The sequence below is a fragment of the Psychrobacter fjordensis genome (assembly GCF_904845995.1).
Classification (GTDB): Bacteria; Pseudomonadota; Gammaproteobacteria; order Pseudomonadales; family Moraxellaceae; genus Psychrobacter; species Psychrobacter fjordensis.
Map to the genome: position 1 here is coordinate 230,686 of NZ_CAJGYP010000001.1, position 57,671 is coordinate 288,356.

Consider the following 57,671-nt stretch of genomic DNA (forward strand, 5'->3'; position numbering starts at 1 on the left):
TCGAGCAAATCCGCACGCGCAACCCAAACCGTTGGAATCTCATCAACAGTGTGCTGCACGACAAACTTACCGGCATACTTCTGCTCCAGCTCTTTGATAACCGCTGGGACAGGCTTAATCTTAGGATCTATGTTTTCGACTACCGTGACCATGAATGATGTATTCCTTCATTAATCATAACTGATTCATCATAACTACACTGTGATGAGCGTATAAAACGTTGAGGTTGTTACTGTGAATCTAAATGCTATCTAGAATCTAAATACTGTCTGGGCTACGCAAGTTTTTGACAGCGATACGATCTGCCTGCTTACGGTCACGTTCAGGTGTCATCTGTGGCTTATAAACACCCTGCTCATTGACATGGATACCCAGCGGACGACGCTCTTTGGTGATAGATTCTTGCAATAACATTAAACCTTGAATCAAAGCTTCTGGACGCGGTGGACAACCCGGCACATAGACATCGACTGGAATGATTTTATCTACGCCTTGTACGACAGAGTAGATATCATACATACCACCAGAGTTGGCACAGGCACCCATTGAGATGACCCATTTTGGCTCAAGCATTTGCTCATAAAGACGTTGAATAACAGGTGCCATTTTGACAAAACAAGTACCGGCGACGATCATGACATCTGCTTGACGAGGCGAGGCACGAATAACCTCAGCACCAAAGCGTGATAAATCATGAACGGCTGTCAGGGTGGTGGCGTATTCTACATAGCAGCAAGAAGTACCAAAGTTAAATGGCCATAGTGAGTGCTTGCGCCCCCAGTTTGCTGTCGAATGGACGAGGTCTTCGAGACGACCCATAAAGACGTTTTTATTCACTTCGTCTTCGATAGGGTCATTGACCGTTTGACTGGTCTGTGCAGGATAGGTATCTGCATCAGGGTTGGCTTTTGTTAATGTGTATTTCATAACATACAACCTTTATATTAGACGTCGCGTGGCAATCGTCTTGCCCTCGCTAGCGCCTTAACTTCTATTATTAACAAGTGATCATTAATCCAAACATACTCGCGTCGTCGTAATCTTACTACTAGCCTTTATAGACTATCGAAAACTAAGACCGCCCAAGACAATTAACGCTTACCGTTATCTTGTCGAGCAGACGTCGCAAAATCTACAGAAGTAACATTACCTGTAGTATTAATATGATCGATATTTTCTAAATGATGACGATTGACTTCAATATTGTTCGAGACGTTGATTTGTCCTGAGGACTGTGCGGGTACTTTGCCTGTCGGATCGACCATCAGCTCGTGAGCACCATCGAATTTGGTGATGTCTGCTAGGTTGAAACCAGCAGGTGCGGCATATAGACGTACTTTTTTGCGCAGTTTATCAGCAGGTGCCCAGTTCATCGCGCCCAGACTTAGCTCATAGATCAAACCGATGATTAAGATGGTGATAAATATAGCAGCAGCGGCAAAACCTAACCAGCCAGCCTCACGTACTGAAACGGCGTAAGCATACAAATACAGCGCTTCTAGATCAAAGATGACGAAGAAGATTGCCACCAAATAGAATTTGGCAGACAAACGAATACGGGCGTTGCCAGATCCGACAACACCCGCTTCAAATACTTCTTCTTTTTGTGAGCCATGAGAGCGACCGCCAAGCAAACGCGGCACGACCAGCATGAAGACAACTAGCCCAATGGCGGCTAAGATAAAAGCGATTGCTGACCAATTAAAAGCAGACATGATAATACGTGCTCCTCACCCAATCGAGTGTTTAGCACAGCGCAAGTACCGACCTATCAAGGTCGTCTAGCCACAGGCATCACACAAACGAAAACACAAAGCGACTGTCATTCAGTCGCTTTATTTAAGCAACTGTTATTAAGTCACATTTTAGGTATTTTGCTAGTAACAACCAATTATCAAGTGTATTGACGACGATGTCAGACATAACCAACGGCAGGGATTCCGATATACGCACGGAAAGATGGCTGGTCGTCTAACGCATCTTCTAAAAACGTAAGATCAACTTATTAAATCAATATCATATTCGATAGTTTACTTAATTGATTTAATAGCTCATTACACGTAGTCAATAATGACGAGACAACTGGCATAAATTATGTACGTACTATACGCATTTCGGTGTCCAAAAGCTAGTTTTTAACTGTATTGAACGGTCATTTTATATGTAATAAAACATGTTTTTTTTATCAAAAATTATGATAGGGGTTTTACCTTATATTAACATCAAATCCATCTTATCAATTATCATAGACCGTAATTGTAAATATGATCAAAAATCCAGCCTTTAAACCCCTGCTCTTCACCCAACTCATTCCCCAAAGTTCATGTTTTTGCTTTATAATAACCCACTTAATTTTATTGCCTTTATTGTGTGTTTTTTGATTAAAACATCATCATGACACTCATGTTAATAAGGCAATCGGCGTATATTTAATAATGCCGCCATCAGTGCCACTCTCTTTTTTTGCTTTTGTCTTACAGGTTACGTTATGAGTCAACTCAATCCCAAACAACAAGAAGCCATGCTCTACGTATCTGGTCCGTTACTTGTACTCGCAGGTGCAGGCTCTGGTAAGACGTCCGTAATTACCCGAAAGATTGCCTACCTGATCGAAGAATGCGACATGCCTGCTGAGCGCATCACGGCGGTGACTTTCACCAATAAAGCTGCCCGTGAAATGAAAGCCCGTGTCAGTAAACTGCTGCCAAGTGAAAAAATGCGTGGTCTAACCGTATCGACCTTTCACCAATTCGGTCTACAGTTTTTGCGCTACGAGCTGATTCATACCCCGCTAAAGGGTAACTTCTCTATCATGGACAGCGACGACAGCAAGCGACTGCTGATGGAGCTGATGATGCGTGACAACCTAAGTGGCGCTGAAAGTCGCGAGTTGGTTGGTAAAGCAATCAAAATGATTTCCGACTGGAAAAATGATCTGATTGATCCTGACAAGGCGATGGAAACGTTAGACGATCCAGAAGATATGATTTTTGCAACGTTGTATGCATTATACGAGCGTAATCTACGTGCTTATAATGCCGTCGATTTTGATGACTTGATTGTACTACCAACCAAGATATTGCGTGAAAATAGAGAGCTACGGGATAAATGGCAAAACCGCATTCGTTATCTCTTGGTCGATGAGTATCAAGATACCAATACGGCGCAGTATGAAATGATTAAATACTTGGTCGGCCCGCAAGGTCGCTTTACCGTAGTTGGTGATGATGATCAATCTATCTATGCGTGGCGCGGGGCAAAGCCTGAAAACATGGCACTGCTAAAGGAAGACTTTCCTAAGCTAAAAATTGTCATGCTGGAACAAAATTACCGCTCGACCACTCGTATTTTGACCTCAGCCAACGCAGTCATTATGAATAATGAGCATTTATTTGAAAAGAAACTGTGGTCAGATAAAGGTCAAGGCGAAAAAATTCGTATTATCAACTGCCGTAATGATGATGATGAGTCCGAACGCGTGGCAAAAGAAATCGTCACTCATAAATTGCGCTTTGGTAATGAGTGGGAGCAATATGCTGTCCTTTATCGCAGTAACTTTCAGGCACGTATGCTAGAGGCACAATTGCGCCAGCTGCAAGTTCCTTATAAGTTATCGGGCGGTCAATCATTCTTTGCGCGTAGTGAAATCAAAGATATCATGGGGTATCTGCGCCTGATTTTGAACCCTGAAGATGACAGCGCGTTTTTGCGTATTATCAATACGCCTAAACGCGGTATGGGACCAGCAACGCTCGAAAAATTGGGTCTGTTTGCACAAGAGCACAGCATATCGCTGTTGGCCTCTTGTACACATGCTGGCTTAACTCATGTGTTACCGTCTAAATCTTATGGCACCATAAAAGAGTTTGGTGAATTTATCGAGCACTATACTCGTGAGTTAGACCAACACCCCGACCCTGTACCCATCGTGCGTCAAATGATCGATGAGACGGGCTATATCGACTTTGTGCGCAGTGATGCCAAAACGCCGCAACAAGAAAAAAATCGTATTGATAATATCGATATGCTCTATACCAGCATTCAATCGCTGATCAATCGGGCCGAAGAAGACGAGGATCGGACGATTGATACCATCATTCGTAAGCTGGTATTGCTTGATATGCTCGAGCAGCAGCAAGAAGAAGAGAATACCAACAAGGTCAACTTAATGACTTTGCATGCGGCAAAAGGCTTGGAGTTTGATTTCGTTTATATCATGGGACTTGAGGAAGAGATGCTACCGCACCGTAACTCTATCCTCAGCGAAACCGTAGAAGAAGAACGACGATTAATGTACGTAGGTATCACTCGCGCTCGTCGTGAGCTAACATTGACGCTAGCTACACAGCGCCGTGCAGGCGGTCAGATGCGGGTTACTTCAGAGTCACGATTTTTAGATGAGTTACCAGAAGATCACATCGACTGGCCAGCCAAAGCGAAAAAGAAAAAAGCCACCAAAGATCCAGAAGCAGTTGCTGATGAGTATTTGGCAAATATTAGAGCATTATTAGGCAATCGCTAGCCTTAATGAAAATGCCTACATAAGAATGCTTGAGAACACACGCCTGAGACTGGGCGAAAAATGATTGTTTTAGTTGTTATTTATATTTTTTGAAAACCTTGGAAATTTTATGCCTACCCCTATGCCGAATCAAGAACGACCATCTACGCTACAGGGAGATTATAATCCAGCTGAATATAATGCTGAATATAAGCTGCTGTATCTGCAGGGGCTGGTGGCTGATAAGGCATATGAAGCCATTACCGAGTTTTTAACAAAGCAGTCAGAATATGAGATTGCCAACTTACTAGAGTCTTTTCCGACTCAAAACCGTCTATTAATTTGGGCGCAGGTTCCAGAGAGTATTAAAGGTGAAGTACTCGCTGAGCTAGATGTCGATACTCGCCAGCCGTTGATGGAAAACATCTCTTCAAAAGAGATTTCTTTATTTACCCAAGACCTCGATGCACAAGACATCTCTGAGATTTTGGATACTGTGACCGAGAGCGTACGTACCTCCGTCATGGCAACGCTAGACGAAGAGACCCGTGTTCAAGTCAACAAACTCGATACTTATGAGGATTGGGAAGTTGGTAGCTATATGGATCCTGATATTATTCAGGTGCGAGAAGACATTACGCTAGAAAAAGTGCAACACTGGCTACGAGAGAATGATGATCTGCTTGATGATGAAAGTCAGGAGCTGTTGGTCGTTGATCAAAGCCAGCAACTACTCGGTCTACTAAGTTTGGTTGATTTGATTAAACACCATCAAACCACTTTAGTATCCGAATTGATTGACACCGCCATTACGATCAATGATCGCTTAGATATCCAAGATGCCGCTGCGATTTTTCGTTCAGAAGACATTCGCTTTGCCCCTGTAATCAATAGCCATGGCGAGCTGGTCGGTCAGTTAAATGGAGAGGACATCATGGAGATTATCCAAGATGATGTCGACAGCACCATGAAAAACTTGGCGGGTGTTAGTCAAGATGAAGAGCTGTTTGCTCCTATTCTAACCAGCGCCAAAAGCCGTAGTGTTTGGCTAGGTATTAACTTGTGTACGGCCCTATTGGCCGCAGCGGTGATTGGACAGTTTGAAGAAGTATTGGCACAAGTCGTGGCGCTGGCGATACTCATGCCAGTGGTTGCAAGTATGGGCGGTATCGCTGGATCACAGACCCTTACCGTTGTCATTCGCGGTATGGCTATGGGTCAAATCGGTGGTTCTAACCGCGTGTGGCTATTAAACAAAGAGCTGTGGGTCGGCGCGATAAACGGCATTATATGGGCGATAATCATGGCGTTTATTGCCCAGCTGTGGTTTCATGATATTAAGATTAGTGCGGTCATAGGCTTTGCCATTGCGATTAATATGACGGCCGCAAATGTTTCAGGTATTAGTATACCGCTGATGCTCAAACGCATGAATATCGACCCTGCGTTGTCTGCTTCCGTTATTTTGACCACTGTAACCGATATCGTCGGTTTTATGTCATTTTTAGGCTTAGCCAGCGTATTAATACTACAATCAATTGCTGAATTGCCCAATCAAAATATAGAATTATTATTTATATAAAAACTCTGAATACATTTTGTTCAAAGCCCTAGTTCAAAAACATCATTTAAAAACCATCAAATCGTTAAGTGAGTTCGTTATGCAAGCTGTACAAGTTAAAGTTATCAACCCTAAAATCATCGAAGACGCAGCATTTTCTCTTCCGACTCGTGCCACCGATGGTAGTGCGGGTATCGACTTGCGTGCTTGCATCGATGAGCCATTAACCATTAAAGCAGGTGCAACACACTTAATCGGCACAGGTCTCGCCGTTTATATCCAAGATCCTAATTATGCAGGTATGATTTTACCGCGTTCAGGTCTCGGTCATAAGCACGGTATCGTTTTAGGTAATTTGGTCGGGCTAATCGATGCGGATTATCAAGGTGAGCTGATGGTTAGTATTTGGAATCGCAGTAACGACGACTTTGTGCTTAATCCAGCAGAGCGTATGGCACAATATATCGTTGTACCTGTTGTCCGCCCTGAGTTTTCAGTGGTAGCAGAGTTCAGTGATGAAAGCGAACGCGGTGCCGGTGGGTTTGGACATTCAGGTCGCCAGTAATCAATCGGTAACCATGACTGATTGACCGTTTTAACTATTGTTACTCATCACGATAATAACAATTACGATGAGAACAATCACGATATTAACAATAATAGCCACAACCATCATAACCATCATAACCACGATTATAAGGAGCGTAAGCGATGCCAACTTTTGCTGAGCAGCAATCCTTATTTCGTGCTTATGATATTCGTGGTTCACGCCAGTGTTTTACGACCGATTTTATACAAGCACTGGGCCATGCTTTTGCTAACCTCTATAATTGTCTACTTTGTCTATCAGAAGATAACGATTCACAAAACAGCCTGCTAACGCAATCGTTAACTTCTTTAGAAACCATTATTGTTATTGGTTATGATGTGCGTAATGGTAGTAATGCTATTGCACAGAAACTCGCTGATATATTGGCTCAACGTGGTTTGCAAGTGGTGCAACTAGGTCTCGTTACGACGCCAATGATGGTCTTTTGGGCAGAGCAATATCAGGGGCATGGCATCATTGTGACGGCCAGTCATTCTGCTAAAGAGATTTTAGGCATCAAATGGTTGGTAAACCACCAATCCCCTAGTAGCTCAGAGATTCAATTGCTTTATCATCAGTTGACTAAAAGCAATTCAAAAAATAATAGCGTCATTCAAGCGAATACTCTCAAGCAAAATACTCAGGATACAGGCTTATCTACTGAGGACATAGCAACGGCTTATATTGAAGCAATCGCTCAAGTTTTTCAGCAGATTGATCAATCCAGTAAGCCACATTCAAATAGACAAAATGCAAGTAGACAACATCCAAAAGAGAGTCAACAGCCCTTATCTAAACTTGATTTTCGAGTCGTTATTGACTGTATGCATGGCGCGACCAGCGCTATTGCGCAGCGTTTATTTGGTCGTTTCTGCCAAGATGTCATCATGATGAATGACATAGCAGATGGCAACTTTCCTTCTGGCAATCCTGATCCTACTGAACCGCACCGTCTCACGCAATTACAGCACAACGTAATTCATCATCAAGCAGATATAGGGATTGCTTTTGACGGTGATGGTGATCGATTAATGATCGTCGATACCAATGGCAAAGTCGTCTCGCCTGACCATCTATTATATTTATTAGCGCAAGTGGCTATCGCGGAACGCCCTGACACTTTATACGATGCAGACTCAATATATGATGCAGAGTCAATAAGCTCACAACGCTCGCCTCAAGTCCTTTTTGATATTAAATGCTCACATCATTTACCAAAGCTGTTATCTGATCTTGATGCAACACCCGTAATGAGTAGAACGGGTAGCAGTTTTATGCGCCAACAGATACAGAGCTCTGATTATCAAATTGTCTTTGCCGGAGAATTATCAGGGCACTTTATCTTTAATGATAGCCGCTTTATTGTTTATGATGATGCCATGTACGCAGCATTACGGCTGTTGCACTGGTTGGCTACTGATGAGCTCGTCGATAGCAAACGAGCACTGACGGACATTACGGAAAGTCTACCGGCAATGGTAAGTACAGCTGATCATTATTTGCCAATGCCAACAACTTTTGGGACAGAGTACTCACTCGTAGAACAGCTGGCCAGATTCTGTCGTTATTTACGCCAACTTTTGGAAGCGACAGCAGCAGATTCTGTCCATCATTTAATAAATACTGACCTGCTATTAGATTGTCATTGCTCAGTGGTAGAGCCTCACTTAACACTCAAGCAAGCCAGAGATCTAATGCCAGTAGGGACAACGCTGAGCTGTATCGATGGCGTTCGTTTGGATTTTCCACATGGCTTTGGGGTGCTGCGCCAATCAAACACCAGTCACCATCTGACGGCACGTTTTGCTGGTGATAGCATCGATGACCTAGCAGATATTCAGGCAAAATTTGCCGCATTATGTCACCCATTCGATGAAGAACTGGCAGCCAAAATTGTCGCTATTCCTGCCGAATAATTGTATTAAACACATTGTGACCTTATCAATAATATTGACGATATTGATCTAGTCGATTCAATTTAAAAGTAGTACAAGGCAACCGAGTGCAGATGTATATGTGATACCTCAAGCGAGGTTAACGCTGTAATGCTTTTATAGTGGAATGACTATAGTGGCGATAGATTTGTATCGCAAAAATAACCAACCCGCTCAAAACCGTACTTTAGGAGTTTGTAATGACGCTTAACTTAGATGATGCCAAAAACACCGCTGAAGTATTGACCACGGCACTGCCTTATATCCAGCGCTTTGTCGATAAGATCATCGTCGTCAAATACGGCGGCAATGCGATGACTGATCCTGCGCTAGAAAGCTCATTTGCCCGCGATATCGTCTTGTTAAAAACCGTTGGCATGCATCCTGTCGTCGTACATGGCGGTGGCCCGCAAGTGGATAACTTGTTAAAAGAGCTTGGTCGTCAGTCTGACCGTATCGATGGTATGCGTGTCACTGATAAAAGCACCATGGATATCGTCGAGATGGTGTTAGGCGGCGGCGTCAATAAGTCGATTGTTAGCTTAATCAATAAGCATGGTGGACGCGCGATTGGTTTAACGGGTAAAGATGCCAACTTAATCCTAGCCAAAAAGTTAAAGATGGAAAAAATCGGCGAAGATGGCATCGCTGTTCCTATAGATCTAGGGTTTGTCGGTGATGTGGTCAGTGTCAATAAAGACGTGATTAACATGCTCATTGCGTCTGACTTTATCCCTGTCATCGCCCCACTCGGCGTCGATAGCGAAGGCAACACCTATAATATCAATGCTGATCTAGTCGCAGGTAAAGTCGCAGAGTTTTTGCAAGCAGAAAAGTTAATGCTGCTGACCAACATCAAAGGCGTATTGGGTCGTGATGGCGAAGTTGTGACTGGACTGACACCAAAGAAAGTCGACAGCTTAATCGAAGATGGCACCATCTCAGGTGGCATGATTCCTAAAATTCAGTGTGCGCTTGATGCCGTACGTAGCGGCGTAAAAAGCGCTGTTATCGTTGATGGCCGTGTGCCTCATGCTACTTTGCTTGAGATTTTCACCAATGAAGGTGTTGGTACATTAATCAGTCGTGAATTAGATTCATAATTGCGCTAACAACTTATAGTTATGAGCACAAAAAAGCCCGAGCTTGGTATCCAAGCTCGGGCTTTTTTATGGTCTATCAATGTCTATTTAAACGAAAGAAGTTTAATAAGCACAGAACTCGACAGAACTATGGCTACTATTGCCATAAACCTTCATATAATGATTACCTTTAGTCTCAGTAATGTAAGACGTTTCATTGTCATAGCGGTCACCATCCAAACGACCACTTGGCCCTGAGACATAAGCCATATTGATGCGGTCATCACCGACGTTGCGAATCACTAGATTCTGGTCTGACGCAAGCCATAGACGAAACACTTTTCCGTTTTTAATATTACCTGTAAAGCTACCGCAATAGCTATCTTTTGCGAAGGTAACCTTAGTAGAGGTTTCCGCCGCTTGCACACTTGTGACCATTAAAGGTGCCACTGCAAGGGTGGCCATTAATAATAATTTATTCATGATTTTATCCTTGAACATTATAAACGAGCAAACTTAATTCCATTAATGAAATCATAGTTTATAACGTGTCAAAGTGACAGCTTTTTTATGAAAAAGTTGTATCGAATACAGCCTCATCAAAACCGCAAAGCAATATTGGCTGACCTTGGTTTTTCTCGTTGATCTGACCTTCTACAATCGGACGCTTAATCATGCTGGTATTCTCTACTAGCAGGTCAATCGCGTTATCTATATTGGCATCAGCTGATTGCTTTTGCTCGTCAGTCAGCTTACGCCATGTGGTGCCACGCTTGTTGAGCACTTTATCAATACCTAGCCCATCTACCCAGCGCTGTACCGTTTCTTTGTCGATGCCTTGTTTTTTATAATCATGAAAATCATAGCTGACATCTAACTTATCAAGCTTAGTAAACGCTTTTTTCATCGTGCTGCATGATTTGATGCCGTAAATGGTGATGGTCATTATTGTTCCTTTAAATATAATATGGATTATGTTCATTTCACTTAAAAATTAAAAACAGGTAAACAGAAACACAAAGAAGAATCAAGGCTAATAATAACCACTTCATTCTTGGCGTGAGCAGTTTCATTCTCACCATTTCTATCGGTTCGTAGTGTATAGCGGATCGGCCTTCAAAGGCGAGTTGCACTAACTATCAATTCATAAGTTGTTATATACTTCTTAATACTGCTCTATTATTACGTTGCCCCATCGCATTTTTTGCCGATTTGCGCTATTCTAGCGTATCTAATTTCTTATCAAAATATTCAATCTAGAGCCCACTATGAGTAATACTGTGACATCTGACCAAGCAGAAAACAATTATTATAACCCACAAGCTATCGAAGCTGCGCAACAAGCCAAATGGGCAACTGACAAGCGCTATGAAGTAGGTAATGAGCCTAGCGACAAGCCAAGTCGTTATATGCTGTCTATGTTCCCTTATCCAAGTGGCAAGCTGCATATGGGCCATGTGCGTAACTATACCATCTCGGACGTACTGAGCCGTTACTACCGCCTCAAAGGCTATGAAGTCATGCAACCAATGGGTTGGGATGGTTTTGGCCTGCCAGCGGAAAACGCTGCGATTGCCAATCAAACACCACCTGCCAAATGGACGTTTGCCAATATTGACAACATGCGTGCACAGCTTAAATTGCTGGGCTTATCTATTGACTGGTCACGTGAATTTGCCACTTGTAGCCCTGAGTATTATCAGTGGGAACAGTGGTTGTTTTTGCAGTTATACAAAAAAGGCTTAGTCTACAAAAAGCTAGCAACAGTCAACTGGGATCCGATTGACAATACCGTCTTGGCCAATGAGCAAGTTATCGATGGCAAAGGCTGGCGCAGTGGCGCTGCAGTTGAAAAGCGCGATATCCCAATGTACTACTTCAATATCACTGATTATGCCGATGAGCTATTGGATGATTTGGATGATTTGGAAGGTCATTGGCCATCTGAAGTATTGACCATGCAGCGCAACTGGATTGGTCGTAGTGCGGGTATGGAAGTGCATTTCCCATATGAGTTGGCTGGTGAAACCAACACTTTAGACGTGTTCACTACCCGCCCTGATACCTTGATGGGTGTGACTTATGTTGCCGTTGCGGCAGAGCATCCGCTTGCACAATATGCGTCTGAGAATGATGAAGCGATTGCAGATTTTTGTGCCTTGTGCAAAAAAGGCTCAGTTGCTGAAGCTGACTTGGCCAAGGCTGAAAAAATCGGTATGGACACTGGTCTAACCGTAACGCATCCATTGACGGGTGAAGAAGTGCCTGTTTGGGTAGCCAACTATGTCCTAATGAGCTACGGTTCAGGCGCGGTCATGGCAGTACCGGCACATGATGAGCGTGACTATGAGTTTGCGACCAAATACAGTCTGCCTATTAAGCAAGTTATCGACGTACCTGCTGGTTATTTTGATGAAGCAGAAGCAGATGCCAAAGCGAATGATACTAAAATCAATCTTGCCTATACTGAGCGCAATACCTTAGTCGATTCAGGCGAATTTGATGGTCTAGATTTTGAGCAAGCGTTCGAAGCGATGCTTGCCAAGCTTGAGCCACAAGAATTGGCCAAGAAAAAAATCCAATATCGCTTACGTGATTGGGGTGTATCGCGTCAACGCTATTGGGGCTGCCCTATCCCAATGATCAATTGCGAACATTGCGGTACGATACCTGTCGAAGAGCAAGATTTGCCAGTCATTCTACCGACTGATGTCGTCCCTGATGGACGCGGTAACCCACTCAAAAACATTCCAGAATTTGTAAATACCACCTGCCCTAAATGTGGCAACCCTGCTGAGCGTGAAACCGACACCTTTGACACCTTTGTTGAGTCAAGCTGGTACTATGCGCGCTTTGCTAGCCCAAATGATGCGCAAAGCATGGTCAACAAATCTGCCGCCAACAAATGGTTGCCTGTCGACCAATATATCGGTGGTGTTGAGCATGCGGTTATGCATTTACTTTACGCGCGTTTCTTCCATAAACTCATGCGTGACGAAAACCTAGTCTCAGGAAACGAGCCGTTTGCCAACTTGATGACCCAAGGTATGGTACTTGCAGGTACTTTCTATCGTGTCAACGCTGATGGCAGTACCACTTATTACTTTACCGAAGATGTCGACATCGATTATGACGAGCGTGGTCAGCCGATCAAAGCCATCTTAAAAACTGATGGACAGCCAGTAACCATTGGCAAAATCGAAAAAATGTCTAAGTCAAAAAACAATGGTGTCGATCCACAAATCACCATCGACAAATATGGTGCTGATACGGTTCGTCTGTACACACTATTTACCGCGCCTGCTGATCAAACGCTAGAATGGTCAGACGATGCGTTAAAAGGTCCTTATAATTTCGTCAAAAAAGTCTGGCGTTTGGCGACAGAGCACACGCAAGCGCTTAGTGCAGCGAACTTAGATCTTGCCACGCTGAATAGTGAAGCATTGAATACTGACGATTTGAGCAAAGCAGCCAAAAACCTACGCCGCAAAACCCATGAAACCATTGCCAAAATTGATAATGATTTGGGTGATCGTTTGGCATTGAACACACCAGTATCAAGCCTTATGGAGCTTGCCAATGAGCTTACAAGCTTTAAGGCGGCTAATGAGCAAGACCTAAAAGTACAGCACGAGGCTGTGACTGACTTGCTTATCATGCTATCAGTGTATGCACCGCACGTTGGTGAGCACTTACTTGAGCAGTTAGGCCTAGATACCGTCACGCTAAACTACCCAACCGTGGATGAAGCTGCACTGGTGCAGGATATGATCACGATGGTCGTACAGGTCAATGGTAAAATGCGCGGTAAGATGGATGTGGCGCCAAACAGCGATCCAGAGCAGCTAAAAGCACAAGCTCGAACTATGGAAAGCGTGGCAAAATTCATCACTGGCGAAATCAAAAAAGAAATCGTCGTCCCGAATAAACTCGTGAATATCGTGGTTGTAGGTTAGATATTTTAGGCTTAGTAGATATTCTATCTAAGCCTTCTTATCATTTGAGGATAGCGATTATGTCGTATAAGCAGCAAGCCCCATCAAGTAGCAAAAGCCCTACTGCAAAAAAGTCCGGCGGACAAAAGCTAGTAACTGCATTACTTACTGCACTGCCGATGTTTACGGTGCTCGGTGCAACGGCTGCGCTTAGTGGTTGCGGCTTTCAGCTACGTGGTTATGATGCGCCAATGCTCCTCGATGTTGCCAAAACAGCGGTCATTATCGAAGACAATCGCACCGCTTTCCCGCTTAAGCTACCATTAACGCGACGCCTAGAAACATTAGGTGTCGATGTTATTAGTAACATGACAGCCGCAGACGTTGCGCTTAATAATAAACAAGCCAGTGCTGATCCTGTTTCTGTTATCAGCGTCAATAACCTGCGCTTTAGACAGTATGAATTAGTCGGTGTATTAACAGAGATTCGCTTGATCATATCAGCAGATGTTAGCTATCAAACCACTGAAAATGGTAAGCTCGTTACACTGAGCAATCCTATCCAAATTGAGCGTAGCTATCAGTACAATGACGCCTCTGTGAGTACGGATGATCAGCAAGGCGATCAAATTCGCGAATGGCTCTATGACAGTTTGGCACGCCGTATCACTGATCAGTATGTTGCTATCTCTCTGCCTAAAGTACCGTCCACTGGCACTAAAACACCAGTGAAAATCGGTAACGGCTCAGCATCGACAGCCGTGGTCGTACCAACGCCTTAACGTCTCATTACGATACGCTCCATACTTATTTCCATTAACCTGTGTACTTACCCATCTATTTATGCAAGATACCTTTATACAAGCCTATCCAAAACTACTACAACCCTCCGTTGCAGTAGCGGGCTTGTGGCTGGCGCATGGTGATGAGCCGTTGCTCAGTCAATGGCTTATCGATGCGCTGCGTCCACATTGGCGTGCGCAAAACTACGCAATCAAACGTATAGAACTGATATCAGTCAAGAGCTGGCAAGAAGTACTGTCGGAGTTGGGTAGCCAATCATTGTTTGATGATGCCAGCGCCTTAATCGTGACTGGCAATCATAAGCCCGATAAAACGGTCATTGCTGAGCTCGAACGCTTTGCGATTGAAGCACAAGCAGGTACACACGGTCATAGTGTATTATGGCTTACGCCTAAGCAAGACAAACGTAGCCAGAGCAGCAAGTGGTTTGCGCCTTTTGCGCAATATGGCAATGTCATTGACTGTAATTTATACAACGAGCAGCAGCGCCAGCAGCTCTTGCAGATTCAGGCTCAAAAATTTGGGTTACGGCTGTCTCAAGAAGCATGGCAACTACTGATGTCACATACTGAGCATCATTTGCTGAGTGCGTACCAAACCTTATGGCGGCTGTCTTATCTGTTTGCGCCGCAGTTAATGGCTCCTCATGAAGATACCGAAACCGCTGGCGATTTTGCACAGCCTACAAATACTGTGGCACTCGATATCACAGATTTACAAGCAGCATTGGTCAGTGACGCTCAATTTAGCGTGTTTGATTTGTCGGATGCGATGCTGGCAGGTAATAGCGCACAAGTGGCAAAAATCATCTTTCAACTCAAAGCGACTGATGAGCCGACGACCTTAGTATTATGGGCAATTAGTAAAGATATGCGTCAGATTATACAACTGATGGATGGACAAGATCCGCAAGCGCTTGGCATTTGGCGCAGCAAACAAGGGCTATATCAACAAGCCTGCCGCCGCCAATCAAAAACGCACACGGCTGAATGGCCTGCCCTACTTTATCGCTGTGATCAAGCAATCAAAGGACTCGTTCGTCAGCCAGCGTGGGAGTTACTATTGCAAGCTGCGCTAGAACTAGCAGGAAAGCGTCTGTTTACCGTTTGATTGGTTGGAAAAATTCAATAACTTAGGCCGTGTTTGATATTCGATCATGGCACTGGCAGATATTACTTTTTAGACAGTTCGACGTTAGAAATAGTAAGTTTAGTCATTCTAAGCGTCTATGCTTGTCTCATACCGAACGCCAGAGCCGACACATTAATTATTCAAAAAAGTATTTTCATCTATGTTTAAAGGAACGTGATAGGCGTTTTAACTACAGTGACCCAAAACGTCAATTACATCAGCTAAAACTATGGGTCACGCAGGAACTGAACTGGTTATCTAGGGCGTGTCCTCAATCTGAACGAAATCGCCTCAATGGGCTAAAAATGAGGACAGCTCCTACTTTAATTTTTATATTCCTGCCTTCAAATCATTTTTGAGGAAATAAATCAGTGTCTTTTCCCGTTCTTCATTCATTTTCGCCGACACATCTGGTTCCCACGAATAAAAGCCCTCTCCTGTTTTATCTCCTAGCTTATTTTCATTCGCAAGTTGAGACAGCACTTTACCTGAACGTTGATCTGTCGACAAATCTTCGAATAAATAATTGGAAATAGACGAACAGACATCTAGCCCACCCATATCCGCAGACATCAACGGCCCTGTCACAGGCAGCCGGCGGCCTATACTGTAGGTCACAGCAGCATCGATATCTTCTTTTGAAGCAGCTCCAGCATCTAATAATGCTTGTGCTTCCCGAAACAGTGCATACTGCAAACGATTCCCAATAAACCCTGGGATTTCTTTATTAAGTACTATTGCTTTTTTATTCATCAGCGTTAAAACATCCATTGCTCGCTGGACTGTAACTGCATCTGTATGCTCGCCTTTTACCACCTCCACCAAAGGAATGAGATGAGCTGGGTTCCAGAAATGGGTCACAACAAAACGTGCAGGATGCAGCATATCCGCCGCTAATATACTCGGTGTAAATCCTGAGGTATTACTGGCAATCACTACATCGTCTTCAACTAACGCTTCCAACTTGCTATATAGCTCTTTTTTTAAATCTAAAACCTCAGGGATAACTTCAATAATAAAAGTTGCCTCCGACACTGCTTCTTCTAGGGAAGTAGTAAATTGGATACGTTGTCTAATTTCGTTCATTTGTTCGGATGTAAACAGCTCGTTTTCAGTCATTACCTTGAGCTTATTGTTCAAGCCTTTAACAGCGTTTTCAAGATCATATTCATCGATGCCGTATATGTTTACGGTTTGGTTGGCCCATGCTGCTGATAAAGCAATTGAATGCCCCATCGTCCCAGCACCAAGAATTGTAATATTTTCCATTTTCTATATTCCTTTATATCTGGATTGTATGACGCAGACTACCCAACAAACCTTTAGGGCGTGTTGAACATTGGTTATAATGTGATGATAAAAATAGCAAACCGTTAATCTTTAAGTTCTTACACCAAAAGACCTCATTTCCTATGCCTCGCATAATACTCAAAGATGAACACTGAACCAGACTGAAACTTATATTACTGGAACTTAATGTTCATAACAAAGGGAATGTGAGACAAACGGTTGGAGGCGTCTTTATCATATGCGCGTTGGCTGTCCTTGGCGTGATCTACCGATTGCTTCAACAGACCCTAATCACAGATTCAGACCTTGAGTGGGTATTTATAAACGGTACTCATATTAATGAAGTTTGTGCTATGGACGGATAAGAAGGCCGTAGTATCGGATCTAAAAGTCTCTCCTGCGCTTCTATACCGCTGTGACCAAACCATAAAAGGACTGGTTCTTCAGCCAGCATGGGAGTTATTATTACAAGCTGCGCTAGAGCTAGCGGGAAAGCGCCTGTTTACTGCGCGATAAATATCAATCACTATCGCCATTCCTGTCTTGCAAATGCGACGATTTAGACAGTGACACTTACCACCATCTCTAGCACAGCTTCTACCCTTTCGATCATTCTCAGACTCACCCATTTTTACTATTCATCACTCAACTTCTATTATCTCTCTATTCCCACCACGTTCAAAAACACCTTAACCTTTCTTAAACTAATTGCCATTCCCTTTTAGGGATGAAGCATCTACTATAACCATACTTGAGTTTATTGTCATTGGATTGTTGTTATGCGCAAAATGAGCAAAAAATCTGCTATCAAATGGGGCGTCATTGTCCTGATTATTGCCGCATTGGTGGCGTTGGCTTATGCTACGTTGAAGCCAGAAGAAGAAGGCCCAAACTACTTAACTGCCACGGTTGAGCTCGGCGATATTGAAAAAAATGTCATGGCTTCAGGCAAAGTCAAAGCCTTAAATACGGTTGATGTCGGTGCACAGGTCTCTGGTGAAGTAACACGTCTCTATGTGGAAGTGGGTGATGAGGTACAGAAAGGCGATTTGATTGCCCAGATTGATCAAGTCACTCAAAACAATAACTTAAGCAATCAACAAGCTGGCCTTCAGCAAAGTGAAGCAGCACTTCAAAGTGCAAAAGCAGAAGCACTAAGCAAGCAAGCCAGTCTAAAAAGCGCCTATGCCGACCTTGCCAGCCGTCAGTCTGAGCTGAAGCAAGCAAAGTCCGATTTTTCTCGTTTGCAGTCTTTGGTTGCCATCGATGCAATATCTCAGCAGGAGTATGACACGCAAGCAACTAGCGTTGAGACAGCCGAAGCAGCCGTTGCTAATGCACGCGCTGCCATCGATACAGCAAAAGCAGCGATCGCTACCACAGATGCTAATATTAATAGTCAGCAGGCAGCCATACGCATATCACAGACGAACGTAAGTACCGCAGAGGAAGATCTCAGCTATACCACTATTCGTGCGCCCATATCCGGTACGGTCGTTTCTATCACGACCGAACAAGGCACGACCGTCAACGCCAATCAAACGGCGCCGACTCTGGTTACCCTAGCCGATTTATCAACGGTTCGTATCAATGCACAAATCTCCGAAGCTGATGTCATTAACGTCAGTGCTGGCATGCCTGCTTACTTCAATATCATTGGTAATCCAGACAAACAGTATGATGCGACCTTGACAGCCATTGAGCCAGCGCCTGAGGAGATTAGTGAGACCAGCTCAACGGACTCTGCAATCTACTATGTCGGCTATGTGGAAGTGCCAAACCCTGATCGATTATTTAGAATTGATATGACCGCTCAGATCTATGTCATTATTGATGAAGCCAAAGATGCACTGCTTGTACCATCAACGGTCGTACAAGAAAGGGCTGCTAAAAAGAAAGTAGAAGGCCAAGCCCAAACCAGCAAATATGTACGGGTGCTAAAAGATGACGGTAGCGTCGAAGAACGAGCCGTAACAGTAGGTATCGACAACCGAGTAAATGCGCAAATATTAAGTGGTTTAAAAGAAGGCGAGGAAGTTATCATCAGTGGAGAGAGCACTAAAAAATCAGGTAGCGGGCGTGGACCTGGCGGTGGTGGCATTCCAGGCATGTAACCTATTCTTTGTATATGTTGATTGTAATAGAGCTGGTACAAATCAGCTCTGCTACACCGACGCTCACGACACTTGATTAAAGACATTGCTATGACTATATCTCAATCTTCTAAACCGTCGCCCATGAGCGCTGACGTCTCAGCAGAAGCCCCAAAGAATAATGTATCCTCCATCGCTGATAATCCTATTATGCAGCTGTCGGGGATTATTCGAGAGTTCCCTGCTGGTGAGCAAACCATTCGAGTCTTGCATGATATCAACCTAACCATCAATCAAGGTGAGATGGTCGCTATTATTGGGCAATCAGGTTCAGGCAAGTCCACTTTAATGAACATCTTGGGCTGCTTAGACCAAGCATCAGCTGGTGATTATAAAATTTATGGCCAATCAGCAAACAGGCTAGATGCTGATGAACTGGCTAAATTGCGCCGTGAGCACTTTGGGTTTATTTTTCAGCGTTATCATCTGCTTGGTGATATCAATGCCAAAGACAACGTCGCTGTCCCTGCCGTATATGCTGGCATGAATACTGAGGCACGCATCAATCGTGCCGAAAAGCTTCTGACAGACTTAGGACTGGGAGAAAAGGTAAACAATCGACCTAGCCAGCTCTCAGGTGGTCAGCAGCAGCGTGTCTCGGTTGCTCGTGCTCTGATGAATGGTGGCGATGTTATCTTAGCCGATGAACCAACGGGTGCGCTAGATAGTAAATCTGGCGAAGATGTGATGGCTATACTGCACGACCTAAGTGATCAAGGTCATACCATCATTATGGTTACCCATGATCCCAAGCTTGCCGCCCAAGCCGAGCGCGTGATTGAGCTAAAAGATGGCTACGTCATTGCTGATTATAAAACTGAGCATTACAAACGAACAGAAAAACAGCCTGAGCCTATTCTGAGCCAACACCGAAAAAGCGCATTTGCCAGTTTTATCGATCGCTTTTTTGAAGCATTTAAGATGTCCTTGCTTGCCATGCGTGCACACAAGATGCGCACCCTACTGACCATGTTAGGTATTATCATCGGTATTGCAGCAGTTGTCTCTATCGTCGGTCTCGGTCAAGGCTCTCAGCAGCAGATTCTCGCGAATATCAGTTCACTCGGTACCAATACTATAACAGTGAATGACGGCTACCCTAGAGGCGACCCAAGACGCCGTTACAATGATGACAACCTCACGCCAGAAGACTCAGAGGCAGTCGGCAATCAACCTTATGTCATTAACGTCAGCCCTCAAGTGAACGCCACCTCTAGTGTGCGTTATCGCGGTGTAGAAGAGAGTTCAACGATTAATGGCGTTGGTGAATACTACCTAGGAGTTACTGGTGAGACATTAGCACTGGGTCAAGGTTTTGATGCACAAAGTATTAGCCTGCGCAGTCAAGACATTATTATTGATAGTAATGCTCAAGAAGCCTTCTTTTCAGACGTTGAAAACCCAGTTGGTGAAGTACTGCTCATCGGCAGTGTACCTGGGCGAGTCATTGGCGTCCTAGAGGAAAGTGACAGTGGCTTTGGCCCAGACGTTACCACACCTACGATATATATGCCCTACACCACCGTCATGTCACGTATTACTGGTAGTGCTAATATCGACCGTTTTGTTGCGTTATTAGATGATAGCATCTCCTCTAGTGCAGCTGAGTCTGCTATCTCCGACTTAATAGAAGGTCGTCATGGCAAAGATGACTTTGAGATTCGAAACTCAGACTCTATTCGTCAGACCATTGAATCGACGACAGGAACGATGACGCTGCTTATCTCCTCCGTTGCCGTTATCTCATTAATAGTTGGTGGTATTGGCGTTATGAATATCATGCTAGTTTCTGTGACCGAGCGTACCAATGAGATTGGGGTACGAATGGCCGTAGGCGCCCGTCAAAGCGATATTATGCAGCAGTTTTTAATAGAAGCCGTACTGGTCTGTATTTTAGGGGGCTTACTGGGTATTGGTATGGCCTTCGCCATTGGCGAATTGATCAATCGATTGGGTGGCGATAGTTTTAAAGTTATCTATTCATCAACTTCTATTATTGCAGCTTTCGTATGCTCAACGCTCATCGGGGTTGTTTTTGGCTTCTTGCCTGCCCGTAATGCTGCCAAACTTGACCCTGTAGACGCACTTTCTAGGGATTAACAGTCAATTATGAGCGCACTGAATCAGTATAATTAGAGTCTGAAACGGCTCTAATAACGAAATCCTGAAGAAATATAACTTTTTTTCTAATATTTGCACTTTATTTATCATTTAGGGTTGTAATTGTCATAATTATATATATAATGTGCTCTCACGTTTAGGGATACAAACTCTTTAAACGTTGAAGCAAACTTAATGTGCTTATTAATATTAAGTTTGTTTAACAAAGTTTTTGTTTAAAGAACTTTGACTTGCAGTGAAATGCAAACCTAGTGTTGATATCGAGTTTTTAGAATTTACGAAAATGTAAATCCTCTTGCACTCAGATGAAGTAGTACTTCATTTTATCCTCGCTCAGGGCCGATAGCTCAGTTGGTAGAGCAGTTGACTTTTAATCAATTGGTCCCGCGTTCGAGTCGCGGTCGGCCCACCATATTTAGTATTACGCTTGTTGTGTACCTTACCCTATCAGGTAGCGGCATAATAAGTCACAAAGTTTAAGAAGATTTCTTTTAGAAAACTTCACCGAATTTACGAAACTGTAAATTCACTTGTAGAGTTAAAAAAGCCAGTGCTTTTTTATACGCTCTTCAGGGCCGATAGCTCAGTTGGTAGAGCAGTTGACTTTTAATCAATTGGTCCCGCGTTCGAGTCGCGGTCGGCCCACCATATTTAGAGAGCTCAGTTACTATAATAGTAACTGAGCTTTTTTTCGTTTAAATTTTATTTTTTTCGTTTTTTCTTAAAGACAGTAAATTCGCTATTTTTTCGCCACAGTAATTTATGCTTGATCGTGTCTTTGATCGTACGTGGATGCTTGGGAGCTTGCGTAATCAACATATCAAAAGTTGCCTCATCTATCGCCAGCTCACACCCATGTGCCATCATGACCATTGAAGGTTTTAAGTCTTTTATTTTTTGTAGTGATTGAATATAAACCTTAGGATCATAGACAGGAAAAGGTGCCACAAACTTGTGGCGTAGCTTGATAATTAAGTCAGCCGTATAGACCTGTCGACTGGGCATGTGAAACAAAGACAAATCACGGTCTGTATGACCTGGGGTCTCTAACACCTGCCATTCATCAAACCCTGGCACGCAGTCACCCTCACCAACGGTGATATCGGCCTTGAGATGCGCTGGATAATATAGGTTTTTTGGAGAGCGACCTTGACGTCTCGCCACATAATGCGCAAGATTCATATCGACAAGATGCATGGTGCGCCCAGCGATACGGCTGTACCACTGCGTATCTTTGTCTGCTGAGACAATCAGGCAACCCGTCTGCTCTCGGAATTTATGTGCCCCGCCTGCATGATCTGGATGCATATGAGTGACGACGACGACTTTTAGATCAGTTATTGGTCGCTGCAACGTTGTCTTGATATACTCTAATACCATCGGCACATCAGGGCGACATGCCCCATCTAACAGCATAATCTTATCTGGATATACTGCCAGATACGTGCTTTGAATATATCCTTCTAAACGTACAATTTCACATAAACTCATTTGCATTCCCTGCTACATAATTGGTCACTTTTATAGTATCCCTACTATCTGAGACGCTTTTAACGCGCCTTAATAGAATTTAGTATAACCCTCGCCATGTAGATTGTAATGACTTTGAGTGAACGCTTGTGACTATAAACCACTTTTCCTCACATAAACAAAAACCCAGCACTTAGGCTGGGTTTGAGAAAACACTTAATACTTTAGATAATTCGTAAATTACCTGCTTATCAACTAAGCAAGATCACGAACCTTTGGCTCACGCTCCCACAGACGAGACTTAGCATTTTCAATGAAGCTATCTAGTTCAGCAAGTGGCGTAACGAATTCATCTTTTTCAACTGGCAGTTTACTTAGAATAAATTCATCGGTCGCTCCGCAATAAGCGATAGCTTTGCAATGATTATACGCATCATTGAACCAGTCTAATGCTGAGCTGTCTTTAGCGAGCTTCTTCGCTTGGTCAGGCATGATGATACTCACGACAGCATCAAACATCACTGAGGGCCCGCCAGCAAGACGCTCATCTGCTTGTATGCGTGTACCATCGTCCAATACAACTTCTTTATTAGGCGCTACTATCTTGACACTGGCACCCTGTTCCGTCGCTGCTGTTTCAAACTTCTTGATTTCGCTACTGTTAGATCCTTCTGCTACCAATATACCGATCATACGACCTTTTAGGCTGTCAGGAGTCAAACCAATGGTTTGTATTGCTTTAGACGTTGCCATATCTTGGACAGGTGCAGCAGCATCCGCAGGCTCTGGCAATTCCATACCGAGCGCGGTTGCCACACGATTGGCCAAGTCTTCATCGATATGAATCAGATGACTGAGCGTACGGGCACGCACATGAGCGGTATCAACTTTACCCAGCTCAAAGGCATACGCGGTTGCAATGTGTGCTTGCTCAGTTGGCGTCTGACTGCGATAGAACATACGTGGTTGACTATAGTGATCGGCGAAGCTCTCTGCACGTACGCGACCTTTTACCCCATCATCCAACTGCTCATGGAATGACTCAAAACCACGTTTGGCGCTTTCACGAGGTCTCGTTGGATCTAAGCTCTGTGGCTCATACAGCGTACGAGTTTTAGGCACTTGCATTTGCATATGACCATCTTGCTGATTATTCGCAAACGGACATTTTGGTGCGTTGATTGGAATCTGTGCAAAATTAGGCGAGCCTAAACGAGATAGCTGCGTGTCTAGATAGCTGAACAGACGACCTTGCAATAATGGATCGTTACTGAAGTCGATACCCGGTGGCAAGTGTGACGGACAGAATGCCACTTGCTCCGTTTCTGCAAAGAAATTATCCGGATAACGATTGAGCACCATTTTACCGACTACTTTGACTGGTACTAATTCTTCTGGAATCAGTTTGGTCGCATCTAAATGGTCAAAGGGAAATTCATTGGCTTCTTCTTCGGTAAATAACTGAACGCCAAACTCCCATTCAGGATAGTCACCATTGTTAATTGATTCAAACAAATCACGACGATGATAATCAGGATCAGCACCCGAGATTTTCACTGCTTCATCCCATGTGGTTGACTGCACACCCAATACCGGCTTCCAATGGAAACGTACAAAGGTGCTCTTACCTTCTTCATTGATGAGACGATAACTATGAATACCAAAGCCTTCCATCATACGTAGGCTACGTGGCAGACCACGATCACTCATTAGCCAAATCAAGTTGTGCATGGTTTCAGGACTCAATGATACAAAGTCCCAAAAGGTATCATGCGCAGATGCTGCTTGCGGGAAGCCGCGATCAGGCTCTGGTTTTACCGCATGAATCAAATCCGGAAACTTCATCGCATCTTGGATAAAGAAAATCGGCATGTTGTTACCAACGATATCCCAGTTGCCTTCTTCGGTATAAATCTTCACGGCAAAACCACGGACATCACGTGGCGTATCTTTTGAGCCTTTGTTACCAGCAACGGTAGAAAAACGGGTAAATAAAGGCGTCTGCTTACCCGTCTCGGTCAAAATTTTCGCCGTGGTATATTCTTCTAGTGATTCTGTCAGCTCAAAATAACCATGTGCAGCACTACCGCGCGCATGGACGATACGCTCAGGAATACGCTCATGGTCAAAATGATGAATCTTTTCACGCAGTACAAAATCCTCTAGCAATGTAGGGCCACGACTGCCAGATTTTAGAGAGTTTTGATTATCAGAGATGGCAACGCCTTGTTGCGTCGTCAAAACTTTGGTGTCATCACCGGCACGCTGATGGGTTTCGCCCCCATTGCCACGTTCCGTATTCATATCTTTAGCGGGGTCAGTATGATCAATATTATTTTTCATTATGCATCCTAGCTAGTAATTAAAAGTAGGCTCTATGCTGAGCTGTATCTAATATTAGCCAAAAGATATGACTAATTCATGGCACTCCTTGTTGATATTTGGTTAAAGTTTGCAGCCGTGATAAATAAGCCGTTTTAGATGGTTTAAAGTGAGCATCAACACTGATAATAGATTCTTGTAATGTAGTGATTTTTTAAGGTATGCTTTTATGAAGTACTAAAAACGGTTGATAAATGAAATGGGCATGGTTTTAGCCAACTATTTATCTTTTTTATAAGACAATTTTTCATATGACTATAAGGCGACCTACCATGTTACTAACTTCAAATGCTCCGTCTAAAAAACCTTATCACTCATTGCTAATGGGTGCGTCAGTCAGCCTAATGGCACTGACGTTCAGCCAAACAGCCGCCGCCATTACGACTAAAAACGTTACTTATACAGTGGATGATCAAGCATACGAAGGCTATTACGCCAAAGCGGATAAGCCCAACGCACCTTTTATTTTGCTCATTCATGATTGGGATGGTCTGACCGATTATGAGCGTAAACGTGCTGAGATGTTGGCAACTGAAGGCTACAATGTGCTAGCAGCCGACATGTTTGGTCAGGGCGTTCGCCCTACTTCTATTGAAGAAAACAAACGTCTAACTGGAGAGCTATATGACGACCGTAATAAAATGCGTCGCATATTGGCAGGGGCATTAACAGCAGGACAACTACAAGGCAATGATGTGCGCAAAGGCACGACTATGGGATATTGTTTTGGCGGTACGGTTGCGCTAGAACTGGCACGTTCAGGGTTTGAACAAAAAGCATTTGTACCCTTCCATGGGGCTTTTGAGGTTCCAACCGGTCAGAGTTATGATAAGACCACAGGCGAGATACTGGTGTTCCATGGCTCAGCGGATGAGGTGGTGTCTCTTGAAAGCTTTGCGACACTGGGTAAAACATTAGAAGCGGCTAAGATACCACACGAAATGGTCACCTATAGCGGCGCACCACACGCCTTTAGTGTGTTTGATAGCAATAACTATGATGCACGTGCGGATGAACGCTCTTGGAAGCGTTACTTAGACTTTTTAGAAGAAGAATATAAATAGTCCAACGGCATAAAAACCATATCAACAATAATATAAGTAAGCCCAAATAAAAAGACACTTCAATCAAGATCTGAAAACCATCAATTGAGGTGTCTTTTTTATTATAAAATTTTTGCTAAAGCTTTAACTATTTAGCTTTTTGAAATACCAATAATTGATTGTTGGCAGGCATCGCATAAGTAGTGACAAGTTTCAGATGATGTTCACTGGCTAAACTGACAACCTCTTCTTTATGACGAATCCCGCTGTCAGAATTACCTGCCCTCAACATTGCATCAAATCGCTGATTACCTTCACTGGTATAGTTACCATGCTCATTGAAAGGGCCATATACGATCAGCTTATCATCTGTTTGCAAAGTATCACCTGCCAATGCAAATAACTTTTTGACCAAATCCCAACCAATAATATGTAAGGTATTGGCCGTAAATATCACATCATAAGGTGTATTTAATTGGCCGTTAATAGGTCTTAAGTTAATGGTTAAATCAAAAGGCAGAGGTGGATATAGATTTGGCGCAGGATAAGCATCATGCCAAGCAATTATGTGGCAATGATTACTAGTGACATCGCTAGTTTGCCATTTTAAATGTGCTAAATGAGGCGCAAAATACACACTATGCTGACCAGTTCCAGAACCAATCTCTAATACATGATTAGAGCCTTGTAGCTCTGTTTGCAGTACTTCTAAGATAGGCTGTTTATTATTCTCACACGCTTGGGAAAATGGCAGTGCAGCAACATCCACTTTAGTATTCAAATTATCACTATTCAGATTAGCGTCTTGCATCAATACTCTCTCCAGATCGTCTATTATGCTCTTAGTATTAATGTCGATAGATTAATGAATTTTGTCAAACGTTACTCCAGTGACTGCTAAACAACTCACGACTAGTAAATACCTGCCTCGACCCCAGCAGCCAACGTCATAGCAAGCTCCTCTACTTGCTCAGTGAAGCTCTCTTGCCAATCACCTTGTAGTATCAACGCTTCTTGAATCCATGGCCAACGTAGCCCCGTTGTAATCGTTTTGAGCGCAAGTTTAGTACCTGTACCATCATGCCCTGCCCGTATATATACCGCAAATGGCATGCCTTGCTTCTCTTCTAGCACTGGATAGTAGCAACGATCAAAAAAGTCCTTGGTCAGCCCTGCCATATACGCTAGATTTTCAGTCGTACCTAGCAATAACGCATCGGCAGCCAACACATCCTCAGGCTGCGTGTCCTGCGGTGATTTCAAGATGACAGTGACATCTATATCAGGATGATTGGCACCATTGAAGGCTGCCTGCGCCAACTTCTGAGTATTGGGCGATGGTGCATGAGCCACGATGAGTAAGGTCTTATTAGACATATTAGGCATCTGTACCATTGTTAAATACTAAGTTTTGGGTAATGGCAGGATCCAAGCTATTACCTACTGGGCAGGTCAACGCGGTTTTATAAAATCGTTTTAAGGTATTCTCCTCCAAGGCTTTTGAAAAATTAACCACGACATGTATTTCACTCACACGCCTTGGTTTGGCAGCCATGACTTTGGTAACTTCTGCGGTCGTACCTGAGATATCGATATCCATCGCTTCGGCTTTGATACCGATAATCGTTAAGATACAACTGCCCAAGCTGGTGGCTAGCAAATCGGTCGGTGAGAATGCTTCGCCCTTGCCATGATTGTCCGTCGGCGCATCAGTAATGATTTGATTGTTTGACTGTAAATGGATGGCTTGGGTGCGTAAATTGCCTTGGTAAGTTACTTTTGAGGTGGTCATGGGGTTCTCTTTTATAGTTACCATTATTATTTATATATTGATGTGAAAGTAAAACAATTGGAGCTGACAACTATCTTGCATTTATTATAGATATACGAATACATTTATGACAAATATATTTCGCGGTAATAGTTCTATTGCAAATAGCCAATATCTAATTTTTTTTACTGAATTTAAGAAGACTCAATTCATCATGCAATATACACTTATCTTCTGAAGAGTATCTAGCCTGATAGAACTTGAAATCATCTCTTTTATTTTCACTACATTTCTTTTCTATAATTCTCATTATTTCTAATTTGTGTTCAATTTTAGTATTAATACCAAAAATAATACCCTTTAGAGAAGAGAAATTATAATTCAATGTTCTATCGTTAGGATCAGATGAGTCCACCGAGATACTAGACAAAATCAAACGGTATTCATTTTCATAAGACCAATCTTTAGATTTGATAAGAATATCTCTATAAAAACGTTCCCAGTACTTACTTCTCCAGTTATCTTCGTCACTAAATACCTCACCTGCACATTTACTTACTGAATCATGTAGTGTATACCACATTGATTGTAGTTTACTTACAGGCATACGGCCCATCATACGAAAAAAGTCAATGCTACCAAAACCCGCTTTATAATCTATGGGATGGAAAAAATAATTAGAAAAACTATAAATCTTTCCTTTAGATCCATATCCGGTAACTCCTTTGAGTTTTAAATTTTCTTTATCATCAACAGTATCTACATTAAAAACTAAGCATACACCGCTATGATTGTTACCATAATGCCCCCAAACAGATGAGTTTGTACACTCAGACATAAAACAAGCAGTATACCAGTTGGGAAAAATCAATTTTTCCAGCTGAGATATATAATCCTTAGGGAAATCTACTATAACGAAATTTCTGTTCTTCTTGGTATCATCTATTACTTTATTGAATCTATTTATCAACTCTATTTGATCATTAGTACTTTTGGAAGCAGTAAATAAAACACTTAATAATTCTTTCTCTTTATCACTTTTATTAAAAGTTTCCTCTAAAATACCAATAAAGTTCTGACTAAGTAAGTTGACGATTGGTTGTTCCACTTCTAAGTCATGAGCTTCTCTTACAGGTATAAATCCTTTTTTTTCATATTCTATATTTATAATCTCAAGAGCAAGACCATGTATGGCTCCTAAATAAAGCAAAAGCTCATCTTTTCTAACAGGTAGAGTTCTCTCAGAAAGAGATTTTAAAATTTTGTTTATATTGGTATTTTTGAAGAAATTATCAGAAATGGTATGGAATATTTTTTTATATGAAGGAGTTGGAAAGTTGTCTTCTCCAGAAAAAATGGGTATATCATCTTTGCATACTGGATGTTCCTCACCCGATAGAATTACTAATGAGCATACTCTTTCAAGGCATAGTAGATAGTGGTTAAATAAGTTACTCCATACTACTAGGTCACCTTCCCAATAAATATCTCTATATCCTTCCATAGGATCATTCAATGATTTGGGCTCAGCAAAATATATACTTTGGTGTTCTAATTCTTTGTGACTTCCAAGTAGGCTATCAATACTCCTAAACCTATAAAATTCATCTTTCATGTAACAATATTAGCTCCTGCAAAAATTCAATTTATAAGGTTATATTATTTAGAATATCATAATAAACATAATCTTCACGCAAAGAAAAACACCTTTCCATTAGCGAAAGAGGATTTTACTCAAAATAGAGAGCTAACAATTAACTTCTCATACAAAATAATTACTTACAACCTCTCAACTCCATCCATAGAAAAATCTAACTGATCTGCCAAATCCTCTTAGACTATTTATTAGCTAAATCTCGCTGAAATATATGTCCAATACCCTAACAGCAGTATGAGCAAACCCCAAGACAACGAAAAGCATAAGTAGTATGACTCGCTATCAAGTGCAGCATAATAGTAAATGGCCAGTCCAGTACTTACTAACAGAGATGCTGAATATGCGATAAGTAAGGTAAACAGAACCGTATTTTCAAATTTAGATAAATCTGGGCTATTCTCTGCACAAATATAAAAGAGAAAACCAAGGGAAAAAGCCCCACCAATCGTAATATGCAAGAATGATATTAGAACCAGTGACCAAATTGACATGAATTATCCTTTATCAGCTTAACGCTTGTCTACCAGATCTATAGTCAAAGAACTCTAAAATGAGTACAAGGCAGCCGACTGCAGATTGTACAAGTAGTACATCTAAGGAGGGTAACGCCGTAGTGGTTTAGTAGTTCACCGACTATATAAGCAGTGTGTTGTAAACCTAGTTAAAGACAAGCATTACCATCGTTTTACGCCTTGTCTAAAACCGTTTTAGTGATTAGCAGTGCCTATTAGTGGGTATTCAACACGTCCTAGTTGTTAAATCTACTTTTAATAGCAGGTTCATCATTATTGATACTTTCTAGCGTCTCAAATCCTTTCTTAGTACCAAAGTATAGAGCATCTGTTTTTTCCTCTCTATAAAAACGCATTTCATCGCCTTTATTATCAGTCAACGTAAACTCATTAAATACTTTTTCCCAGTGCGCTTTCTTTTCAGATTCGTTATGATCAGCTTTAAATGTTGGCTTTAAAATATAAGAAATATCTTTACCTTCTTCAGTGGTTATCAAAGGCAATAACTCTTTGTGCGTTGTTAAATATAGACATATTTTCTCAATATCGTCTAAGGTTTCTCTTCTATCAGTCAGTTTGATAATTAACATCGGTTTATGTCCTAGTTTGCTTTCTAGCTTGGTTTTATTGATTGTTTTACTCATCTACTTTAAACCGATATCAGAGATAATACTACACTGCATTTTTACTATACTGCATTCCTCAAAAGCCAGACAAAAAAAATCCCTCTGACATAAGTCAAAGGGGGTTTATCTTTAGAATAGAGAGCTGACGAACGAGGAGCGCGCCGTTAAAGCAAAGCACTGCTAACTGCGAGCACAGCTCTTGTCTTGCGTCGGGCGAAACAGTGTTTCGCTTGTTCCTCCTCAAGGCAGCGCAAGAGCTATCTACAGGCATAGCCTTTCGTCCTGCCCTACGGACGACTGTCTCCCAGACAGTCGTTACTCCTTGCTCACCTTTAAATAGGATTTACTGTGTAGGTCACTAAGAATAAAAGATAAAAAAAAGAGCCACCCGGTTAAGGATGACTCTTTTTAAGTATAGAGAGCTGACGATGACCTACTCTCACATGGACGAATCCACACTACCATTGGCGCAACGATGTTTCACTTCTGAGTTCGGGAAGGGATCAGGTGGGGCCATCGCGCTATTGTCGTCAGCAAAGGGGGTTAGATATGAGTCTGTTGTTTTTATTGTTTGACTATAAATTTTACTTTTTAGTCGATCAACTTATAACCTAACTGAATCAAGGTTAAAGGTGATATCGAAATATTCTCTCTTTATTCTATAAGCCACTACAGCTTATACAAGATAGATTAATTAGACTTGTATACAAACCACTTGGGTGTTGTATGGTCAAGCCAAACGAGCAATTAGTACAGGTTAGCTACATGCATCGCTGCACTTCCACACCCTGCCTATCAACGTCCTAGTCTTGAACGGCTCTTTAGGGAAATCTAATCTTGAGGTGGGCTTCCCGCTTAGATGCTTTCAGCGGTTATCCCATCCGAACGTAGCTACCGGGCAATGCCACTGGCGTGACAACCCGAACACCAGAGGTTCGTCCACTCTGGTCCTCTCGTACTAGGAGCAGATCCTCTCAAATTTCCAACGCCCACGGTAGATAGGGACCGAACTGTCTCACGACGTTCTAAACCCAGCTCGCGTACCTCTTTAAATGGCGAACAGCCATACCCTTAGGACCTGCTTCAGCCCTAGGATGAGATGAGCCGACATCGAGGTGCCAAACACCGCCGTCGATATGAACTCTTGGGCGGTATCAGCCTGTTATCCCCAGAGTACCTTTTATCCGTTGAGCGATGGCCCTTCCATACAGAACCACCGGATCACTAAGACCTACTTTCGTACCTGCTCGACTTGTGGGTCTCGCAGTTAAGCGCGCTTTTGCCTTTATACTCTACGACCGATTTCCGACCGGTCTGAGCGCACCTTCGTACTCCTCCGTTACTCTTTAGGAGGAGACCGCCCCAGTCAAACTACCCACCATACATTGTCCTCGGTATTGTTATACCTGAGTTAGAACCCCAACATGACCAGGGTGGTATTTCAAGATTGGCTCCACAAACACTAGCGTGTCTGCTTCAAAGCCTCCCACCTATCCTGCACAAGTCAGGTCAAAGTTCAATGTAAAGCTGTAGTAAAGGTTCACGGGGTCTTTCCGTCTAGCCGCGGGTACACAGCATCTTCACTGCGATTTCGATTTCACTGAGTCTCTGCTGGAGACAGCGCTGCCATCATTATGTCATTCGTGCAGGTCGGAACTTACCCGACAAGGAATTTCGCTACCTTAGGACCGTTATAGTTACGGCCGCCGTTTACTGGGGCTTCGATCAAGAGCTTCGCTTACGCTAACCCCATCAATTAACCTTCCAGCACCGGGCAGACATCACACCCTATACGTCCACTTTCGTGTTTGCAGAGTGCTGTGTTTTTAATAAACAGTTGCAGCAGCCTGGTATCTGCGACTGCCAGCAGCTCAAGGAGCGTGTCCTATCACCACCAACAGCGTACCTTCTCCCGAAGTTACGGTACCATTTTGCCTAGTTCCTTCAGCAGAGTTCTCTCAAGCGCCTTGGTATTCTCTACCTGATCACCTGTGTCGGTTTAGGGTACGATTCGTTTATAACTATTGCTTAGAAGCTTTTCCTGGAAGCATGGTATTTGCCACTTCACTGTACAAGTACAGCTTGCTATCAGATCTCAGCCATGTAGTAGCCCGGATTTACCTAAGCCACAAGCCTACATCCTTTCACCTGGACAACCAACGCCAGGCTGACATAACCTTCTCCGTCCCTCCATCGCATTATAAACAAGTATCAGAATATTAACTGATTTCCCATCGACTACGCCTTTCGGCCTCGCCTTAGGGGTCGACTCACCCAGCCCCGATTAACGTTGGACTGGAACCCTTGATCTTCCGGCGTGCGAGCTTTTCACTCGCATTATCGTTACTCACGTCAGCATTCGCTCTTGTGATACCTCCAGCATGCCTTACGACACACCTTCACAGGCTTACACAACGCTCCCCTACCACTTGAAAACAAATTCAAATCCGCAGCTTCGGCTCCTAGTTTGAGCCCCGTTACATCTTCCGCGCAGGCCGACTCGACTAGTGAGCTATTACGCTTTCTTTAAAGGATGGCTGCTTCTAAGCCAACCTCCTAGCTGTCTATGCCTTCCCACCTCGTTTCCCACTTAACTAGGAATTTGGGGCCTTAGCTGGCGGTCTGGGTTGTTTCCCTCTCCACAATGGACGTTAGCACCCACTGTGTGTCTCCCGGATATCACTCATCGGTATTCGGAGTTTGCATCGGTTTGGTAAGTCGGTATGACCCCCTAGCCGAAACAGTGCTCTACCCCCAATGGTGTTCGTCCGAGGCGCTACCTAAATAGCTTTCGGGGAGAACCAGCTATCACCGAGTTTGATTAGCCTTTCACCCCTATCCACAAGTCATCCCCTGGCTTTTCAACGACAGTGGGTTCGGTCCTCCGGTGCCTGTTACGGCACTTTCAACCTGCTCATGGATAGATCACTCGGTTTCGGGTCTATACCCTGCAACTAAACGCCCTATTAAGACTCGGTTTCCCTACGGCTCCCCTAAACGGTTAACCTTGCTACAGAATATAAGTCGCTGACCCATTATACAAAAGGTACGCAGTCACTCCAATAAATTGAAGCTCCTACTGCTTGTACGCACACGGTTTCAGGTTCTATTTCACTCCCCTCACAGGGGTTCTTTTCGCCTTTCCCTCACGGTACTGGTTCACTATCGGTCAGTCAGGAGTATTTAGCCTTGGAGGATGGTCCCCCCATCTTCAAACAGGATTTCTCGTGCCCCGCTCTACTTAATATGTTAACTCTAATGTTTCGAATACAGGACTATCACCTACTACGGTCAGCTTTCCCACGCTGTTCTTCTACATTAGAATTAATCGGCTTCTCCCCGTTCGCTCGCCGCTACTAGGGGAATCTCATTTGATGTCTATTCCTAAGGGTACTGAGATGTTTCACTTCCCCTCGTTCGCTTCTTGTACAAGTACAAGATACCTACCTTATGGTAGGTGGGTTTCCCCATTCAGAAATCTCCGGATCACAGGATATTGCCGCCTCCCCGAAGCTTATCGCAGGCTGTCACGTCTTTCATCGCCTCTGACTGCCAAGGCATCCACCATGTGCGCTTCATTACTTGACCATACAACCCCAAGTAGTCTCTCGACTTCTAAGTGTCATACAATCTAATTATGATAACGATATCACCTAATTTTATACGCTTGATTCAGTTCTCTTATTACTTTTTTAATAACTCACCCCTGGGATAACAACTGATGTCGTTAAGAGGTGAGTTATTAAGGTTAAGAAGTGCGCGTGAACACGCTCTTCCTAACCCAGACTCATATCTATGTTTTTAAATAGTTCCTACTCTCTCGTCGAGTAGCAGGTTCTGTATAAAACAGAAAGAAGTAATCTTGCCAATATAATGGCGAATCACTTGTTTCTATTTAATACCTATTTTATTTATTAGCATCTAAAGTTTCGTATTTATAGTGGTGGAGCCAAACGGAGTCGAACCGTTGACCTCCTGCGTGCAAGGCAGGCGCTCTACCAACTGAGCTATGGCCCCGTAAATAATGGTAGGCCTGGGCAGACTTGAACTGCCGACCCCCGCGTTATCAACACGGTGCTCTAACCAGCTGAGCTACAGGCCTTTGTATGCCTACAAAGGCAAAAGCTAATAAATACTAGCTTAAACTAAAGAACAACTTGTTGTGAATTCTTGCTGACCGAATGTCATCTATAAGGAGGTGATCCAGCCGCAGGTTCCCCTACGGCTACCTTGTTACGACTTCACCCCAGTCATCAACCACACCGTGGTGAACGCCTCCCCGAAGGTTAAGCTATCCACTTCTGGTGCAATCAACTCCCATGGTGTGACGGGCGGTGTGTACAAGGCCCGGGAACGTATTCACCGCGGCATTCTGATCCGCGATTACTAGCGATTCCTACTTCATGGAGTCGAGTTGCAGACTCCAATCTGGACTACGATAGGCTTTTTGAGATTCGCATCACATCGCTGTGTAGCTGCCCTCTGTACCTACCATTGTAGCACGTGTGTAGCCCTGGTCGTAAGGGCCATGATGACTTGACGTCGTCCCCGCCTTCCTCCAGTTTGTCACTGGCAGTATCCTTAGAGTTCCCGGCTTAACCCGCTGGTAACTAAGGACAAGGGTTGCGCTCGTTGCGGGACTTAACCCAACATCTCACGACACGAGCTGACGACAGCCATGCAGCACCTGTATTCTAATTCCCGAAGGCACTCCCGCATCTCTGCAGGATTCTAGATATGTCAAGACCAGGTAAGGTTCTTCGCGTTGCATCGAATTAAACCACATGCTCCACCGCTTGTGCGGGCCCCCGTCAATTCATTTGAGTTTTAACCTTGCGGCCGTACTCCCCAGGCGGTCTACTTATTGCGTTAGCTGCGTCACTAAGTCCTCAAGGGACCCAACGACTAGTAGACATCGTTTACGGCGTGGACTACCAGGGTATCTAATCCTGTTTGCTACCCACGCTTTCGAGCCTCAGTGTCAGTATTATGCCAGAAGGCTGCCTTCGCCATCGGTATTCCTCCAGATCTCTACGCATTTCACCGCTACACCTGGAATTCTACCTTCCTCTCACATACTCTAGCTCTACAGTTTCAGATGCAGTTCCCAGGTTGAGCCCGGGGATTTCACATCTGACTTATAGAGCCACCTACGCTCCCTTTACGCCCAGTAATTCCGATTAACGCTTGCACCCTCTGTATTACCGCGGCTGCTGGCACAGAGTTAGCCGGTGCTTATTCTGCAGCTAATGTCATCGTCCGTGGGTATTAACCACGGAGTCTTCTTCACTGCTTAAAGTGCTTTACAACCAAAAGGCCTTCTTCACACACGCGGCATGGCTGGATCAGGGTTTCCCCCATTGTCCAATATTCCCCACTGCTGCCTCCCGTAGGAGTCCGGGCCGTGTCTCAGTCCCGGTGTGGCTGATCATCCTCTCAGACCAGCTACAGATCGTCGCCATGGTAGGCCTTTACCCCACCATCTAGCTAATCCGACTTAGGCTCATCTAATAGCGAGAGCAGTAAACTGCCCCCTTTCTCCCGTAGGTCGTATGCGGTATTAATACGAGTTTCCCCGTGCTATCCCCCACTACTAGGTAGATTCCTAAGTATTACTCACCCGTCCGCCGCTCGACGCCTGATAGCAAGCTATCATCGTTTCCGCTCGACTTGCATGTGTTAAGCCTGCCGCCAGCGTTCAATCTGAGCCATGATCAAACTCTTCAGTTTAATCTTGCTATGAAGTCCTTTAAAGAGACTTCTAAACTTGGCTCATCTAATCTGGCAAAATCGCTAAAAATTATGTTCGTAATGAATTAACTTTGAGTTTTTTTACTGTCTTAAATGATAATTTTTATAGTTAGAATTCTATCGAAAAGATAGTCAACCAACTTTATTTTTTAACATTCTGAATCAGCAAAAATCCACACAAGTTGTTCTTTAGTTATGCTTTTAAATAATGCCTAATCACTGTCGTCCAGTGTTAGTATTTCTAACTAAATAATCCCAGCCAATGTGGCTTATCCTATTTAGCGAGCTGACTATCATATCATGTTTTAATAGTCTGTCAACTTCTTTTTTTAATTCGTTTCAATGAGTTAACTGGGTTTAAATTAAGTAATTATCTCCTAATTACTGCCAGTTCTCCCTGTTGAGGGGCGTATTATATACGCTTTAAATCTCGAGTCAAGAGGTAATTTAACTTAATTCAAATAAGCTTGGTTATCCACATCACTAATCTACTTCCCTTACGATTAAATGCATCCTACGAGATCTCAAATAGAAAACAAGGAAAGTTTTTCAGAAATCTTCTAACTTCATAGATTTAATTGATTGAGCTTACTATCAAAAACAATAGTAGGCTCAAGTATTTTTTGATTTCTTAACACTAAACGTTAGTCAAAAGTATAGCTTACGCCAACGTTACCACCATTTTGGCTGCCACTACCACCAAAAGCACTACTGATAGAAAACTGTCCGTCAGATGTGGTGTAACCGACACCAAATGCATAACCTGTCTCACCTTCCCATGTACCACCGCCCAGACCAACGCTGACTTTACCCGGTACATTGGGGTAACGTAAAGCACCGAAAGCAAGCGCGCCTGCAACTGCTGAGTAGGTCTCTCCTTCTAGATCATTTATTCTTCTATCTGTATAACCGAAGGCTTCAGCACGATTTTGATCAAGCTGAGAGACATTAACTGCATCAGTTGGACTGATACCAGCGGCGACATTGGTAATTCGGCGCTGGCTGTTTGCGTTGCCCACTGATACGGTATTGTCTGCACTGGTCTGCGACCCTGCTCCTAATGCTATAGCATTGCTATGAGTTACACTACTATTAGCACCGATAGCCACTGCATTAGCTGCTTGAATGTTCACCGACTCACCGATAGCGACGGAGTTTGAGGCATTAGTCTCGTTTTCAAAAGCTGGTGTACTATTGGTACCAACTGTTGCCGCTGTAGCACCAACAGTTGCATTGCTACCTAGTACTACAGAGTTACTAGTAGTATCACCAATGACATTGTCGTTACCAACTGCATAATTGGCGTTACCACCGACGATATTGGGATCTCCAAATGCACCTGAGCGATCACCTGAAACAACATTGCCATTACCCACGCTAGTAGATTGATCGCCAGTCACTGTATTATTGATGCCTATAGCGACGCTGTCTTTACCTTTAGATTGAGCGTTAACCCCGATCGCTATCGCACCATCAGCAGTAGCACCATTACCGCTATAATTACCTGCATCTTCGCTGTTATTAGAGTCATTAACGCTAAAAAAGCGAGCTTGGCTATCTTCGATTTTGTTTTCTAATTCAACTTTAGCTTCATCACTGATACCTGAATCACCTTTATCTCCTTTAGCGCCGTCGATACCATTTGTACCATCAGCACCGTTCAAACCATCTGTTCCGTTCTGACCTGCTGGACCAACTGGACCTTGAGCACCATCAATGCCGTCTTTACCATTTGTACCATCAGCACCGTTTAAACCATCTGTTCCATTCTGACCTGCTGGACCAACAGGGCCTTGAGTACCATCAATGCCGTCTTTACCATTTGTACCATCAGCACCGTTTAAACCATCTATTCCGTTCTGACCTGCTGGACCAACTGGACCTTGAGCACCATCAATGCCGTCTTTACCATTTGTACCATCAGCACCGTTTAAACCATCTATTCCGTTCTGACCTGCTGGGCCTTGAGCACCGACAGCACCATCTTGGCCGTTAATGCCATCCGTACCATTCTGACCGTCAATACCGTTTGTTCCATTGATACCATCAGATCCTGCTGGACCCTGCGGACCAACCTCTCCTTTATCACCTTTAGGTCCAGGTGTTAGCTCAATCGTATTTATCTGTGTTTGTAAATCCGTTAACTTTCCGTCAACTGCGGTGAGTGCTGCACCTACATTGTTGTAGTCTGCATTGCTTATTCTATATGTGGGGGCTTGAAATACACCAGTACTGTTCACTTGCGCGCCCCCACCTAAAGCGGTTGCTACATTACTGAAATAAGAAATACCTGTTGTTTCTAATCTTTTTAATTGAGCAATATTAACTGCATCAGTATCAGATGTACCGGCCGCTACGCCTGTAATTTGACGGGTCTGCCAGTTGGCAGGATCAGCATCAGAGGTATCACCCACACTCACTGCCGCTAGCGTTGATTGCCATACTGGTGTGGTTCTGGTGTCCGCACCAAAGCCTGCTACGCCTGCATCAACTGTTGTGGTGCTCTGTGCGCCTAGAGCAATGCTGTTACGAATATCAGCCGTTGACCCTGTACCCATCGCTAGGCTGTCACGACCACTTGCAACTGATGAGTTACCGATAGCGGTCGCGCGGATGCCGCTCGCGGTCGCGCCTGTGCCTAGAGCTTCATAGTCTGCTGCTGCGAACTCAAAGATCTGACCGCCATTTCCATCGTCTTTAAAGCGTCGATTGTAAGCGTCTGTCTGTATAGGCGTGGTCGCAGCGGTAAAATCAGCTTGCACCACTGCATCTACTACTGGAACTTGTGTAGAAGTACTGCCACTACCAACGGCAGTCGCGCCTGATTCTGAAGCTGTGTTACGAATACCCATCGCTGAGCTATTAAAACCTGAGGCTGTGTTACGGCTACCCATCGCTGAACTATCAATACCTGAGGCTTCATTTGCAAAACCCACTGCTGAGCTGGTAACTCCTGAGGCTCTGTTAAAATTACCTATCGCTGAACTGGTAAGTCCTAAGGCTGTATTACCACTACCCATCGCTGAGCTACCATTACCTGAGGATTCATTGTTAAAACCCACTGCCGAGCTGAAACCTCCTAAGGCTTCGTTGCCATAACCCAACGCTGAGCTGAAACTTCCTGAGGCTATGTTGCTACGACCCACTGCTGAGCTTTCATCACCCGAAGCAGTATTATCGCTACCTAGTGCTGAGCTACTTTGACCAGATGCCTCGTTACTATAACCCACTGCTGAACTACGCAACTTAGAAGCTACGTTTAGACTACCAACTGCAGTACTACGCTCCTCAGCGGTTGAGTTGTCGCTACCTATTGCTATGCTATAGTCACCTGCGGAAGTATTAATGTAACCTACTGCTGAGCTAAAACGACCCGAAGCTACGTTCCTATGTCCTGCCCCTAAAGCCATTTGTCCTTCTACTATATTACTAGACCCTACCGCCGTACTATAAGTATTATCTACTTGGTTCAATATGCCCAATGCAGAACTTCCTAACTTATCAGCCCTATTTTGCGACCCTATAGCCGAACTAGCACCCCCTAGTGCGCTATTGCCAGAACCTATCGCAGAGCTGCCTTCACCCGAGGCAATGTTAGTGTTGCCTACTGCTGAGCTATAATTATTTGAAGAAGTGTTTCCATGGCCCATCGCTGAGCTAGAAAAACCTGAAGCGGTATTGACATAACCTATTGCTGTTGAATTAGTATTCAAAGCTATATTTTGAGAACCTACTGCTGAGCTAGAAAAACCTGAGGCGGTATTGACGTAACCTATTGCTGTTGAATTGGTATTCAAAGCTTGATTTCGAAAACCTACTGCTGAGCTGGATTCATTTTGCGCTTGGTTTTCAAATCCGCAAGCTATAGATGTATTTTGTGAAGCGATATTTCCACCTGGTCCATTAAACTGCGTTAAGCACACATCTGCCTGAGCACTCATCGCTGTTAGTCCTAACACTGAGCCAATTGCAGCAGCAATAGCATGGCGACGTAGTGATGCGCCTGTTTGGCTAGCTGGCACAGTACCAACTTGACCTGATGTGTTGCTAGACTTTCCACCCGACTTGCTGATTTCACTGACAGCAGTGTAACAACCCGTAGAACTATTAAAAACAATGCGGTAAACATGGTTTAACATGAGAATATCCTGTGTGTATAAAGTTGCTATCGAAGCGACCATATGATGGCTATAACAAATAGAGCAACAGTTGCACTGTCGATCGAAAATATAAACGTTAATTTGAATGAATAATTACCTGTAGAATTCGATATCCGTATCGTTTGATAAGTGATAAATCAAGCACTAGATTGACTTGCTCTTGACTTAAGCTACCTACTAAATCCGTTCTTCTGATTCTAAAAAATAATTTTATATGCAATACAGACATAAAAAGAAACGTTATAAGTACATTCTGGAATGTTATGTTAAATTTGTAAAGTTCTTGTTTTGAATTTGTAACAGATGAACATATACTTTAAGGAATATATTGAAATGTTTGAATTAAAAGGTAAAAACAACTATTTGATAGCACGCATAAAAAAGCCGCTTATCAGAAAATAAGCGGCTCTCATTACATGTATTGAATAATTAGTCTAACGTGACTACTTTGATTTAGCTCCAGCCTGAAAACGACTAGTAATGGTATAAAGTAACATAAGACAGATATCTGTTTTAAATTTTAAATTTTATTTTGACCGTAGTAACAATACCAGACAACGCATAGATAATACCAATCGCTAAAAGGCCGACAGGGATATCATAGAGTATGATACTCATGACCAGCACACCGATGATAAGAACAACGAAAGGTACTTTCTTTTTATCAAATTCTTTGAAGCTATAGTACTTGACGTTACTGACCATTAGTAGACCACAAGTTACGACCCAAGCGGCAAACAAGAACATGACAGCTGTATCGTACTGACCAATCCACTCATTATGATCGACTGCGACCATGACAGCAGACGTCACTAAGATAGCGGCAAGTGGACTTGCTAGGCCAACAAAGTATTTTTTATCGACAATGCCAACCTGCACATTGAAACGTGCGAGGCGAAAAGCGGCACAAGCAGTAAAGACGAATGCACAGCCAATCCCGATACGACCTAACGGCTCTAAAGCAAAGCTATAAATCAAAATAGCAGGTGCAACACCAAACGCTAGCATATCTGCCAAAGAATCGTATTGCTCACCGAATGGGCTCTGTGCATTGAGCATACGTGCCACGCGCCCATCAGCCCCATCAAGAATAGCGGACAAAAATATAGCCAATGAGGCTTTATAAAACTCGCCTTGTGTACTGGCCAAAATTGAATAAAAGCCTGACAGTAGCGACAAAGTTGTAATTAAGTTGGGCGCTAAATACACACCGCGACTGACCACTCGCTGACCTTCGGTTACTTCAGCTTCAATCACTTCAAAGGTCAAACCGTCATAACTGTCATTTTCCGCTAGGCGGATATTGAACTCATGCTCATCGATAAATGGTGGCTGAGTTGCTGCACTGTCTTGTAGCAATCCATCATTTAAAGCCGTATCCTTTGAGGAAACGTGGTTTGATTGACCTGTAGATGATGGTGTATTGGTCATCTTAATATCCTTATTTGCCGACATTGCTACTCATTGAACCAGTTATTCACCGACTAACCAGCGCACATTGGTCGCGCTATCAGGTGTCAAGTCTGGCGCATCAGCTACTTTTAGGGCAGGCTGCAAGAAACGCACAATCTCACGCGCATGATTGTCAAATTGCCAAGGTGGATTGATAACCAGCAGACCTGTACCATTAAGGCCAACCGCAACATCGTTTGGATAAATATTCAACTCACACACCAACTGACGGCGCATTTCAGTACGCTTAAGCTTTTTATAGAACAGTTCTACAGCTTCGACGTTCTTAATAGGGAACCAAAGCGCATAAGTGCCTTGTGGCCACTTATTATAAGAATTAACCAACAAATTGATAAGGCGTGTAAAGTCTTTATGCTCTTGCTCATAAGGAGGATCAAGAAAAATTAGACCACGCTTCTCTTTTGGCGGAATAACCGCAGTGATACCTTCAAAGGCATCACGGTGATGAATACCGATTGGCAGTTTATGTAGCTGATAGTTCAACGCATCATATTCACTGGCTTTGGCTTCAAAAGCCTCACCACGTACACCCGCTTCCGGGTTTTTTTCGACATGGTGAGCAATCCACCAAGGAGAACCAGGATAGACTTTACTGTCATAAGTAAATCTGGCTTGCTTGATGCCTTCCATATAATCTTTGACAGCAGCAGGTGCCTTTTCAGTATCGGCATTCAATAAGGCTTGAATACCACCTTTGGCCTCTCCAGTCTTGCGCGCTTCTTCACTGCTAAGTGAATACAGTCCGCGACCGCCATAAGCGTCAAGCACATAAAAAGGTTTGTTTTTTTGCCCTAGTTGATTGAGCAATTGTACCAATAAAATGTGTTTGACCACATCAGCAAAGTTACCAGCGTGGTAGGCGTGTTTATAGTTCATAATCTCAAAAGTTTAAATAAGAAAAATTGCATCTATGGTAGCATAGGCAGAGTAAAAGATAATGTGGTTTTGGTAAGTGCTTTCAATAAAAACGCATTGAATGGCGGTATATCGACAGCTGATTGACAATAATGAGATGAAATGACGCAGATTATTAGCAACCTGAACGTAACAGAGTTGATAGCCGATCAGCCAATAGGTCCGGATAATCCACCATTACTGTTTCCAGACGGTCATAGTGACGTCCCAGATATCCCAACCCAACATGTATTGCAAGCCTCTGATTTTGCTGTGAGCTGGGAAGACAAGCTGACTGAAGTACAGCTTGATAAGTTCGTCAACGATGGTTGGATTATTATCGATGATGTCTTTAATAGTACCGCGTTGCTAGCCTTGCAAGCAGAAAGCGGTTTTATTGAATATCGTGATGCACAGCTCACTGCTGGTATTCGGGTAAGCGATATTCGCGGTGATAAAATACGCTGGATCACCGAAAATTTCTTTGCAGGCTTTTTTTACTTAGAAAGTATCAACACTCTTGCTGCCTTATTCAATCGTAGCTTGTTCGCGGGTATTCGCCATAGTGAAGCGCATTATGCCTGCTATCCGGTAGGTTTTGGCTATCAATGGCACAGTGACAACCCTGCTGGGCGTGACGAACGTGTTATTTCGGCCGTGTTTTATCTGAATGATGAGTGGACTGCTGGTGATGGTGGTGCATTAGAAGTTGTCGATAAACATGGCGTTCATCATAATGTGATGCCTGTTGCCAATAGACTGGTGATATTTGACAGCGACTTACGACATCAGGTACAGCTTGCTCATCGTCAGCGTTATTCTATCGCGACTTGGATGCGCCGAGATGGCTTGGTACCGTTCGTTGAAGAAAATAATTAAATCGTCACTTATTCATAAACAATATAATGTGATTTGAGTCGTAAGCCACTATAAAAACAAACAAGTAGTCCACTACTTTCGCAATATCAATCTTAAAAGTTAACTTTACATATAAAAGGTTCATCCATGTCTGACAGCAATCACCAAACTACCAATAATCAATCAGCAAGCCACCAACAAGAAACCTTAGAGTTAAGCATCGAACTGCTAGAACGCCCTTCAGTGACGCCCGATGATGATGGCTGCCAAGATATATTGTCAGAGCGATTGGAACAGGCGGGCTTTAACTGTGAGTTTATGTATTATGGTGATAGACAGGCAAAGGGCGAACACGCTGAAGTCAAAAACTTGTGGGCGCGTCGCGGCACGACTGATCCAGTCATTTGCTTTGCCGGTCATACTGATGTCGTGCCAACTGGTGATGCTAAAAACTGGACTTATCCGCCATTTACCCCGACCATTGCTGATGGGTATCTATGGGCGCGCGGTGCGGCTGACATGAAAACAGGCATTGCGGCCTTTACTGTCGCAGCCGAGCGCTTTGTCGCCAATCACCCTGAACACAATGGTTCAATTGCTTTTTTGATTACCTCAGATGAAGAAGGCCCATCAATCAACGGCACAGTAAAAGTCATTGAAACATTAGAAGCACGTCAAGAAAAAATCACCTATTGCTTGGTTGGTGAACCATCAAGTACCGATACGCTAGGTGATATCATTAAAAATGGTCGTCGCGGCTCATTGGGTGCAGTGCTCACAGTGACTGGTAAGCAAGGTCATGTCGCCTATCCGCATCTAGCGTGCAATCCTATTCATGCTGCGATGTCAGCATTGACTGAATTGACCTCGACTGCATGGGACAATGGCAATGACTATTTCCCAGCAACATCGTTGCAAATATCTAATATCAATGGTGGCACAGGCGCAACCAATGTCATTCCTGAAACGCTAGAAGTTGTGTTTAACTTCCGTTTTTCAACGGAAACTACTGAAGATGAGCTGAAGGCAAAAACGCATGCTATCTTTGACAGATACTTTGCCAATAGCAAGGCAAGCTACGATATCCATTGGAAGTTATCTGGTCAGCCGTTTTTGACCCCTGAAGGTAAATTGGTTTCTGCCTGTCAAAAAGCGATCAAAAAGGTGACTGATACTGATACGACATTATCTACTTCAGGCGGTACTTCTGATGGACGCTTTATCGCACCAACAGGCGCGCAAGTAGTCGAGCTAGGTGTGCGTAATGCCACAATTCATCAGGTTGATGAAAAGGTAGAAGTCGATGACTTGGGCAAACTAGCACAGATTTATGAAGGTATTTTAGAAAACTTGCTGCTAGATTAACGTCTTATTATCATCAAAAAAAGCGCCAAATCTGAATTAGATTTGGCGCTTTTTTATTATTTTGACTGATTTATTCAATATTAATTTTACTCGATACCAATATAGACATCAACTTGACCATACTCTAAATTGCCATCGATATAATGCTCAAAATCGACATCAAAAGTTCGGGTATGCTCACAGCTGCGATCATTAAAATAAGTCCAAGCTTTTTCCCAAGCATTCATCACCGTGTAAGGCATTCTACCCTCTTCAGAGAATACCATGTACTTCCCTGCAGGAATATCTACTGTTACTAGGTTTGTAGATTTAGCAGTCTTTTCCGTGTCTGACGGCTCTTGCTCACTGACTACTTTCCAACTGGCAACCACATCAAAAGCGCCGACCAAATCATCGCTCTCATAGTTATGATAGACACCATAAATATCTTCACCTTTAGGCAGATCACTGGCGTGGTTTTGGTAAAATTTCTGCCACAAACGACCCAGTTTGGCCGTTTCTTCGCTAATCTCAGCATTATTGGTAGTACGAATGCTAATGCCACTGCAAGCTATCGCTTCTGGTAGCTCTTTAATTTGTGAAGTCATGATGCGGTATATCCTGTATATTTATACGGTTTTTTATTTGAGAAAATATTGAAATGAGCGCGTACTAAAAAAGCCATTAGCGTTGCACAGTAACTCTAATCTGCTTCATCGATCCAATTCATCTGAATGGCTTCTAAAATGCCTTCGTTTGATTTTTGTGGATCATCATCAAAGCCTTCAAGTTCAGTCACCCAACGATGCAAATCGGTAAAGCGTATATATTGTGGATCGGTCTCTGGGAACTTTTCATACAACTCAATAGCGATATCTAAGCTGTCCGTCCATTTTAATTTTTGCGGGATCATAGCGGCTCCTTATCTTTTAGACGATTTTGATAAAATGGTTTTGACGATTTGATAGGCGCTATTTTACCAAAATTCATCAGATGATTATAGACAAGTTAATTTTATATGGCAGCTCATGCTATCTACGCCGACTTGGCAGACTTCAAAGCAGCCTGATGATTGTTCCATGTGGTAATAGTATCGGTCAAATGCTCCCCCACCATATCCAATACTTCTGGCGTACACTTGCCTTTTTTATCTGTAAATATGAACTTTGTCATACCCATACTCATCAGCTGATTTTTTACAAAAAAGCGATGCTCAAAATATACGTATTTCTGATCCCATCCTGCAACCTTACTACTGAGTGTCACTTTATCCAAAAACTTGATTGGTTTCAGGTAAACCATCTCTTGCATGGACATCACCCAATTCAATTTCTTAATGCCTTTTTCATGACAGCAGGCCATTACCCAGCGAGTGACATTTAATTCAATAAAAGACAAATAGCGGTAATTGGGTAGATGATCACGAAACCCCATGTCATGCGGCAATACTCGATAGTTACGGACAGTCGGTGCGGTCAACGTCTCTATACTAATGCGCTCGCTCATTGATTGCTGTTTTAGTTGTTGTTTTAGCAAGCTAACCATAATAAAAAAACGGATCAACATGTTCATAAGTAACTCCCTTAACTCTTATTTTGTATAGATATCGATGTCATATAAATGCTGCCTACTTTAACGCAAAAAAGCCACCTCAGTGACTTTCTTTACTTAAAAATTTACAGGCAAAAGCTAATAGTTAAACACACATTTTAATGATTAATGACCTGCGCCATTGATACTACGAACCATCTCTTCAACCATCTTCTTGGCATCACCAAAGATCATCATGGTTTTGTCCATATAGAACAAACTATTATCAAGCCCTGCATAACCCGTGTTCATTGAACGCTTGATGACCATAATCGTTTGGGCTTTGGTCACTTCTAGAATCGGCATACCAAAGATTGGCGAGGTTGGATCATCTTTCGCAGATGGGTTTACCACATCATTTGCACCGATAACCAACACCACATCTGTACTCGCGAAGTCTGAGTTAATCTCATCCATCTCTAAAATATCATCATAAGGTACGTCAGCTTCAGCCAATAGTACGTTCATGTGTCCTGGCATACGACCCGCGACCGGATGAATGGCAAAACGCACATTCACACCTTCTTCTTTTAGCAGCTCATACAACTCTTTTACTGCATTCTGTGCACGACCCTGTGCCATACCATAGCCCGGTACGATCACCACACTACTGGCATTGGCCATTAAGAAACCTGCATCTTCTGCTGAGCCTGCTTTGTAGTTTTTAGGAGCGCCATCATCAGCGCCCGCTGCTACAGCGCCTGTACCCATACCGCCAAATAAGACATTGAGTAATGAGCGGTTCATGGCTTTACACATGATGTAAGACAAGATCGCACCTGATGAGCCAACAAGTGACCCTGCGATAATCAGCATTGAGTTACCAAGGGTGAAACCAATGCCTGCTGCTGCCCAGCCTGAGAATGAGTTCAATAGCGATACAACCACTGGCATATCACCACCGCCAATTGGTGCAATCCACATCCAACCAAAGATAACGGCAATCACAGCCATCGCATAAAATGCTGGTAATGAGTCAGTAACGAAATAAATGCCACCAAAACCAATCATCGCAATGAACAATAACGCTTGGACAGGCTTTACCCAGCCACCAACCAATGTTTTAGCCCAGCTTTTTGCTGCCAATTTACCAAAGGCAAAGACGGATGCTGAGAATGTAATCGCACCGATGAAACAACCGATAAACAGCTCAACTCGGGCAACGGCGCCATGCTGTTGCTCAGTATGTAGCACGGTTGCCAAGGCAATTGCGACTGCTGCCAAACCAACGAATGAATGCATCAAAGCGACTGTTTCTGGCATTTGGGTCATCGCGACCGTCTTTGCCTTCCACATACCAACGAGGGCACCTAAAATCATCGCGCCAATAATTAACCAAAGGACAGGGCCTTCTGCTAAGAAGAATGTCGTGACGACCGCAATTGCCATCGCTACCATGCCAAAGCGGTTACCACGAATAGCCGTCTTTGGGCTGGATAAACCACGTAAGGTTAAAACGAAAAGAATCGCGCCGACTAGGTAGAACCAATCTGCATTTGCCGAAATCATTGCTGAGAAGTCGTTCATGCGTCACCTCCAACATCAGTGGTTGCTACTGGTGCTTTTTTTACTTTCGGTTTGAACATCGCAAGCATACGCTCGGTCACAGCAAAACCACCGAAGATATTAATACTGGCCAAAAATACCGCAAAAGCGCCAAGTATACTGGTCGGTGTAAAGATAGAACCATCAATGGTGACGGTCTGTAGCATGGCACCAACGATGACGATACTTGATAGTGCGTTGGTGACGGCCATCAATGGTGTGTGTAATGCAGGCGTAACGCCCCAAACTACGTAGTATCCGACAAAAATAGCGAGTACAAATACGGTAAAAATCGCGACAAATGGCGTACTAGCCATGGCGGCACCGGCGGGTGCTGACGCTAAAATAGTGGCAATCATCTAATCCTCCTAAAATTTATTCATGTCTGGCAAATGTATGGTGACAACGTTAATAGTGACAGGCTGGAAAAACTTAGCCAGTCAAACTAGCGTTTGGCCAGTCGTACCTGATTGTCATGTGTCACTGCCAGTGCGCCCTGAATCTCATCTTCCATGTCTACGTTAAGTGCCAATTTAGCTGATGCGTCATTTGCTGAAGCGTCATCGCCAGCAGGCGCAATTAAGGTCGTGATAAAGTTAACCAAGTTATTGGCATACAGATCTGAAGACTGTGCTGCAAGCATCGATGGGATATTGGCAGCACCAACGATACGTACGCCGTTGTCTGTCGTGATGGTTTCGTTCGGCACGCTGCCTTCGACGTTACCACCGGTACCGGCCGCCATATCGATCAATACTGAACCCGCCTTCATTTTGGCAAGGGTTGCGCCGTGCACCAGACGCGGAGCATTACGACCAGGAATCTGCGCCGTGGTAATAACGATATCCGCATTGCTCAAGGCTTTGTCCACGACAGCTGCTTGATCTTTGACATATTGCTCTGATGGCGTCCAAGCATAACCACCGGTAGACTTGGCGGTCTCAGCTTCCTCTGCACTCATCGGAACATCAAGCCATTTACCACCGAGTGACTCCACTTGCTCGCGAGCCGTCGGACGTAAATCACTGGCTTCTACCACTGCACCCAAACGCTTGGCGGTTGCAATTGCTTGCAGACCTGCAACGCCGACACCTAAGATAACGACCTTGGCGGGCTTAACCGTACCGGCTGACGTCATAAACATTGGGAATGGACGTGAGTATTCATTGGCCGCTAGCAATACGGCTTTATAACCCGCAAGGTTGGCTTGTGATGACAAGACATCCATATTCTGTGCGCGTGACAATGTGCGGGGTAATAGCTCCATGGCAAAGGCGGTTGCACCTTTAGCCGCATAACTATCAAGTTGAGTATTACGATAAGGGTCGAGCATGCCAATGACGATCTGACCAGATGACAAGCTATCGATGGCTTCAGCTGATAGGTCATTGACGGTGGTAATAATCTGAGACTGGGTAATAACCTTGGCACTGCTGCTGGCAATGTCGGCACCAGCAGCTTGATACAGCTCATCAGCGTAGTACGCTGCTTGACCTGCATTTGACTGAATGACAACTTCAAACCCAAGTTTACGCAATTTTTTGACTGCGTCTGGGGTTATGGCTACACGGCTCTCGCTCGCGCTATCTGCACTGATTACACCGATTTTCATACCGTCTCCTTACTTACGTCCAATGACTGTACTTATAATGACTATAATTACGTCTCACGACTACCTTTAATACCCTCAACGCACATCTAAAAAGCACAGGGGACAAAAAAACCTTTGGTTTTGATTGGATCAGTATTGCGACCAAAGGTTCATCAATTTAATAAATGATAGCGACTTTGCCATCATGCCTTTTTATTATAGGTATATCGTCCACCAACTTTCATTGTTTAATGATGACCCATAAGTAAATAAAAAGTTAATTATTTGTACCATCTATATAACTTTTATTGTTATATTAAAAAAATTTACTTTTTTAACACCCTTAATACTTTGCAAAATATAACCTTGTATCACCAGCCCACCCCCACATCATAGAACATTATGTCAATAGACAAACAGCTGATATATCCCTAGATATTATCTGTGCTATTTCTCTTGTTTTGATGATTGTATTTGAAATGAAGGTAAGCTCTAACAATCACTATTGATATATTTTAGAATCGTGTGAAAAAGCAACGAGCCGGTTAAGTTCAAGCGATAGGTATCGTATAATAGGTAAGCTTGACGCAGTAATTGAATCGTCAATGACTCACTATAATAAGGAATAACGATGTATTTTTTACTCTCCCCTGCCAAATCTCTGAACGAAACAGACGCTATACCGTTAAATCTAGGCAACTACTATAGTCAGCCTGAACTGATTGAACATTCACAAGTATTGATGCAAGTACTGAAGTCTAAAGAACCGATTGACTTGCAAGAGCTGATGAGCATTTCTAATGATTTGGCACAGCTCAATGCGGCGCGCAATCAGCAATGGCACTGGAGTAAAGAGCAACCATTCACTGATAATACTAATGCAGCAAAACCTGCTGGGTATTTGTTCGATGGTGACGTTTATACTGGGCTTGATATGTATCACATGGATAAAGACACGACTATCTACGTCAATGAGCACTTAAGCATTTTGTCAGGGCTTTATGGTGTATTAAAACCTTTAGATTTAATCCAACCATATCGCTTAGAGATGGGCACCAAACTGAAAAATGAGCGTGGTAATAACTTATATGAGTTTTGGGGTGAGGAAGTGACTGAGGTTATCAATGCACGAATGGCTGATAGCGACGATAAAACATTGATTAATCTGGCTTCTAATGAATACTTTAAGTCTGTAAAGAAAAAAGCATTGAAGGCTGACATCATCACACCACGATTTGAAGATGAGAAAAATGGCCAATATAAAGTGATTAGCTTTTATGCCAAAAAAGCACGTGGACTAATGGTCAAGTATGCGGCAGATAATAAGCTTACCAATGCTGAGCAGCTAAAGCAGTTTGATCTAGCGGGATATTATTATTGTGAAGCTGCTTCTGATGATAAGACGTGGACGTTTAGACGGGATGCGGCGGATCAGTAAATTTAATTTTATTATTAGTTGAAAGATACCAAACGATTATAAGAAAACCTCGGTAGGCTCAGCCTATCGGGGTTTTTCTATGTGACGCCCACTATCCTATTAAACGCAAAAAAAGCCCTGCTATCTTTCGATAACAGGACTTCAATGATTAAACAGACTTTATGACGTTGGTAATACTTTTAGCGAAAAGCGATTTGTCGAGGAAGACGAGCGAAAATAGTACCTATTGTACATTGAGCGCGTCTGACAAAGAAAAATTGCTTTGTAGCAGAAGTAAAATTACATCATGCCGCCCATTCCACCCATACCGCCCATTCCACCGCCAGCACCCATGCCAGCCATACCGTCATCACCTTGCGGTAAGTCAGTAATCATAACTTCAGTGGTAAGCATTAGGCCTGCAACAGATGCAGCGTTTTCTAGCGCTGAACGTGCTACTTTAGCTGGGTCAAGAATACCCATCTCGATCATATCGCCGTATTCACCAGAAGCAGCATTATAACCATAGTTACCGCTACCGCTTTTCACTTCGTTTACCACAACTGACGCTTCTTCACCTGCGTTAGTTACGATTTGACGTAGTGGTGCTTCCATCGCACGACGTAAGATATTGATACCAGCGTTTTGGTCATCGTTATCGCCTGTTAGTTCAGACAATGCGTTCATAGCACGTACTAGCGCAACACCACCACCAGGTACAACACCTTCTTCAACCGCTGCACGAGTCGCATGTAGCGCATCGTCGACACGATCTTTCTTCTCTTTCATTTCAGTTTCGGTCGCTGCGCCGACTTTGATAACTGCTACGCCGCCAGCTAGTTTTGCAACACGCTCTTGTAGCTTTTCTTTGTCATAGTCAGAAGTAGACTCTTCGATTTGACGGTTGATAGACTCAACACGGTTTTCGATATCAGCTTTGTTACCAGCGCCATCGACGATTACTGTGTTTTCTTTACCAACAGTTACTTTCTTAGCAGTACCCAGTTGCTCAAGAGTAGCAGTCTCAAGGCTCAGACCAATCTCTTCAGAGATAACTGTACCGCCAGTTAGCGTCGCGATGTCTTCTAACATTGCTTTACGACGATCACCGAAGCCTGGTGCTTTAACCGCACAAGTTTTCAAGCCGCCACGCATGTTGTTAACAACCAAAGTTGCTAGCGCTTCGTTTTCTACATCTTCAGCGATGATAAGCAATGGTTTGCTTTGCTGCATTACTTGCTCAAGTAATGGCACGATTTCACGGATATTGCTGATTTTTTTATCAACTAGCAAGATATATGGGTTTTCAAACTCAGCCGTTAAGCTGTCTTGCTTGTTAGCAAAGTACGGGCTGATATAACCACGGTCAAACTGCATACCTTCTACAACTTCTAGGGTATCTTCGAAGCTTGAACCTTCTTCAACCGTGATAACGCCTTGCTTGCCGACTTTTTGCATCGCTTGCGAAATCAATTCACCGATTTTGGTGTCTGAGTTAGCAGAGATAGAGCCTACTTGTGCAATGGCTTTTTCATCATCAGCTGGTGTAGACAATAAATGGATTTGCTCAACAGCAGCACGTACCGCTTTATCGATACCGCGTTTAAGATCCATTGGGTTCATGCCAGCAGCCACTGATTTCATGCCTTCTTGCAAGATTGACTGAGCCAATACCGTCGCAGTGGTTGTACCATCACCAGCAACATCATTAGTACGGCTAGCCACTTCACGGACCAACTGTGCACCCATGTTTTCAAATTTATTTTCTAGTTCGATTTCTTTGGCAACGGATACACCATCTTTAGTAATGGTAGGTGCGCCAAATGATTTATCGATGACCACGTTACGACCTTTAGGGCCTAATGTGACTCGTACTGCATTTGCTAGAACGTTTACGCCATCCATCATTTGTTTACGGGCATCAATGCCGAATTTTACGTCTTTTGCCATGTTAAATTACTCCACTATTATAAGTATGAGAATACGGTTGAATGATTTGATAATATGGTTATAAATGCGCTTTGCGAACAACTTACTCAGCCAACAGGCCTCGTAAGCAATTAGCCTTCTAGCACACCCAATACATCAGATTCTTTCATAATAAGCAGTTCTTCGCCGTCAACTTTTACCGTTTGACCAGCATATTGACCGAACAAAACTTTGTCGCCAGCTTTTACGTCTAACGCGCGAGTTTCGCCGTTGTCACGAATCTGACCGTTACCAGTAGCTAATACTTCACCTTGTGAAGGTTTTTCTTGAGCTGAACCAGGAAGCAAGATACCACCAGCCGTTTTTGTTTCTTCTTCTATGCGGCGGACGACAATACGGTCATGTAAAGGACGAATGTTCATCGATATGACTCCAAAAGTTGATTATTAAAATTGAGGGTTTATTTGAATTAATAGTCTCAATGCCAGTATCTACAAGGACTACTACTCAAAAGCAATATTCTAAAGATAAGCATTAAGCTTGTATCAAAAAGTGGGGGCAAGGTGTGTTCGCTTCAAGTGTAAAGCCCAAAATTTTACAAGAATTATCTCAGAGAGCCACCTACTGCTGTCGTGATTTCACATCGTTATGCTAATCACCTATTATTTATTCTTATCTGGAGCATTTTTTGTAGCAACATTAACTACAAGAGCAACACACCATAGACAGCAAACACTCTTGAAAATGTAACCAAGTATGACCATTATAGTGCTTGTGTACACAATGATAGTGATCGATAGAATCTGATATACCAACACTATATTACTTAAGGAACATCTATGATTTTTTCATCATCGAATAAAAATTCTAATAATACAAAACGCAGTAAGTCTAAATTTTTGACCGCTTTAACGTCAGGCGCTAGTATTGCTGCTATCGGAGCATTAAGTATGACTGCACCTACCATCGCTAGTGCAAAGACCATCCAACCATCGAGCGCCAGCTATAGCTTTACGGTCGAAGACAAGTACAAAGGTACCGCTACTCGTACCTTAAACAAGTCAGGTGATACTTGGAAATACAATGTCAGTGCACGAGTTGCTGGTGTCGCCAGTGCCTCGCAAAATAGTACCTTTACCATCAACGGTAACAATGTCACGCCAACCCAAGCCAGCACGACTTATAAACTCTTAGGTGTAGGCCGTACGCATAAACTGGATTTTAATCCAAGTAGCAAAAAAGTTGTGAGCAACTATCGAGGCAAATCAACGACAATGAACATGTCGCAACAAGCCTTTGATGACTTAAGCCTTGAAGTACAGATTCGTCAGGATTTATTAAACGGTAAATTCTCTGGCAATTACTACATGGCGAAGAAAGACAAAATCGAAAAGACCCCATTTAGGAAATCTGGTAATACCAAAATAACTGTACCGGCAGGCACCTTTGATACGGTACGTGTTGACCGTGTCCATGATGACGATAGTCGCTCTACTAGCTTCTGGTTAGCACCAAGCTTAGACTACTTACCAGTTAAAGTGAGTCAAATTAATGATGGTAAAAAAATGGATTTAGAATTGACCAAGGTTAATTAAACCGTTTGTTAAACTGCTGAAAGAACATTAAAAAAGCGGCGCTCTAATGTAGAGCGCCGCTTTTTTTTGGTTTTATACTGACAACTGATAAACATCACTTGTTAAGTGTTACTTATTAAGCATGAGGCAAGTTAAGCATTAAAAAAACTGGATTACTGACGAGGCTTCTTGACGACATTATTCATCGAAGGCAGACGTTTCAGCAAAATAAACAACCAAACGTTGATAAGCAGCAATAGTAAAAAGTCCAGTAGATAGACAACTATCTCTGCCCAACTACTGCCATAAATTCGTGTAAACAATACCACACCACTCGCACCTAAATATACGAGTATAAACATACTACTGATTAACAACGCATAAGGCGAGCGTCCACGCAGTATCGATGGTGTCAGAACAAATGCTGGTACTAACCATAGCATTTGCCATGCGACACCGCCGACGATATCAGGGCTACTTGGGTTGAATACATTAATGAAAACAGGCAGTCCAAGCAATCTATAGACGAGCCAAATCAACCACGTAACCATCAAACGCTGACGGATAGGCGCAATAGGTTTACTTACTTTGGCAGGCTTACCAGTTTTCTTTACTGGTGGTGCAGCATTCATCTCACTATCGGAGCGATTTGTAGCCATTAGATATATTTACTTCCTCATTAATAGCGTGAATAACGTTGTTGCACTTTAGGCTCAATGAGTATTGTAGGTTCAACAGTACAAAGGCCGCTTAGCGACTCCAGTTAGCTTGAGCCAATGCTATAGCGCTGATAGCCAAACGGCGACCTTGGGCAATTCCTAGCTCGCGCTCATCAGGTGAGATAGGCTGATCATGTGATGCCCCACTGACATGACTAGCACCATAAGGTGAACCGCCACGTTGGGTACGATTTAACGCAGGCTCCGCATAAGGCACGCCAACGATAATCATACCGTGATGCATCAATGGCAACATCATCGTCAGTAACGTCGTCTCTTGACCACCATGCATTGAACCTGTTGCTGTAAATACGGAGGCAGGTTTGTTTTGCAAATTACCTGCCAGCCATAGTGTCACCGTATTGTCCCAAAAGTATTTCATGGGTGCGGCCATATTGCCAAAGTGCGTCGGGCTACCAAGCGCCAGACCGCTGCAGTTTTTGAGATCTTCCATGGTGCAATACAGATCACCCTCATCAGGTATCGCAGGCTTGCTCGATGTCGTCTCAGGAGCAACCGTTGGGACCGTACGAATACGTGCCGTCATGCCAGCGTCTTCGATACCTTGCGCGATAGCGTATGCCAATGTCTTGGTTGTACCATGATTAGAATAATAGAGTACCAATACATAAGGGGCAGTCTGACTCATTAGCAACACTTCCTTAAATCATTCACGTGGTTAATGATAGCAATATGTAGCCAACAGCTGACACTATCAATATATCTGCATATTATGCCCGAGTCATTCACTGACATGCAAACAACCTAGCGGTGCATTATCGTCAGAACACTCTATCGCGTTGACTACTGTGCATTTTGACACAATTAAAGGGCAGATGATAACCGCCTATGTTTGTTACACTATTGTCACTCTAATACCTGCTAGATGATCGATATGGAAAAGTTAGCAAAGAAAATCCCGTTTTTACACCAGCGCTGGTTTCAGTTTTTACGATTTTTGGTTAGGCATTTCTTTGAAGATAACTGCCAGCAAAAATCAGCCTCGCTGACCTATACGACCATGCTATCGATCGTACCCATGCTGACCGTACTCTTGATGATTTTGTCTTCAGTACCAGCACTTTCATCGGTCAGAGCACAAATATATGAAGTCATTTATAACAACTTACTACCGCAATCTAGCATGCAGGTTAGTGAGTACATCAACAACTTCGCTGAAAAATCATCCAACCTGACCATTATTGGTGCGATGGTGCTGTTTTTTACAACGATTATGACATTGACGACCATTGAGCGAGCTTTTAACCAAATATGGCGGGTAGAGAATCGGTCCGGTGGCATCAAAAGCATGCTGCGCTATTGGACGATGGTGACCTTAGGACCATTAGTATTGGGCACAGCTTTCATCGCCTCAAGTGCGATACAAAGCATTAGTTTTTTAAATCAGCAAGTCGCCGGTTACGGCATTGATTGGTCTATCTGGATACAAGCTGTCACGATTGGCATCACTGTCTCAGGCTTCATCGGTATGTACTGGTTCATTCCAAAAGCACGCGTACCAGCCAAAAATGCGGCCATCGCTGGCATATTTGTGGCCATCGTCTTTGAGATGATGAAGCACCTTTTCGGTAGTGTAATGGCAAACTTTACCAGCTATGAAGCTATTTACGGAGCCTTTGCAGCATTACCAATATTTCTGCTATGGATTTATTTATCGTGGAATTTAATTCTATTAGGCGTTGAAATCAGCTATACCCTGACCATCTTTGGGACCGAAGAAGTAGAGCCACGCCATCCATTGCTGAGCTTGCTAGACATGCTCAACTTAGTGTATACGCACCATTTAAAAGGTGAGGCCGTCAGCGAACAAGCGCTTCGTAATATGCTAGGACGCAAAGAGCTGCCGAAATGGTATACCTATATTAACTATTTACAAGACAGCAACCTCATCACCATGACCGATGATGACGACTATGTACTCAAAAGAGATTTGAGCAAAATGACGTTATGGGATTTTTATCGCACCCTACCTTATCCTTTACCCATCAAAGATGAGTTCGATGAAGTAAGAATAGAAGACCAAACACCCTGGATTAGGCTACTAATAGAACGTTTTGAGCATACAGAAGCTTATGCTAAACAACAACTAAATCTACCGTTAAGCGCTATATTTACCAATACTGAACCATGTAAAAAAGCCACTTCTGATAAAAACGGTAACGATAAAAATAATGATGCCCATTTATTTAGAAGAACCTCGGCGCCAACGATGGAAGCATTGGCAAAGGATGATTCAAATAAAC

43 protein-coding genes, 4 tRNA genes, 3 rRNA genes and 1 pseudogene (2 of these 51 only partly in view) are annotated in these 57,671 nt (G+C 43.3%); 20 read left to right on the forward strand and 31 right to left on the reverse strand.

Translation table 11 applies throughout. The features are described from left to right. The 3 genes from nuoC to ndhC form a co-directional block, all read right to left on the reverse strand. Positions 1 to 152, reverse strand: the start of a protein-coding gene (gene nuoC, locus JMW61_RS00910; RefSeq protein WP_194196868.1) for an NADH-quinone oxidoreductase subunit C/D. The gene continues 1,624 nt to the left of window position 1, outside the view; only the first 152 of its 1,776 coding nucleotides appear in the window; the start codon lies at positions 150 to 152; the stop codon falls past the left edge of the window. Between the two features lie 106 nt (positions 153 to 258). Continuing rightward, complete coding sequence (locus JMW61_RS00915; protein WP_110922259.1) at positions 259 to 927, reverse strand: NuoB/complex I 20 kDa subunit family protein; 669 nt, start codon at positions 925 to 927, stop codon at positions 259 to 261. A gap of 164 nt (positions 928 to 1,091) precedes the next feature. Then, the gene (ndhC, locus tag JMW61_RS00920; protein WP_110922258.1) at positions 1,092 to 1,715 is read right to left on the reverse strand and encodes an NADH-quinone oxidoreductase subunit A; all 624 of its coding nucleotides are present in this window, start codon (positions 1,713 to 1,715) and stop codon (positions 1,092 to 1,094) included. 773 nt (positions 1,716 to 2,488) lie between these two features. On the opposite strand from ndhC, the gene JMW61_RS00925 reads away from it, so the two are divergent. The 5 genes from JMW61_RS00925 (at position 2,489) to argB (ending at position 9,688) form a co-directional block, all read left to right on the forward strand. Continuing rightward, a complete protein-coding gene (locus tag JMW61_RS00925) occupies positions 2,489 to 4,522 on the forward strand; it encodes a UvrD-helicase domain-containing protein (protein ID WP_197218286.1) in 2,034 nt (677 codons plus the stop codon). A 109-nt stretch (positions 4,523 to 4,631) separates the two neighbouring features. Further along, positions 4,632 to 6,083: a magnesium transporter gene (gene mgtE / locus JMW61_RS00930; RefSeq protein WP_201548633.1), complete on the forward strand. Its 1,452-nt coding sequence runs from the start codon at positions 4,632 to 4,634 to the stop codon at positions 6,081 to 6,083. 79 nt (positions 6,084 to 6,162) lie between these two features. Beyond that, positions 6,163 to 6,627, forward strand: coding sequence for a dUTP diphosphatase (gene dut, locus JMW61_RS00935; RefSeq protein ID WP_201548635.1), 465 nt, complete (start codon positions 6,163 to 6,165; stop codon positions 6,625 to 6,627). Between the two features lie 146 nt (positions 6,628 to 6,773). Next, positions 6,774 to 8,567 carry a phosphohexomutase domain-containing protein gene (locus JMW61_RS00940; RefSeq protein ID WP_201548644.1) on the forward strand — a complete coding sequence of 598 codons (1,794 nt, stop codon included), beginning with the start codon at positions 6,774 to 6,776 and terminating at the stop codon, positions 8,565 to 8,567. Positions 8,568 to 8,785: 218 nt separating this feature from the next. Then, on the forward strand, positions 8,786 to 9,688 hold the full coding sequence (gene argB, locus JMW61_RS00945; RefSeq protein WP_197218278.1) for an acetylglutamate kinase: 903 nt from the start codon (positions 8,786 to 8,788) through the stop codon (positions 9,686 to 9,688). A gap of 102 nt (positions 9,689 to 9,790) precedes the next feature. Here argB and JMW61_RS00950 read toward each other — a convergent pair whose 3' ends face one another. Both JMW61_RS00950 and JMW61_RS00955 read right to left on the reverse strand, forming a co-directional pair. After that, positions 9,791 to 10,150: a hypothetical protein gene (locus tag JMW61_RS00950; protein WP_201548646.1), complete on the reverse strand. Its 360-nt coding sequence runs from the start codon at positions 10,148 to 10,150 to the stop codon at positions 9,791 to 9,793. Between the two features lie 85 nt (positions 10,151 to 10,235). Next, positions 10,236 to 10,613, reverse strand: coding sequence for an arsenate reductase (locus tag JMW61_RS00955; RefSeq protein WP_201548647.1), 378 nt, complete (start codon positions 10,611 to 10,613; stop codon positions 10,236 to 10,238). A gap of 322 nt (positions 10,614 to 10,935) precedes the next feature. Between JMW61_RS00955 and leuS the strand changes: the two genes are divergently transcribed. The 3 genes from leuS (at position 10,936) to holA (ending at position 15,516) form a co-directional block, all read left to right on the forward strand. Beyond that, positions 10,936 to 13,623 carry a leucine--tRNA ligase gene (gene leuS, locus JMW61_RS00960; protein ID WP_201548658.1) on the forward strand — a complete coding sequence of 896 codons (2,688 nt, stop codon included), beginning with the start codon at positions 10,936 to 10,938 and terminating at the stop codon, positions 13,621 to 13,623. A 59-nt stretch (positions 13,624 to 13,682) separates the two neighbouring features. Further along, positions 13,683 to 14,384: an LPS-assembly lipoprotein LptE gene (locus JMW61_RS00965; RefSeq protein WP_201548660.1), complete on the forward strand. Its 702-nt coding sequence runs from the start codon at positions 13,683 to 13,685 to the stop codon at positions 14,382 to 14,384. A gap of 61 nt (positions 14,385 to 14,445) precedes the next feature. After that, on the forward strand, positions 14,446 to 15,516 hold the full coding sequence (holA, locus tag JMW61_RS00975; RefSeq protein WP_194196857.1) for a DNA polymerase III subunit delta: 1,071 nt from the start codon (positions 14,446 to 14,448) through the stop codon (positions 15,514 to 15,516). A gap of 351 nt (positions 15,517 to 15,867) precedes the next feature. Here the strand turns inward: holA and JMW61_RS00980 are convergent, their stop codons facing one another. Further along, a complete protein-coding gene (locus JMW61_RS00980) occupies positions 15,868 to 16,806 on the reverse strand; it encodes a 3-hydroxyacyl-CoA dehydrogenase family protein (protein WP_194196856.1) in 939 nt (312 codons plus the stop codon). A 182-nt stretch (positions 16,807 to 16,988) separates the two neighbouring features. On the opposite strand from JMW61_RS00980, the pseudogene JMW61_RS00985 reads away from it, so the two are divergent. The 6 genes and pseudogenes from JMW61_RS00985 to JMW61_RS01010 all read left to right on the forward strand — a co-directional run. Continuing rightward, positions 16,989 to 17,165, forward strand: a pseudogene (locus JMW61_RS00985) (IS5/IS1182 family transposase); the annotation flags it as partial. Position 17,166: 1 nt separating this feature from the next. Continuing rightward, positions 17,167 to 17,343, forward strand: coding sequence for a hypothetical protein (locus tag JMW61_RS00990; protein ID WP_227669248.1), 177 nt, complete (start codon positions 17,167 to 17,169; stop codon positions 17,341 to 17,343). A gap of 263 nt (positions 17,344 to 17,606) precedes the next feature. After that, complete coding sequence (locus tag JMW61_RS00995; RefSeq protein ID WP_194196855.1) at positions 17,607 to 18,941, forward strand: efflux RND transporter periplasmic adaptor subunit; 1,335 nt, start codon at positions 17,607 to 17,609, stop codon at positions 18,939 to 18,941. 123 nt (positions 18,942 to 19,064) lie between these two features. Then, positions 19,065 to 21,080 carry a MacB family efflux pump subunit gene (locus JMW61_RS01000; RefSeq protein WP_227687398.1) on the forward strand — a complete coding sequence of 672 codons (2,016 nt, stop codon included), beginning with the start codon at positions 19,065 to 19,067 and terminating at the stop codon, positions 21,078 to 21,080. Between the two features lie 357 nt (positions 21,081 to 21,437). Continuing rightward, positions 21,438 to 21,513 (forward strand) — tRNA-Lys (locus tag JMW61_RS01005). 160 nt (positions 21,514 to 21,673) lie between these two features. Continuing rightward, positions 21,674 to 21,749, forward strand: a tRNA-Lys gene (locus JMW61_RS01010). A 54-nt stretch (positions 21,750 to 21,803) separates the two neighbouring features. Here JMW61_RS01010 and JMW61_RS01015 read toward each other — a convergent pair. Then, positions 21,804 to 22,592 carry an MBL fold metallo-hydrolase gene (locus JMW61_RS01015; RefSeq protein ID WP_201548678.1) on the reverse strand — a complete coding sequence of 263 codons (789 nt, stop codon included), beginning with the start codon at positions 22,590 to 22,592 and terminating at the stop codon, positions 21,804 to 21,806. Between the two features lie 234 nt (positions 22,593 to 22,826). Next, entirely contained in the window at positions 22,827 to 24,914 is a 2,088-nt protein-coding gene (locus JMW61_RS01020) for a catalase (RefSeq protein ID WP_201548686.1), read from the reverse strand. A 311-nt stretch (positions 24,915 to 25,225) separates the two neighbouring features. Here JMW61_RS01020 and JMW61_RS01025 point away from each other — a divergent pair, with 311 nt between their 5' ends. Then, the gene (locus JMW61_RS01025; protein WP_201548688.1) at positions 25,226 to 26,017 is read left to right on the forward strand and encodes a dienelactone hydrolase family protein; all 792 of its coding nucleotides are present in this window, start codon (positions 25,226 to 25,228) and stop codon (positions 26,015 to 26,017) included. 127 nt (positions 26,018 to 26,144) lie between these two features. Here JMW61_RS01025 and JMW61_RS01030 read toward each other — a convergent pair whose 3' ends face one another. From JMW61_RS01030 to JMW61_RS01090, 13 genes are all read right to left on the reverse strand, one after another. Then, positions 26,145 to 26,807: a DUF938 domain-containing protein gene (locus tag JMW61_RS01030; RefSeq protein WP_201548690.1), complete on the reverse strand. Its 663-nt coding sequence runs from the start codon at positions 26,805 to 26,807 to the stop codon at positions 26,145 to 26,147. A 101-nt stretch (positions 26,808 to 26,908) separates the two neighbouring features. Beyond that, the gene (locus tag JMW61_RS01035; RefSeq protein ID WP_201548693.1) at positions 26,909 to 27,373 is read right to left on the reverse strand and encodes a flavodoxin family protein; all 465 of its coding nucleotides are present in this window, start codon (positions 27,371 to 27,373) and stop codon (positions 26,909 to 26,911) included. A 1-nt stretch (position 27,374) separates the two neighbouring features. Then, a complete protein-coding gene (locus JMW61_RS01040; protein WP_201548695.1) occupies positions 27,375 to 27,788 on the reverse strand; it encodes an OsmC family protein in 414 nt (137 codons plus the stop codon). Positions 27,789 to 27,942: 154 nt separating this feature from the next. Continuing rightward, the gene (locus tag JMW61_RS01045) at positions 27,943 to 29,382 is read right to left on the reverse strand and encodes a DUF2971 domain-containing protein (protein ID WP_201548697.1); all 1,440 of its coding nucleotides are present in this window, start codon (positions 29,380 to 29,382) and stop codon (positions 27,943 to 27,945) included. Positions 29,383 to 30,172: 790 nt separating this feature from the next. Further along, on the reverse strand, positions 30,173 to 30,580 hold the full coding sequence (locus JMW61_RS01050; protein WP_227687331.1) for a hypothetical protein: 408 nt from the start codon (positions 30,578 to 30,580) through the stop codon (positions 30,173 to 30,175). A 402-nt stretch (positions 30,581 to 30,982) separates the two neighbouring features. After that, positions 30,983 to 31,097, reverse strand: a 5S ribosomal RNA gene (gene rrf / locus JMW61_RS01055). 191 nt (positions 31,098 to 31,288) lie between these two features. Continuing rightward, a 23S ribosomal RNA gene (locus JMW61_RS01060) occupies positions 31,289 to 34,150 on the reverse strand. A gap of 353 nt (positions 34,151 to 34,503) precedes the next feature. Beyond that, positions 34,504 to 34,579: transfer RNA gene (locus tag JMW61_RS01065), tRNA-Ala, on the reverse strand. An 8-nt stretch (positions 34,580 to 34,587) separates the two neighbouring features. Further along, positions 34,588 to 34,664 (reverse strand) — tRNA-Ile (locus JMW61_RS01070). Between the two features lie 89 nt (positions 34,665 to 34,753). Then, positions 34,754 to 36,292: ribosomal RNA gene (locus JMW61_RS01075) — 16S ribosomal RNA — on the reverse strand. Together the 16S, 23S and 5S rRNA genes with 2 tRNA genes alongside form the textbook arrangement of a ribosomal RNA operon. A 665-nt stretch (positions 36,293 to 36,957) precedes the next feature. Beyond that, positions 36,958 to 40,452 carry an ESPR-type extended signal peptide-containing protein gene (locus JMW61_RS01080; protein ID WP_201548705.1) on the reverse strand — a complete coding sequence of 1,165 codons (3,495 nt, stop codon included), beginning with the start codon at positions 40,450 to 40,452 and terminating at the stop codon, positions 36,958 to 36,960. 534 nt (positions 40,453 to 40,986) lie between these two features. Then, complete coding sequence (gene pssA, locus JMW61_RS01085) at positions 40,987 to 41,904, reverse strand: CDP-diacylglycerol--serine O-phosphatidyltransferase (protein WP_227680941.1); 918 nt, start codon at positions 41,902 to 41,904, stop codon at positions 40,987 to 40,989. Positions 41,905 to 41,946: 42 nt separating this feature from the next. Next, a complete protein-coding gene (locus JMW61_RS01090) occupies positions 41,947 to 42,822 on the reverse strand; it encodes a 23S rRNA (adenine(2030)-N(6))-methyltransferase RlmJ (protein WP_110923987.1) in 876 nt (291 codons plus the stop codon). Positions 42,823 to 42,963: 141 nt separating this feature from the next. Between JMW61_RS01090 and JMW61_RS01095 the strand changes: the two genes are divergently transcribed. Together JMW61_RS01095 and dapE are read left to right on the forward strand one after the other, a co-directional pair. Then, positions 42,964 to 43,719: a 2OG-Fe(II) oxygenase gene (locus JMW61_RS01095; protein WP_201548707.1), complete on the forward strand. Its 756-nt coding sequence runs from the start codon at positions 42,964 to 42,966 to the stop codon at positions 43,717 to 43,719. Between the two features lie 126 nt (positions 43,720 to 43,845). Next, positions 43,846 to 45,063 (forward strand): succinyl-diaminopimelate desuccinylase, encoded by a 1,218-nt coding sequence (dapE, locus tag JMW61_RS01100; protein ID WP_201548715.1) that lies wholly within the window; start codon positions 43,846 to 43,848, stop codon positions 45,061 to 45,063. An 86-nt stretch (positions 45,064 to 45,149) separates the two neighbouring features. On the opposite strand, the gene JMW61_RS01105 is transcribed toward dapE, so the two are convergent. The 6 genes from JMW61_RS01105 to JMW61_RS01130 form a co-directional block, all read right to left on the reverse strand. Continuing rightward, entirely contained in the window at positions 45,150 to 45,650 is a 501-nt protein-coding gene (locus JMW61_RS01105; protein WP_201548717.1) for a GyrI-like domain-containing protein, read from the reverse strand. A 95-nt stretch (positions 45,651 to 45,745) separates the two neighbouring features. After that, positions 45,746 to 45,955 (reverse strand): Fe-S cluster assembly protein IscX, encoded by a 210-nt coding sequence (gene iscX, locus JMW61_RS01110; RefSeq protein ID WP_010196865.1) that lies wholly within the window; start codon positions 45,953 to 45,955, stop codon positions 45,746 to 45,748. Positions 45,956 to 46,077: 122 nt separating this feature from the next. Beyond that, positions 46,078 to 46,614: an acyl-CoA thioesterase gene (locus JMW61_RS01115; RefSeq protein ID WP_201548719.1), complete on the reverse strand. Its 537-nt coding sequence runs from the start codon at positions 46,612 to 46,614 to the stop codon at positions 46,078 to 46,080. A 144-nt stretch (positions 46,615 to 46,758) separates the two neighbouring features. After that, positions 46,759 to 48,159: an NAD(P)(+) transhydrogenase (Re/Si-specific) subunit beta gene (locus JMW61_RS01120; protein WP_406947798.1), complete on the reverse strand. Its 1,401-nt coding sequence runs from the start codon at positions 48,157 to 48,159 to the stop codon at positions 46,759 to 46,761. Then, positions 48,156 to 48,494 (reverse strand): proton-translocating transhydrogenase family protein, encoded by a 339-nt coding sequence (locus JMW61_RS01125; RefSeq protein ID WP_197177695.1) that lies wholly within the window; start codon positions 48,492 to 48,494, stop codon positions 48,156 to 48,158. The genes JMW61_RS01120 and JMW61_RS01125 overlap by 4 nt, the downstream gene beginning before the upstream one ends. A gap of 128 nt (positions 48,495 to 48,622) precedes the next feature. Then, the gene (locus JMW61_RS01130; RefSeq protein WP_201548721.1) at positions 48,623 to 49,789 is read right to left on the reverse strand and encodes an NAD(P) transhydrogenase subunit alpha; all 1,167 of its coding nucleotides are present in this window, start codon (positions 49,787 to 49,789) and stop codon (positions 48,623 to 48,625) included. 610 nt (positions 49,790 to 50,399) lie between these two features. On the opposite strand from JMW61_RS01130, the gene yaaA reads away from it, so the two are divergent. Beyond that, the gene (gene yaaA / locus JMW61_RS01135) at positions 50,400 to 51,206 is read left to right on the forward strand and encodes a peroxide stress protein YaaA (protein WP_201548723.1); all 807 of its coding nucleotides are present in this window, start codon (positions 50,400 to 50,402) and stop codon (positions 51,204 to 51,206) included. A 279-nt stretch (positions 51,207 to 51,485) separates the two neighbouring features. Here yaaA and groL read toward each other — a convergent pair whose 3' ends face one another. Further along, entirely contained in the window at positions 51,486 to 53,135 is a 1,650-nt protein-coding gene (groL, locus tag JMW61_RS01140; RefSeq protein ID WP_201548725.1) for a chaperonin GroEL, read from the reverse strand. 110 nt (positions 53,136 to 53,245) lie between these two features. Next, entirely contained in the window at positions 53,246 to 53,536 is a 291-nt protein-coding gene (locus JMW61_RS01145; RefSeq protein WP_010196840.1) for a co-chaperone GroES, read from the reverse strand. Positions 53,537 to 53,953: 417 nt separating this feature from the next. Here JMW61_RS01145 and JMW61_RS01150 point away from each other — a divergent pair, with 417 nt between their 5' ends. After that, on the forward strand, positions 53,954 to 54,709 hold the full coding sequence (locus JMW61_RS01150; protein WP_201548727.1) for a DUF3108 domain-containing protein: 756 nt from the start codon (positions 53,954 to 53,956) through the stop codon (positions 54,707 to 54,709). Between the two features lie 152 nt (positions 54,710 to 54,861). On the opposite strand, the gene JMW61_RS01155 is transcribed toward JMW61_RS01150, so the two are convergent. Beyond that, positions 54,862 to 55,347 carry a hypothetical protein gene (locus tag JMW61_RS01155; RefSeq protein WP_201548729.1) on the reverse strand — a complete coding sequence of 162 codons (486 nt, stop codon included), beginning with the start codon at positions 55,345 to 55,347 and terminating at the stop codon, positions 54,862 to 54,864. 91 nt (positions 55,348 to 55,438) lie between these two features. Then, a complete protein-coding gene (wrbA, locus tag JMW61_RS01160; protein ID WP_201548731.1) occupies positions 55,439 to 56,056 on the reverse strand; it encodes an NAD(P)H:quinone oxidoreductase in 618 nt (205 codons plus the stop codon). A 246-nt stretch (positions 56,057 to 56,302) separates the two neighbouring features. Here wrbA and JMW61_RS01165 point away from each other — a divergent pair, with 246 nt between their 5' ends. Further along, positions 56,303 to 57,671 carry the 5' portion of a YihY/virulence factor BrkB family protein gene (locus tag JMW61_RS01165; RefSeq protein ID WP_201548739.1) on the forward strand. The gene runs 173 nt beyond the window's last position, so only the first 1,369 of its 1,542 coding nucleotides appear in the window; the start codon lies at positions 56,303 to 56,305; the stop codon falls past the right edge of the window.

Excerpts from the sequence above, each read along its gene's own strand:
- JMW61_RS00915 (WP_110922259.1), bottom strand. The coding sequence starts at position 927 with ATGAAATACACATTAACAAAAGCCAACCCTGATGCAGATACCTATCCT.
- ndhC (WP_110922258.1), bottom strand. The coding sequence starts at position 1,715 with ATGTCTGCTTTTAATTGGTCAGCAATCGCTTTTATCTTAGCCGCCATT.
- JMW61_RS00925 (WP_197218286.1), top strand. The coding sequence starts at position 2,489 with ATGAGTCAACTCAATCCCAAACAACAAGAAGCCATGCTCTACGTATCT.
- mgtE (WP_201548633.1), top strand. The coding sequence starts at position 4,632 with ATGCCTACCCCTATGCCGAATCAAGAACGACCATCTACGCTACAGGGA.
- dut (WP_201548635.1), top strand. The coding sequence starts at position 6,163 with ATGCAAGCTGTACAAGTTAAAGTTATCAACCCTAAAATCATCGAAGAC.
- JMW61_RS00940 (WP_201548644.1), top strand. The coding sequence starts at position 6,774 with ATGCCAACTTTTGCTGAGCAGCAATCCTTATTTCGTGCTTATGATATT.
- argB (WP_197218278.1), top strand. The coding sequence starts at position 8,786 with ATGACGCTTAACTTAGATGATGCCAAAAACACCGCTGAAGTATTGACC.
- JMW61_RS00950 (WP_201548646.1), bottom strand. The coding sequence starts at position 10,150 with ATGAATAAATTATTATTAATGGCCACCCTTGCAGTGGCACCTTTAATG.
- JMW61_RS00955 (WP_201548647.1), bottom strand. The coding sequence starts at position 10,613 with ATGACCATCACCATTTACGGCATCAAATCATGCAGCACGATGAAAAAA.
- leuS (WP_201548658.1), top strand. The coding sequence starts at position 10,936 with ATGAGTAATACTGTGACATCTGACCAAGCAGAAAACAATTATTATAAC.
- JMW61_RS00965 (WP_201548660.1), top strand. The coding sequence starts at position 13,683 with ATGTCGTATAAGCAGCAAGCCCCATCAAGTAGCAAAAGCCCTACTGCA.
- holA (WP_194196857.1), top strand. The coding sequence starts at position 14,446 with ATGCAAGATACCTTTATACAAGCCTATCCAAAACTACTACAACCCTCC.
- JMW61_RS00980 (WP_194196856.1), bottom strand. The coding sequence starts at position 16,806 with ATGGAAAATATTACAATTCTTGGTGCTGGGACGATGGGGCATTCAATT.
- JMW61_RS00990 (WP_227669248.1), top strand. The coding sequence starts at position 17,167 with ATGAAGTTTGTGCTATGGACGGATAAGAAGGCCGTAGTATCGGATCTA.
- JMW61_RS00995 (WP_194196855.1), top strand. The coding sequence starts at position 17,607 with ATGCGCAAAATGAGCAAAAAATCTGCTATCAAATGGGGCGTCATTGTC.
- JMW61_RS01000 (WP_227687398.1), top strand. The coding sequence starts at position 19,065 with ATGAGCGCTGACGTCTCAGCAGAAGCCCCAAAGAATAATGTATCCTCC.
- JMW61_RS01015 (WP_201548678.1), bottom strand. The coding sequence starts at position 22,592 with ATGAGTTTATGTGAAATTGTACGTTTAGAAGGATATATTCAAAGCACG.
- JMW61_RS01020 (WP_201548686.1), bottom strand. The coding sequence starts at position 24,914 with ATGAAAAATAATATTGATCATACTGACCCCGCTAAAGATATGAATACG.
- JMW61_RS01025 (WP_201548688.1), top strand. The coding sequence starts at position 25,226 with ATGTTACTAACTTCAAATGCTCCGTCTAAAAAACCTTATCACTCATTG.
- JMW61_RS01030 (WP_201548690.1), bottom strand. The coding sequence starts at position 26,807 with ATGCAAGACGCTAATCTGAATAGTGATAATTTGAATACTAAAGTGGAT.
- JMW61_RS01035 (WP_201548693.1), bottom strand. The coding sequence starts at position 27,373 with ATGTCTAATAAGACCTTACTCATCGTGGCTCATGCACCATCGCCCAAT.
- JMW61_RS01040 (WP_201548695.1), bottom strand. The coding sequence starts at position 27,788 with ATGACCACCTCAAAAGTAACTTACCAAGGCAATTTACGCACCCAAGCC.
- JMW61_RS01045 (WP_201548697.1), bottom strand. The coding sequence starts at position 29,382 with ATGAAAGATGAATTTTATAGGTTTAGGAGTATTGATAGCCTACTTGGA.
- JMW61_RS01050 (WP_227687331.1), bottom strand. The coding sequence starts at position 30,580 with ATGAGTAAAACAATCAATAAAACCAAGCTAGAAAGCAAACTAGGACAT.
- JMW61_RS01080 (WP_201548705.1), bottom strand. The coding sequence starts at position 40,452 with ATGTTAAACCATGTTTACCGCATTGTTTTTAATAGTTCTACGGGTTGT.
- pssA (WP_227680941.1), bottom strand. The coding sequence starts at position 41,904 with ATGACCAATACACCATCATCTACAGGTCAATCAAACCACGTTTCCTCA.
- JMW61_RS01090 (WP_110923987.1), bottom strand. The coding sequence starts at position 42,822 with ATGAACTATAAACACGCCTACCACGCTGGTAACTTTGCTGATGTGGTC.
- JMW61_RS01095 (WP_201548707.1), top strand. The coding sequence starts at position 42,964 with ATGACGCAGATTATTAGCAACCTGAACGTAACAGAGTTGATAGCCGAT.
- dapE (WP_201548715.1), top strand. The coding sequence starts at position 43,846 with ATGTCTGACAGCAATCACCAAACTACCAATAATCAATCAGCAAGCCAC.
- JMW61_RS01105 (WP_201548717.1), bottom strand. The coding sequence starts at position 45,650 with ATGACTTCACAAATTAAAGAGCTACCAGAAGCGATAGCTTGCAGTGGC.
- iscX (WP_010196865.1), bottom strand. The coding sequence starts at position 45,955 with ATGATCCCGCAAAAATTAAAATGGACGGACAGCTTAGATATCGCTATT.
- JMW61_RS01115 (WP_201548719.1), bottom strand. The coding sequence starts at position 46,614 with ATGAACATGTTGATCCGTTTTTTTATTATGGTTAGCTTGCTAAAACAA.
- JMW61_RS01120 (WP_406947798.1), bottom strand. The coding sequence starts at position 48,159 with ATGAACGACTTCTCAGCAATGATTTCGGCAAATGCAGATTGGTTCTAC.
- JMW61_RS01125 (WP_197177695.1), bottom strand. The coding sequence starts at position 48,494 with ATGGCTAGTACGCCATTTGTCGCGATTTTTACCGTATTTGTACTCGCT.
- JMW61_RS01130 (WP_201548721.1), bottom strand. The coding sequence starts at position 49,789 with ATGAAAATCGGTGTAATCAGTGCAGATAGCGCGAGCGAGAGCCGTGTA.
- yaaA (WP_201548723.1), top strand. The coding sequence starts at position 50,400 with ATGTATTTTTTACTCTCCCCTGCCAAATCTCTGAACGAAACAGACGCT.
- groL (WP_201548725.1), bottom strand. The coding sequence starts at position 53,135 with ATGGCAAAAGACGTAAAATTCGGCATTGATGCCCGTAAACAAATGATG.
- JMW61_RS01145 (WP_010196840.1), bottom strand. The coding sequence starts at position 53,536 with ATGAACATTCGTCCTTTACATGACCGTATTGTCGTCCGCCGCATAGAA.
- JMW61_RS01150 (WP_201548727.1), top strand. The coding sequence starts at position 53,954 with ATGATTTTTTCATCATCGAATAAAAATTCTAATAATACAAAACGCAGT.
- JMW61_RS01155 (WP_201548729.1), bottom strand. The coding sequence starts at position 55,347 with ATGGCTACAAATCGCTCCGATAGTGAGATGAATGCTGCACCACCAGTA.
- wrbA (WP_201548731.1), bottom strand. The coding sequence starts at position 56,056 with ATGAGTCAGACTGCCCCTTATGTATTGGTACTCTATTATTCTAATCAT.